Origin of the sequence: Aeromonas oralensis (assembly GCF_049665575.1) — a bacterium.
In the GTDB taxonomy this organism is placed as follows: domain Bacteria; phylum Pseudomonadota; class Gammaproteobacteria; order Enterobacterales; family Aeromonadaceae; genus Aeromonas; species Aeromonas hydrophila.
Window position 1 is genome coordinate 302,630 of record NZ_CP187186.1, and the last position, 55,244, is coordinate 357,873.

Genomic DNA, 55,244 nt, shown 5'->3' on the forward strand with positions numbered 1-55,244 from the left:
GTGATGAATAAAATAATAAAGTGAACGCTCTGATATTATTTCTGTTAATATTCGGGATCTTCAATTTATTATTTTGTTAATATTGTGCATGCATTGAAATGTGGTCTGGATCGCATATTGGAGCCAATGTGACTGATATTGTCGTACTCACATGTCGCCTGCTGATATATAAGCGCTGGTGAATGTATGTCAATGTTCAATATATTGGGGTTGCTATGCAAAAACTAAAAATAACTGGCTTGTCATTGATCATATCCGGCCTGCTGATGGCACAGGCTCACGCGGCAGAGCCTGTCTATCCAGACCAGTTACGCCTGTTCTCGCTGGGTCAGGAGGTCTGTGGCGACAAGTATCGCCCTATTACTCGAGAAGAAGCCCAGAGCGTTAAAAGCAATATCGTCAATATGATGGGGCAGTGGCAAATAAGTGGTCTGGCCAATGGTTGGGTAATAATGGGACCGGGTTATAATGGTGAAATTAAACCTGGCTCGGCGTCCAATACCTGGTGTTACCCGGTCAATCCTGTTACCGGAGAAATACCAACCTTGTCAGCCTTGGATATTCCAGACGGTGACGAGGTGGACGTGCAGTGGCGACTGGTACACGACAGCGCGAATTTCATCAAGCCAACCAGCTATCTGGCGCATTATCTTGGTTATGCCTGGGTGGGCGGCAATCACAGCCAATATGTCGGTGAAGACATGGATGTGACCCGTGATGGCGACGGCTGGGTGATCCGTGGCAACAATGACGGCGGTTGCGAGGGTTATCGTTGTGGCGAGAAGACGGCCATCAAGGTCAGCAATTTTGCGTACAACCTGGACCCCGACAGCTTCAAACATGGTGATGTGACCCAGTCTGATCGTCAGCTGGTCAAGACGGTGGTGGGCTGGGCGATCAACGACAGCGACACCCCGCAATCCGGCTATGATGTCACCCTGCGTTACGATACCGCCACCAACTGGTCCAAGACCAATACCTATGGCTTGAGCGAGAAGGTGACCACCAAGAACAAGTTCAAGTGGCCACTGGTAGGGGAAACCGAACTCTCCATCGAGATTGCGGCCAACCAGTCCTGGGCATCCCAGAACGGGGGCTCTACCACCACCTCCCTGTCGCAATCCGTGCGGCCGACGGTGCCAGCCCGCTCCAAGATCCCGGTGAAGATCGAGCTCTACAAGGCTGACATCTCCTATCCCTATGAATTCAAGGCCGATGTCAGCTATGACCTGACCCTGAGCGGCTTCCTGCGCTGGGGCGGCAATGCCTGGTATACCCATCCTGACAACCGCCCGAACTGGAACCACACCTTCGTCATCGGGCCGTACAAGGACAAGGCGAGCAGCATTCGTTATCAGTGGGACAAGCGTTACATCCCGGGTGAAGTGAAGTGGTGGGACTGGAACTGGACCATCCAGCAGAACGGCCTGTCTACCATGCAGAACAACCTGGCCAGAGTGCTGCGCCCGGTGCGGGCGGGGATCACCGGTGATTTCAGCGCCGAGAGCCAGTTTGCCGGCAACATCGAAATCGGTGCGCCCGTGCCCCTCGCGGCGGATGGCAAGGCTCCTCGAGCTCTCAGTGCGAGAGGTGGAGAACAGGGCTTGCGACTGGAGATCCCGCTTGATGCGCAAGAGCTCTCCGGGCTTGGCTTCAGCAATGTCAGCCTGAGCGTGACGCCAGCAGCCAATCAATAACGGCAGTGCGTTGTAGTGATGGAACCGGGCCTCTGGCCCGGTTTTCGTTTGCACTGGTCGGGCTTGTTAAAGGCTTGTGCTTTCCATTTCCCCACTTATACTGGCGCCATCTTGTCGGAGTGCTGACCGTCGAACGACGCTAAGCTGAGACCGTTAATTCGGGATCCGTGGAACCTGATCAGGTTAAGACCTGCGAAGGGAAACAAGGGTAACTTGCGGGTTACCGCGCCGGGGCAAACCCTCGCTCAGCAGGAGCAGAGCCCCACCCATCAAGGGCACCGCCCGCGATGGTTTAGGCGCACAGAGGGGGAGGCTGTCCCGTCCGGTTGTCCATAGGGCGCCGGGTTTCCAGAGTAAGGGAAACACCGGGATGGCAGAGCAGGGAAGATCCATGCCCGACTCACTCCCCCGAGCACACCCCGCCGCAAGTTCATCTTCTCCTCGAACTCCAGACAAGCAAATACCCATAACTTCAACCAGTTAATGTGAGTTTTGCTATGTCTACTTCTGTATCTGATACCGCCAAATCCAGCCGCCGCGAGCAGCGCTCCAGCGCTCAGGCCTTTATCGACAGCCTCAAGGGGATGGCTCACCCCAACTCCCGCCGCATCTTTATCGAAGGCTCCCGCGCCGATATTCGTGTTCCCCTGCGGGAGATCCAGCTGGCCGACACCTTCGTCGGCGGCACCAAGGAAGATCCCCGGTTCGAGCCCAACGAGCCGGTGCCGGTCTACGACACCTCTGGCCGTTACGGGGAGGAGGGGGTCGCTATCGACGTGCGCCGCGGCCTGCCGCGCCTGCGGGAGAACTGGGTGCTGGAGCGCGATGACACCGACGCCCTGCCGGGGCTCAGCTCCACCTTCACTCAGGAGCGGCTGGCCGACGAGGGGCTGGATCACCTGCGTTTCGAGCATCTGCCCAAGCCGCGCCGTGCCAAGCCGGGCCGCCGGGTCACCCAGCTCCACTACGCCCGCGCTGGTATCGTCACTCCCGAGATGGAATTTATCGCCATTCGCGAGAACATGGGGCGCGAGCGGGTGCGCTCCGAACTGCTGCGCACCCAGCATCCGGGCCACGATTTTGGTGCCCGTTTGCCCCAGAACATCACCCCCGAATTCGTGCGCGATGAAGTGGCCGCCGGTCGCGCCATCATCCCCAGCAACATCAACCACCCGGAAGCGGAGCCGATGATCATCGGCCGCAATTTTCTGGTGAAGATCAACGCCAACATCGGCAACTCGGCGGTCACCTCCAGCATCGAAGAGGAAGTCGAAAAGCTGGTCTGGTCGACCCGCTGGGGCGCCGACACCGTGATGGATCTCTCCACCGGCCGCTACATCCACGAGACCCGCGAGTGGATCCTGCGCAACAGCCCGGTGCCCATCGGTACCGTGCCCATCTATCAGGCGCTGGAGAAGACCAACGGCATCGCCGAAGACCTCACCTGGGAGCTGTTCCGCGATACCCTGCTGGAGCAGGCCGAGCAGGGGGTGGACTACTTCACCATCCACGCTGGCGTCCTGTTGCGCTTCGTGCCGATGACAGCCAAGCGCCTCACCGGCATCGTGTCGCGCGGCGGCAGCATTATGGCCAAGTGGTGCCTGTCGCACCACAAGGAGAACTTCCTCTACCAGCACTTCCGCGAAATCTGCGAGATCTGCGCCGCCTATGATGTGGCCCTGTCGCTGGGCGATGGTCTGCGTCCGGGCTCCGTTTATGACGCCAACGACGAAGCCCAGTTCGCCGAGCTGCGCACTCTTGGCGAGCTGACCAAAATTGCGTGGGAGTACGACGTGCAGGTGATGATCGAGGGGCCGGGTCACGTGCCGATGCACATGATCGAGCGCAACATGACCGAGCAGCTGGAGCACTGCCACGAGGCGCCGTTCTATACGCTGGGCCCGCTCACCACCGACATCGCGCCGGGTTACGATCACTTTACCTCCGGCATCGGCGCCGCGCTCATCGGCTGGTACGGCTGCGCCATGCTCTGCTACGTCACCCCCAAGGAGCATCTGGGGCTGCCCAACAAGGAGGACGTGAAGCAGGGGCTGATTACTTACAAGATCGCCGCTCACGCTGCCGATCTGGCCAAGGGGCATCCGGGTGCCCAGATCCGCGACAACGCCATGTCCAAGGCGCGCTTCGAGTTCCGCTGGGAGGATCAGTTCAATCTGGCCCTCGACCCCGACACCGCTCGCGCCTACCACGACGAGACCCTGCCGCAGGAGTCCGGCAAGGTGGCTCACTTCTGCTCCATGTGCGGGCCCAAGTTCTGCTCCATGAAGATCACTCAGGACGTGCGCGACTACGCAGCAAAGCTGGAGGCCGTTGAGATCAAGCTGGTCGGCATGGATGGCCAGCAGGAGCAGGTGGTGGCTCAGGTGGAGAGCGGCATGGCCCGCATGGCGGAGACCTTCAAGGAGACCGGCGGCGAGATCTATCATCAGGCGGCGGCGCTGAAACAGGCCGCAGGGGAGGAGGCGTGAGCAGCGAGCGCGGGGCTGTCAGCCCCGCCGACCTGTCCGCCGTGACGCAGGCCCGCCCCGTGGTCTGGACCATCGCCGGGTCCGACTCCGGCGGCGGGGCCGGCATTCAGGCCGACTTGCACACGATGCATGACCTCGGCGTGCACGGCTGCTCGGTCATCTCCGCCATTACCGCCCAGAACTCGGTGGCGGTGAAGATGGTCGACCCCGTGCTGATGCAGACCTTCACCGCCCAGATCGACGCCCTTGGCGTCGATCTGCCGCCTGCCGCCATCAAGATCGGCCTGCTGCCGACCCGGCTTCATGTCGAAGTGCTGGCCCGTCGACTGGCTGCCACCCCGGCCCCCTTCGTGGTCTACGACCCGGTGGCCATCGCCAGCACCGGCACCCCGATGGCGGAGCCCAATATGCTGGCGGCGGTGCGCGAGCAGCTGTTGCCGCGCCTCTCCTTGATCACCCCCAACGGCCCCGAGCTGGAAGCCCTGACCGGCTTGCCGGTCAGCAGCCCCGAGCTGGTGCGCCTTGCCGCCCGCCGCCTGCGTGAACTGGGCGCCCGCGCCGTGCTGGTCAAGGGCGGCCATCTGGGCTGGAGCGGTGAGCTGTGTCTGGACTACTACCAGGACGAGACCCGTGAATTCTGGCTGGCGGCGCCGCGCCTCGATACCCGCCACGGCCACGGCACCGGTTGCTGCTACGCCAGCGCCATCGCCGCGGTGGTGGCGCTGGATTATCCGGTAGAGGACGCCATCACCCTCGCTCGCGCCTACCTGCAACAGGGCTTGGCGGCGGCGCAAGGAGTGGGGGCAGGCCCGGGCCCCATCGCCCATCTCGGCTGGCCCGCCGATCTTGCCCACTTCCCTCGCGCCGTGCTGGCGGGTTCAACACTCGATCGCCGCTTCGGATTGTATGAGACAAGCAGTGCCCGCCTGCCGCAGGGCCCCTTCGCGCCGACCGAACACAACCTCGGCCTCTATCCGGTGGTGGATTCGGTCAAGTGGCTGCGCCGCCTGCTGGGGCAGGGGGTCAAGACCATCCAGCTGCGGATCAAGAATCTGCCAGCCGCTCAGGTGGCACCGGCCATTCGCGATGCGGTTGAGCTTGGTCGCCGTCATGGGGCGCGGCTTTTTATCAACGACTACTGGCAGCAGGCCATCGAGGCGGGCGCCTGGGGCGTGCATCTGGGGCAGGAGGACATGGAGACAGCCGATCTCGCCGCCATTCAGGCGGCCGGGCTGCGCCTTGGCATCTCCACCCACGGCTACTTCGAGCTGATGCGGGCGCGCGAGCTGGCCCCCTCCTATATGGCGCTGGGTCATATCTTCCCGACCAACACCAAGGCGATGCCGTCTCGCCCGCAGGGGCTGGAGCGGCTGCATCGCTACCGCGCCCTGATGGCGGAGTGGCCGACGGTGGCCATCGGCGGCATCAGCGAGGAGCGGGTGGCGGCAGTCAAGGCAAGCGGGGTCGGCAGTATCGCGCTGGTCTCGGCCATCACCGCCAGTGACGACTGGCAGGGGGCGACCGAGCGGCTGCTCGCCGCCGTGGGGGCAGGGGATGAGCCGCGCTCGGCCACCGTTATACGGGAGGCAGAACATGCTCTCTGATGTTGAGTATTTGCGATACGGTCGTCAGCTGATGCTGGCGGAAGTGGGCGAGGCGGGGCAGGCGCGGCTCAAGGATAAATCGGTGCTGATCGTGGGCCTCGGCGGGCTCGGCTCGCCGCTGGCCCTCTATCTGGCCGGGGCCGGGGTGGGCACCTTGTGGCTGGCCGATGGCGATACGGTCGATTCCAGCAATCTGCCGCGCCAGATCCTGTTCGATAGCGAGGCAGTCAACCACTCCAAGGCGGAGCTGGCCCGCGAGCGCTTGGCCGCCCACAACCCGCTGGTGGAGCTGATTGCCATCAACCAGCGCCTCGATGCCGCCAGCCTGCCGGAGTTTGTGGCCGAGGTGGATCTGGTGATCGACTGCTGCGACAACCTCGCCACTCGCCAGGCCATCAACGCCGCCTGCGTGGCTCAGGGCAAGCCCTGGATCTCCGCCGCCGCAGTGGGTTGGCAGGGGCAGCTGATGGCGAGAACCAGCAGTGAGCACGCCTGTTACGCCTGCCTCTATCCGCTGGATACCAAGGTGAGCCAGAGCTGCGAAACCAGCGGCGTCACCGGCCCGCTGGTCGGGGTGATGGGCTCTTTGCAGGCGCTGGAGGCATTGAAACTGCTGCTCGGGATGGCAAGCCCGGTCGCCGGCACACTGCGCCGCTTCGATGCTTTGACCCATCAGTGGCAGACCCTCACTCTGGCCCCCGACCCCGATTGCCCGGTTTGCGGGCAGCGTAAGGAGATCACCCCATGACCTTGACCATTCGACTCAACGATAAAGCCCAGCCGCTGACGGCAGGGCAGAGCGTGGCCGACCTGCTGGCGGCGCAAGACGTTAATCCACAGGGGGTGGCGGTAGCCCTTAACGGCGCCGTGTTGCCCCGTGGCCGCTGGGCCGAGACCCGTCTCAATGACGGGGATGAACTCCACCTCTTCACCGCCATCGCGGGAGGCTGATCCATGATGCTCGCAGTCCCATCTTCGAGCGCCCTGCCTTGCGGCGGGGCCTCATCTCTTCTTATCGCAGTGGCCGGAGGCTGACATGCTCAAGATTGCCGATCACACCTTCTCTTCGCGCCTCTTCACCGGCACTGGCAAGTTTGCCCGCCCGGAACTGATGGCCGCCGCCATCGAGGCAAGTGGCTCCCAACTGGTCACCATGGCCATCAAGCGGCTCGAACCGGGCAAGGCCCACGACGATATCCTGAGCCCGCTCCTGAAACTCGGGGTCAAGCTGCTGCCCAACACCTCGGGGGCCAAGACCGCCGCCGAGGCGGTATTTGCCGCCCACCTGGCCCGCGAGGCGCTGGGGACGAACTGGCTCAAGCTCGAGATCCACCCCGATCCTCGTTACCTCTTGCCCGATCCCATCGAGACGCTGAAAGCCGCCGAGCAGCTGGTGAAAGAGGGCTTTGTGGTGCTGCCCTACTGCGGTGCCGACCCCGTGCTCTGCAAACGGCTCGAAGAGGTGGGGTGCGCCGCCGTGATGCCGCTGGGCGCCCCCATCGGTTCCAATCAGGGGCTGGTGACCCGGGAGTTTCTCTCCATCATCGTCGAGCAGGCCAATGTGCCTGTGGTGGTGGATGCGGGCATAGGTGCGCCGAGCCACGCCGCCGCCGCCTTTGAGCTGGGCGCCGATGCCGTGCTGGTCAACACCGCCATTGCCGTGAGCGGTGACCCGGTCGCCATGGGCCGCGCCTTCGCTTTGGCCTGTGAGGCAGGACGTAGCGCCTATGAGGCGGGCCTGGGGGCGCGCGGCGTGCAGGCCCAGGCTTCCAGCCCGCTCACCGATTTTCTGGGGGCGCTATGAGTCATGATGCGGGCTCAGGGCGAGAGCCAATGGCAATGGCCTCTTCCTCGGTTTCTCCCGAGGCTGATGTGTTTAGCCCCCCTCTCCCTCTGGGAGAGGGGCTGGGGGTGAGGGCAGAGGCTGATTCGGTGCTTGAAGGAGGCGAGTTCTGCGCTCCTCCCCCTCCCAAGGGGGAGGCCGGGAGGGGGTTGGATTTTGCCAATCGTTGGCAGGAGCTTGATTGGGACGATATCGGCATGCAGATCCGCGCCACGACCACCGCCGATGTAGAGCGGGCGCTGACTACCTCCCGCCGCACCCTGGCCGACTTTATGGCGCTGATCTCCCCGGCCCGCCGAGGCGTATTTGCCGCAGATGGCAGCCGAGGCCGAGCGCCTGACCCGCCAGCGCTTTGGCAACACCATCGGCTTCTATGTGCCCCTCTATCTGTCGAACCTCTGTGCCAACGACTGCACCTACTGCGGCTTCTCCATGAGCAACCGCTTGAAGCGCAAGACCTTGAATAGCGAGGAGATAGAGCGCGAGTGTCTGGCCATCAAGGCGCGCGGCTTTGACAGCGTGCTGCTGGTGACCGGCGAGCACGAGCACAAGGTGGGGCTCGCCTATTTTCGGCAGGTGTTGCCCATCATCCGCCGTCACTTCAGCACGGTGGGGATGGAGGTGCAGCCCCTCTCGCAGGATGAATATGCCGAACTGAAGAGCCTCGGCCTCGATTCGGTCATGGTCTATCAGGAGACCTACCACGCCCCCACCTACGCCCGCCATCACCTGCGCGGCAACAAGCGGGACATCGCATGGCGCCTCGCCACGCCGGATCGGCTCGGCCGTGCCGGTATCGACAAGATCGGGCTGGGGGCGCTCATCGGTCTCTCTGCGGACTGGCGTGCCGACAGCTACTTCGTCGCCGAGCACCTCGCCTGGCTTGAACGCCACCACTGGCAGAGCCGCTATTCCCTCTCCTTCCCGCGCCTGCGCCCCTGCACCGGTGGGCTGGAGCCTGCCGTCATCATGTCGGATCGCCAGCTGGCCCAGCTTATCTGCGCCTGGCGTCTCTTCTCGCCCACGCTGGATTTGTCCCTCTCCACCCGCGAGTCCGCCACCTTTCGCAACGGCGCGGTGCGCCTTGGCATCACCCAGATGTCGGCCGAGTCGCGCACCCAGCCGGGGGGCTATGCCGAGGGGGATGCGGAGGAGCTGGCGCAGTTTGCCATCCATGACGATCGCCCGGTGGGCGAAGTGGCCGCCGCCGTGCGGCAGGCAGGGTTGCAGCCAGTGTTTAAAGATTGGGAACCGTTTTTGGGTCGTTAACGACGTTTACACCAGTGTTAACAGATAGCGGCAAGCAGATCGGAGGGGCAGATCCCCGCCACTGCTTGCCGCTTTGCTTTGTTTGCTCCAACAAGATTGTTTCGTTGGTGCGACGATGATTCTTGATATCGTTTCGCCAATGCAAAAATCGTGAGTGCGGGTCAGCTTATTGAATGGGCCATTGCGACCATTAGCAATGGCCGATTTGGAGTATTGAAATTCTTCATATATGGCAGACGACGGGCTTCGTAAGCGGAGCCCGGCATACTATGTTGGACAACCAAGTGGAGTATTATTTTCCAATGCTGTCAATTGGTTGCAAGTATTTTATCCCTGTTTTCAATTGCTTTTTTGAAAGCTATAAGGACTTCTCGCGCCTCAATGTCAAGGATGGTTTCATTAATAGATTGTAATTTTTCTTGAATGGCGGTGATCTCTACAAACTTTTCAATCTCATCTAGATTTATTGTCTTCTTATGTATTGGTGCAGTGTTTTGATTAGCTATTGTTGTCTTAGCTACGAATCTCTTCAATAAATTTATACAGCCGTTGACATCCTGAATCTGATTATTTAGCCAGCTCTTGATCTTTCTCTCATTTCCCCAACGTACCCATCTATATAAAAATGAATGTAAGTGTTCATTGGCAAGTAATTGTTCGGGATGCTGTATTGATAAGTCATCTAGTTTTTGTACAAACAAATCCTTTAATTGTTGAAACTCAGAGTCAGCTAGAAGTTGGTCAACATCAGATCTTTCTCTACGGTTTTCATCATCTTGTAAGACATGCTCAACAATAGACATACCATTAGATGACGAAAAGCACCCAAGTAGAATTTTTCCTCTTTCTTCCAAAGTGTTTATTCGTTTTAGAAACCAAATGACAAGCCTTGCTGCATGAATATTAGAACTAAATAATGTAAATCCAGTTGTTTTGTGGTCTATTAAATCACCAACATCTAAAATGCCTTTAATGTAGGTGCGTGCATTCCCTAAAGGTATTTCATCTGTAAAAGCTTCAAATTGAGCAAGTGCATTTTTTAAAATTCCACGGTCTTGTAGACTTAATATAAATGCAGAAAATTTATCAGCATCGTTCGTTAGTTCAATCATTTCTTGCAACTCTGAATTTGAAAGCTCCTTACTAGGAAGGGTAAACTGAAAATATTTATCAAAATTAGATGGATGACACACACGCATATCTTTTAACCATATATTATTGTAATCACTAGAATAATATGATTTCCCTACGGCCCATTGAATGTTTGGGAACAGTTCAACTATAAGTTTTTCTATATAACTACGCTTATCTGGTGTTGTTAGGCCTAAGATTTGTTTTATGAAAGCATCTGTGGGATTATCTTTTTTCTCATATTGTCCAGCAGCGTTTTTTGTCAATACATCCTTAGCTCTAGATATTTCATTATAAATTTCAGGTTCAAATACTCTCAAGCATTCAATAGCCATAAGGTCTACAGGATTAACCTCAAAAGCCTTTTTACCTTTGAGCAAGGTAAAATGGAAAGATAGGGTTGATGTGTATCTATAAATTGCTCTCAAATTTTCAAAGTATTTATTGATTGAGCCGTAAAATATATTTCCCCACCTGTATTTATCAAACATTTTTGTTGCTGAATCATCTTTGCTTATTATTTCATCTAACTTGGAAAATAATAAGTCATGAAGTGTTGTTGATTCTATTTTTGGTATGTCAAACGGTACCTGTATGATCTTCTCTAGGTAGTCACGACCTATTTGTTTATCTTCGCTTATTTTGTTTTCCACAATGTCTCTCTGAAAGAGTAAAAGAAAGACTACATTCGGAAACTCCAAATTTGCTTTTATAAGTTGAAAAACCATTCTTAGTTGTGAGGAGGTAAGTCTATCTAAGTCGTCCATCACAATAATAAGTGGCGTTTTCTTTTCAAGTAGCAGAGATGTTAGTTCCTCTCTTATTTCAAATAGACTTTGCTCTTTATTTTTAGCACTTTCCTCTGTATTGCCAGTTAATTTATAAATAAACTCTTTTCCCCATTTCAATACTGCGGCCCAAGCGCCTAAAATACAGAGCATAATCGTGCTTATATCGCTAGCTCCATTCTTGTCTAATAAGTTGCCACCAATGCCAATAGCTGTTGAAAGTATAAATAATGTAGGGAGAGCTGCAGAAATACCAGAAACTAAAGTCTCGCCAGTATCTAAATATCGACCATATTTACTGAGAGTTTCTGATAGCTTTTTTCCTAGTTGGCTCTTATCTTTTCTATTTATGGACTTGGATATTTCCTGAAAGAATGAAGCAGTTATTTTTTCTTGGGCTGCCCATTCCCATGGTGAAAATTCAATGATGCTTGGTTTATCTTTACTAATTCTCTCTAGCTGGCTTAATGCCATATTTTTAATCGATGATTTACCTGAGCCCCAGTCTCCATGCAGAGCTACAACTAGACTGTCATTTCCATGCCAGCTCGCGATCGCATTAGCTAAGCTGGAAGAGAATTTTGAACGATCTAGCAGGTCATCTTCTATCTTTGTTATTGGTCTGTCAGAAGCGAAACCGTATAGATCATTAGACTTCATATAAATATCTCCATGTAAAAATAAGAAGCGGATAATATAGGGGGCTTATCCCCACCTCAAAATTATCCTAGTCTATCCTGTTTCAAGAATAGATTGAAGCTGTCAATAACATACGAGAGAGATATATTGTTTTAATTATGATTTAACGAAGGGGGATATTGCGGTGTTATTAAGTTGTGACTATCAAACATAGGTTGACTATCCCCGTGTTAAATATGCATCTTAGTTCTGCTAAGCGTCTATGTGGGGTTTGAAAATATAACGCGGTTATGTTGTTTTGCTTACAGGTGCAAGTCCCTGTGGATATGGTCTGATAAGCTTATTTCTGTCGCCTAGTTTCTGATTGGAGGGGAAGGTTATCTTTGTATCCGCTCTGTTTTTTCAGAAAGTAACTGATATGCCCCGGCGGCATATCGGGCAGCTGGCCAAAGACCTCGTAACCCTGCTTCTGGTAGAAGGGGAGGGCCTGAAAACTGGTGGTTTCCAAGTGGTAGTTGGTGATGCCCTTGCTTTGGGCGTACTGCTCCATGGCGCCCAGCAGGCGGCCGCCCCAGCCATCGCGGCGGATGCTTTCATCGATCCAGAGCCAGTCGACGTGCAGCCAGCCCCACTTGATGTCGGCGATGATGCCGCCGTGTACCTTGCCCTCTTCATCCTTGATAAAGCTGGCGATCCGCTCGTGCAGATGGGTGCCGGCGTGATCCTTGTTGTAGCCCGAGAGACCAATTCGCAGCGCTTCTATCTCATCGTCCTGAGGCGGTTGGGGTGGGGTGAGTTGCATAGTGCTTCCTGCATTAGGGGGATGATGTCCGTCGGATTGCGCAGTCGGTCTTTCGGCTGCGTTACTGTTAATGCTTTACCGGTAGAACCCTAACGGAATCGGGTGGAGCCGTGCCAGCTTTTTATGGGCCCAGGTTCGCCAGTCTCTGTCGCCCGGTGGTGGTGGGCGCATCGACCCCGCCGGGGTTTGTCTCTAGCATAAGGAAGATGCGGGGCAGGGGCTCCGCCATGCGGGCGGTGGTTGATGCCCGTTTACGGACTTCTGGCGGAGAGAAAAGATGAAGCTGCGTTCCTTGTTGATGGTGGGGGCCCTGCTGCTGGGCGGTTGTGCGGTCAATCCCTACGGTGGCACTCAGGCTCCTGTCAGTGAACCGGACCAGCCAGTGAGCCAGCCGGACAAGCCGGTGACCAAGCCGGATGTCGGGGCGCCGCTGCCCAAACCGGTGGCACCGACCGGGCTGGCGCTGGCCATGGCCGATGCCTTTGTGCAGGCCCCCGAGGTGCGCGAGCTGGCGCAAACCGGTCAGCCGGTGCTGCTGCTCACTCCGCCCCAGAACGGCACCGGCGAGCCGGTGGACACCCGCGCCATGGCGGCGGCCATGAGTAAGCGCATCCAGAGCAAGAGCGGTTTTCGCTTTGTCGACCCGGGTCAGGTGGCGGCCATCACCGGCCAGCTTGAGTATCAGCAGGGCAGGATGAACCCGGCCTCTCTGGTGCGGCTCGGTCGCCAGACCGGCGCCGGCTACATGCTGTACGGGGATCTGGTGGCCGAGGGCAGTCGCTATCGGCTGTCGATGACCCTGATGGAGCTGCGCAGCGGCGAGCTGCTCTGGAGCGGCAGTCGCTCCGCCAGCCACTGAGGATGCCGAAGGGCTGACAGGTTTGTCAGCCCTTCACGCTTTGGGCGGGGCCAGCAGGTTGAGATAATCGAGCAGCGAGAAAGGGTGTGCAAAGCCCGTCAGCTTGGCCAGCCTGTCCAGCTCTGTCTGTCCAACTTGCTGTAACTGTGCCTGCTGAGCCGACGTGAGCGTCGTGGATCTTGCCTTGATAAGGGCATCGAGCAAGGCGCGGTCTCCGGCGACGGCCTGATGAAACGCCTTTATCGCCAGTGCCTCTACCTCTGCGGCGGTGCAGCGTTCCATGCTCTTCTCATGCAGGTAGACAAGCACCGTCACCTGCTGCTCTCTTTCCAGCGACCAGAAGCGATCCTCTTTGGGAGGCAACGCGGGTTTGTGGCGGGCCTTGCTTGCCTCACAACGCGCAAACGCCGGATCCAGATCGTGCAACGACAAGGCCATGGCGTTCTGGCTTGTGGTCAGCAACAGACACAGTCCACCCAAGGCCGGGCTGAGGAGCGTGGGTTTGGCCTTGCCCTTGGTGGTGAGTGGCGACAGCGGTCTCATACCTGCTTTTTCAGAAAATAGGTGGTATGCCCGGGCGGCATGTCCGGCAGTTCGCCAAAGACCTGATAACCCTGCTTCTGGTAGAAGGGCAGTGCCTGGAAGCTGGTGGTTTCCAGATGAAAGTTGCTGATGCCCTTGCTTCGGGCGTACTGCTCCATGGTGGCGAGCAGGCGGCCGCCCCAGCCATCCTGGCGGATGCGCTCATCAATCCAGAGCCAGTCCACGTGCAGCCAACCCCACTTGAGGTCGGCGGTGATGCCGCCGTGCACCTTGCCCGCTGCATCCTTGATAAAACTGGCGATGTGCTCGCGCAGGTGGGTGCCGGCCTGGCTGATGTTGTAGCCCGACAGGCCGATGCGCAGCGCGTCGACATCCTGCTCGGCAGGGGGTTGAGGTGGGGTCAGGTGCATGGTCTCTCCAGAGCCGGGTAAAGGGCCTCTATCCATAACCGTTCAGACTCAATGTGGTCAAGTGATTGCCCGACCTCAATGGTTATCAGCCTGCTGGGCGGGCAACCTGCGTCACAGCTGCGGGAAGTAGCAGGCGGCCATGTCGACCGGGTGATCGGGGCTGCCGGGCAGGTAGAAGTGCCAGCCCGCATCGGTGAAGGCGCGCAGCTCGCTCTCCACGAACTTGAGGGCGAGGCTGAGGGCCTGCAGGGCATCGACGCCATAGATGAAGGTCTTGTTGCCAAGGCCGTCCAGCTTCACCTTGCAACGCCAGTCACCGCCGGCGGACTTGGGATCCGGCTCGGGGGCGCGGATGGCAATCTTCACGGTCAGCTGTTCTCCCTCGATGCTGATGGCATCGAAGCGGGCTTTCACTATGGCTCTCTTCATCTGGACGATCCTTTTCCGGGGGCCGGCGCCTGTCTGGCCGGTGGCTGATGGTCGGTGAGTCGGCGGTCAGTGGCAGACTCAGGAAGGTCAGCCTAATGGATGCGGGCGTCGCAGACAACGGGCGCAGCGACGGTCTGTGAGGTAGGGTGAATATCCGAGCGCCGCTGCTCTTTTGAGCTAAGAGGGGCGGGGCAAGCGCTATTTTCCCGCATTGCTTGATGCGCATCCATGAATGGCGGGATCCCTCGCTGGCTCGGCGCCATTCCCGGCACGATAATTGGGGCAGGCGCCAGCCCGGTGTGCGCCTCTCGTCCCCCGGATCCAAGGAAACCGCATGACTCTTTCGGTCAAGCAACTATATGAAGTGATGGCCCAGCTGCCCGACCCCGTCTTCATCCTGAGCGAGGATGGCTACTACATCGAATACATCGGCGGGGTGGAGCAGCAGTCCTACCAAGATGGCAACCCACTGGCGGGCAAGCGGCTGGCCGATGTGTTGCCCGCCGTCATGACCCGCTGGGTGATGGAGCAGGTGACCCTGGCGCTGGATTCGGGCCAGGTGCAGGTGGTGGAGTACGAACTGGCGGCGGTGGAGGTGGAGGGGATCGACGCCTCGGTCGGGCCGCAGGGGATGCAGCACTTCGAGGGCAAGATTGCGCCGCTGCCCTCCCGCTACGACGGCAAGCGGGCGGTGGCCTGGGTGACCCGCAACATCACCCGCCAGTACGAGTTGCAGCAGCGGCTCAAGCTGCAGAGCGAGACCGACCAGCTGACCGGGCTCTACAACCGCCGCTATTTCTTCGAGCACTGCCGGCAGCGGCGGGCGGGGGAGGCTCCCTGCGCGCTGGTGATGCTGGACATCGATCACTTCAAGCAGATCAATGATCGTTTCGGCCATCAGCAGGGCGACCGGGCGTTGCAGCGTTTCTGCGCTTGCGTGGCTGCCCAGCTGCGGGCGGACGATATGTTCGTGCGCAGCGGCGGCGAGGAGTTCCTGATCCTGCTGCCCGGCATGAGCGAGCCGGATCTGCTGGCGCTGGCGGAGCGGATCCGGGCGGCGTGGCGGCGCTGCCGGCAGATCCGGCGGCCTTTACCGTCAGTCTGGGCACCACCCTGGTACAGCCGGGGGAGGAGATCAATCAGGCGCTGGCCCGCGCCGACGAGTGGCTCTATCGGGCCAAGCGGGCCGGGCGCAACCGGGTCGCCCACTGCCCGGTGGCAACCGGCGCTCAGGGGTAAAACCGGGGCCGGCGACCCTCTTATATATGGCGGCTAGCCCGGCATTGATATATCAGGCGCTGCGGGCACAGTTCGCTGCATAATTAACTGATATTTATAGGCTGATGCTGTTAATATTAACGGGCCACTCTCTGGCCTTATTCAAGTTGTTGAACAACTCATCGAGGTTTTGTCGTTATGTTACCAGACGGAGCTGAATTGATTATCTTGAGGCCGAAATGACACATCTTATTTCCTTTTGAAACAATCCGATTCAAACAGTCATGAATTATTAACCTTGACCTTTATGGCGATTTCAACGATGGTAGCGTGGCATCCCCGTTTCCTCTTGGTGATCATGTTGATCGCAGGCGGGCTTGTTTTTTCTACGATCCGGTCGATATGCCGCGGCATATCACCAGCCTAATTACACGGGCCAATAAAATAAAAGATGACAGATTAATAAGGTGTATATCGCAATGAGTGTTGCTATTGCTGAAAAGAGTAATCCCGCATCAAAGTTGAAATGGGAGAAAAGTGATTCGGTATGGACTATGGGCTTATATGCCACTGCGGTCGGTGCCGGTACACTGTTTCTCCCAATTACCGTTGGCAGTAATTCGCCGGTTATTTTGCTGTTTATATTATTGATGGCATTTCCGCTTTCTTATTATTCCCATCGGGCATTGAGTCGTTTTGTATTATCCAGCTCCCACCGGGAAGGGGATATTACCCACGTGGTGGAGGAGCACTTCGGTGCGCGGGCGGGCAAACTGCTGATGCTGGTCTACCTGATGGCCTTCTACCCCATCATTCTGGTCTACAGCATCTCCATCACCAACGCGATCCAGAGCTTTGTGGTGCACCAGCTGGGCAATGCCGAGTTCCCGCGCGGCCTGCTGGTGCTGGGGGTGATGCTGGGTCTGCATCTGGTGCTGCTGGCAGGCAAGCAGATCGTGGTGTCTGCCATCAGCGTGCTGGCCCTGCCGATGGTTGCCTTCCTCATCGGCCTCTCCATCTACCTGCTGCCCCAGTGGAGCCTCTCCTATTTCAGCGAGAGTCAGGGGATGGACTGGCGTGACCCGGCGTTCTGGAAATCCCTCTGGCTGATCGTGCCGGTGATGGTGTTCTCGTTCAGCCACGCGCCCATCATCTCCTCCTTCAGTGCGGCGCAGAAGAAGCGCTGTCAGGCGAGCGCCGACCAGCGCGCCAAACGGATCATCAAGTGCAGCAGCCTGCTGATTTGCGGCAGCGTGCTGTTCTTCGTGGTGAGCTGCGTGATGAGCCTGAGTCAGGCCGAGATGGCGCAGGCCCGCATCGACAATATCTCCGTGCTGTCGGCACTGGCGAACAAGTTCTCCAATCCACTGATCGCCTACGTGGGGCCGCTCATCGCCATTCTGGCCATGTCCAAATCCTTCCTCGGCACCTCCATGGGGGTGAGCGAGGGGACGGTGAGCATGGTGAACGGAGCCTGTCGGGGGTTGGGGCTGTCGCTGCGTGAAGCGACCATCGCACGGGTCTCGTCGGTCATTCTGTTCGTGGTGACCGGGATCATCACCTACCTCAACCCGAACGTGCTGGAGATCATCGAGAAGGTGAGCGGGCCGCTCATCGCAGTGATCCTGTTCCTGCTGCCGGCCTGCTCCATCTATCGTCTGCCGGCCCTCAAACGTTATCGCGGGGCGAGTACCCTCTTCGTGCTGGTGATCGGGCTGTTGGCCATCTCGGCCCTTATCTACGATCTGCTGTGACGGCGGATCCCGCACAAGTCAAAAAGGGCGACCCATGGGTCGCCCTTTTTCTTGGTGTTGCCGTTAGCCGAGCAGGGTGGAGACGCTCTGGCCGGCCATCAACAGGCCGATGGCCAGGGCGCTGAACCAGACCAGGGTGGCGCTCACCAGCAGGTAGCCGCTGGCGACGAACAGGCCGTCGCGCTGCAGCATGCCGATGGCCAGCAGCAGGATGGCCCAGGCCGGCATGGCGTTGGTGAAGGGGATGGCCCCGAGCGGCAGCATCAGCAGCAGGGCCGCCAGCATGATCAGCAGGCCGTTGCAGCGGTTGATGGTACTGCTGCCGGTCAACAGCAGCAGGCGCGGGCGGATGAAGCGATCGATGCGGGCCAGCAGATCCGCCCCCTTGTGCAGGGTCGGCTTGAACTGGTCGGCGGCGAAGCGGCGCTCCATCAGGATGGCGGGCAGCCAGGGCACCCGGTTGAGGGTGATGCCGATGCCGATGAACAGGATCAGCAGGCCAAACGGGGTGCTGACGCCGGGGATGGAGACCGGCAGCAGGAAGGGCACGGTGAGCAGCACGCAAAACAGCAGCATGCCCTGCTCGCCGACCAGGGCCAGCATCTGGCGCAGGCTGATATGGCTCTCCTCGATGGCGTAGGCGGTGGCCCGCAGGGTATCGGAGAGCTTGTTCTGGGGGTCGTTGAGTTGCGCGGCAACCATTCCCTGATGTCCTTCTGGTGAGTTGAACCGGCTCACCATGAGCCGATTGCGCGCCAGCATACGTGGCAGAGGTTAATCGGGGATGAATGACGGCAGGGGCGGCGAAGTGTGATCCCCCCGATGAAAACCACTTGATACAGGCCGGGTTTAGGATGGGGGCCAGGGGGCTCTGATATGCTTGACGGGCACTGATGCAGAGCACGGAGGAGCCGTGATGAAACGAGCAGGGATCATGATGATGGGGCTGTTGTTGCCGTTGGGCCAGGCCTGGAGCGCCGAGGAGCAGGCCGCCCTCGGCTGGCAGGTGACGCCGTTCTTCGGCTACAGCTCGGCCATCGACTTCGAGGCCAATGACGAGCCCAAACCGACGCCCGTATCCACCCGGCTGGAGTCCTTGCAGGGGGAGCGCTCCGGCAGCTGGGGGCTGTTCATCAGCAAGGAGGTGGATGATCCCGGCATGATAGAGCTGCTCTACAGCCACCAGTCCACCCACCTCTCCCCCGATCAGCCGGATCGCTTGACGGTGGACACCCTCCACTTCGCCGGGGCGCTCACCCTGTCGGACAACCTGATGGCTCCCTACATCGGCGCCGGGATCGGCGCGACCCGCTTTGCCGCCTACGACAGCGAGGTGGCCCCCTCCATGTCGCTGGCGCTCGGGGTGCAGCCGCGCCTGACCGAGCATCTGGCGCTGCGGGCCGAGGTGCGTGGTTATGGCTCGCTGGTCAACGACAACAGCCAGTTTCTCTGCAACCCGGACCAGTGCGTGTTCAAGGTGCGCGGTGAGCTGGTGACCCAGTGGCAGGCCAATATCGGCCTGACCTTGCGGTTTTGAGCCTGGTGCACCGCAGCGCCGTGTTCCCCCTGCCTCATGCACAGCCCTCGCTGTCGACCCCGCGGCTGCTGCTGCGGGCATTGGATGCCGGAGACAGTGCCGATCTGTTCGCCATTTACGGGGATCCTCTGGTCATGCGTTTCGTCGGCGAGCCGCCGTTTCACTCCCTCGCCACCGTGGCGCAGATGCTGGCGAGCGTCGCGCGGTTGCTGGCTGCCGGCGAGTCGCTGGAGTGGGGACTGGTGGCGCGCGACAGCGAGCGCCTGATCGGCACCTGCGGCCTGCACAGCTTTGCGGTGGAGGCCGGTCTGCGCCAGGCAGAGGTGGGCTGCATGCTGGCTCGCAGCCACTGGGGAGAGGGATGGATGGCAGAGGCGCTGACGGCCCTGATCGCCTATGCCCGCCAGCTCGGCCTTGCCACGCTAGTGGCGGATATCGAGCCGGACAATCTGCCCAGCCAGCGGCTGTTTCGGCGGCTGGGCTTTGTCTGGCAGCAGGCTAGCTGCTACCGCTTGTCGCTTGAGGGGATCACACCAGACCGCGGGTAAGGCGGCTGAGCGGCTCGTTGACGTCGAACAGCTTGAACTGCACCGCGCTGGCGCCCATGGCGAGCACCCGCTGCTCGTGCATGGTGGCGTAGGCGAGGGCGCTCGCCTCATCCTCGAACAGATAGATGCCGCCCGCCTCGCCGGTGCGCGGGTTTTCGGTCCAGATCTTGGATATGAAGCCCGGCTCCTTGGTGATGGACTCGGCCAGCGGCATGGCCGCGGCGGTGAGGGCCGGCCCCATCAGCTCGGCGGGGAAGTTGAAATGGATCTGCAGCAGGCTGGGCATGGTGAACCTCTCGTGGGTGTTGAATGACTAAGCCCGCATCATAGGAAGCCGACATCTTGGCTGCAAGAAGGCACATTTTCGTGGCATAGTTACCGCAAAGTAACCACTCGCGAGCCATCCCTTGTCCTCACTTCCCTGTCCCGCCTATCGGGTGCTGCGCCTGCTGGCCGGCAAATGGAAACCGGCCATCCTGTTTCATCTGCGCGCGCAGACCCTGCGCTTTGGCGACCTGCGCCGCAGCCTGCCCGAGGTGAGCCAGAAGGTGCTCACCGCCCAGCTCAAGGAGTTGGAGAGCGACGGCGTCGTCATCCGCACCCTCTACCCCGACGTGCCGCCCCGGGTGGAGTACAGCCTGAGCCCGCTCGGCATCGCCCTGCTCCCCCTGCTCCAGCAGATGCACGACTTTGCGCTGAGCCACGGCGATCTGCTGGCGCAGAGCGAAGCGGGGGCAGCCCGCAAGGAGCCCCATCTCGGCGAGCCCGGTTAATCCCGCACCGGCCAGACCATCACCCACTCGGCGCAGCCGGTGTGGGGATCCACGCCCTCTGTCGCCACCTGAAATCCTTGCGCGCGATAGAAGTCGCACGCGGTCCGGTTCTGCTGATAGACCTGCAGCCGCAGGGTCGGCAACTGCCCCTTGGCGTGCTCGAGCAGGGCCTTGCCCAGCCCTTGCCCCTGCCGCGCGGGGGCCACGAAGAGGGCGGCTAGGGAGCCCTCATGCAGGGAGTAGAAGCCCAGCAACTGGTCACCCAGGCAGAGTACCTGGCTGTCGGCGGCGGGCAGATAGATCTCCCGCATCGGCGCCAGGTTGGCGTGCCAGTAAGCGGGCTCGATGAAGTGGTGGGCCTGCAGGGAGGCTTCCAGCCAGATGGCGAGGACGGCCTCGGTGTCGGCCGGGGTGAAGGGGCGGATCTGCATGAGTGTCTCGTCTGGATTCGTCAAAAGAGGGGCATGGTAGCAACACAGGCCCTGTCGTCACCCGGCGAGTGGCCAAACTGCTACTCCCATAACAAAACAGGCGACCCGCAGGTCGCCTGTTGCTGTTAGCCGGCGTAGGGGAGGGAGGAGTGGTGCAGCACGATACGCACCTTGCCGTCGTCCCCCTTCTTGAAGCCCCAGGTCTTGTCGACCGTGGTCTGCTTGTTGTCTCGGTCGGTCAGGTGCACCTTGCCCATGGTGAGGGCCATGTCGCCGTTGATGTAGACGGCGGCGTTGTCGTAGTTGTAACTCTGCCAGTTCTTGAGGGCGAAGCCGGTGTCGGCGGGATAGGCCTTGTTGTTGCCGACGAAGTAGGCCAGCGCCCCTTCCTGATTGATGCGGAAGGTCTGTTCGCCGCCGGCCAGGGTCGGCTTGAACAGCACGGGGCCATGGTGGTAGCCGTAGGCGCCGTCGAGCACGGCGGTGGCGGTGGCTCTGGCCTTGTCGATGCCGCCGCTGCGGTAGTCATCGCTGATCTGGATCAGGGCCTTGCCCCAGGCATCCTGCGCGGCCTTGATCTCGGCTTCGGTGATGTTGTTGTTGGCGATCTGGGCGGCGCTGAGGGAGCCGCTGGCGGCGAGCAGAACGAGGACAAGGCCGGATTGCTTGGTGAACAGCATCTTGGTGAGCAACTTCATACGGTCGTGACTCCTGGGTGTCGCGTTTAAGGAGTCCCGGAGTTTATCTATCCGCGATGAATAAAAATTGAACCCCCCATTCAGCCTTGAGTGGGGAGGGATCGGCCTCCCTCCCATCCTCTGTGCCCCTCAGCGGGCCCGCAGCAGCCAGCGACTGGCTGCACCCAGCGTCAGCAGCCGGTAGCCGAGCAGGGAGAGCGCCAGCAGCGCCGGTACCTTCAGCAGCTCCCACCACACCTGTTTGCCCTGCGGGCCGAAGATCATCAGCCACACCACCAGCATCATGTGCAGACAGTAGAGGCCCAGCACCTTGGGGGCCTGGCGCTCGAGCCAGCTGCCCTTGCCCCAGCCCGGATTGGCCAGCAGCAGGCCGAACAGCCCCAGCGCCCAAGGGATCGAACCCAGCAGGAAGTCGTGGCGGTTGAGGGGCACGGCGGCAAAGTGCAGCAGCCCTGCGGCCTCCAGGGCGTAAAGCCCCATCCCCGCCATCATCAGCAGGGCGCAGTGCCTGGCATCCGGCTGCCAGGCGCGCAGGCGCAGCTCGGCGCCAAGGGCCACGAACAGCAGCGAGAAGAAGGGGCCGTTGCGGGTCAGCAGGGCCCACTCGCCCCCCAGCAGCGGCGGGCCATAGGAGCCGCCGAGCAGGGCCAGCCCGTAGAGCAGGGTGCCCAGCAGCAAGGCTAGCCGGGGCAGGCGGACCTGCTGGCAGAGCGCCAGGATCAGCACCGCCAGCATCAGGGCGGGCAGGAACCAGAGGTGGATCATGCCGCCCACCCACCAGGCGTTGAGCGGATCCCCCAGCTGCATCTGCCACTGGCTCGCCATGGCCGGCAGGTAGCCCTCGCTCACCGCCGCGAGCGGGTTGAAGGGGATCAGCATGTAGAGCAGGCTCCACGCCAGCCAGAGCCCCAGCAGCGGACGGCAGTAGCGCAGCGCCACCGTCAGGGGGTGGCCTGCGGCGAGGGCGGGTTGCAGAAAGTAGCCGGCGCAGAGGAAGAACAGCGGCACCGCGAAGCGGCAGAGCTGGTTGATGACGCCTCCGAGCCAGAAGTAGAGGGTGCCGTCCCACAGGGTGGGATCGAAGGGGTTGCTGAAGGGGGAGAGGTGAATGGCCATCACCGCCATGATGGCCACCACCCGTCCGCATTCGATGCTGGAGATGCGCATGCTGCCTCTTGCCGCTTGGGTTGAGGGCGCACCCTAGCAGCCGCAGGCGATCCTCATCCAGCCGCCAGGCCGGCAACTGTGACCCCCATCGGCGGCCGGTTACCCTTTGTTACCCGAGGTGCGGGCAAGGTTACCGCCGCCGAGAGACAGATCCCGTTTTGCCGTCGGTAAATGCGCTAGAGCAGGGCCACCAGCACGGTGACCAGGGCGCCCAGCAGCAGCAGGGCGATACCGCGCGCGGCCGGGCCGTGCAGCTTGTTCCACATCAGCAGGCTGGTGAGGGCCAGCAGCAGCATGGCCAGCGCCGCCAGATCCCCCACCAGCTGCCACGGCAGGCCGGTGCCCATGCCGCGGTGCAACCGGTTGAGGCTGGCGGCGAAGTTGGCCTGCTGCAATTCGGTGCGCACCAGCAGGGTGCCCGCCACATAGCTGGCGGCCACGCTCTGGCTGAGGGTGACGCCGCGCATCTCCCAGCGGGCCGGCAGGGTGAGCGGGCCGTCGGGGGTGGGCAGGGTCTGGGGCGGGGTGAGCTGGACGCGCCCCTCCTCGAACCCTGCTGGATAGCGTTGCTGCAGCAGGCTTTTCAGCTCATCCGGGCTGCTCAGCGGTGCGCTCAGCACTATCTCTTCGCTGGATTTCTCGGTATGGGGGCCGGGCAGCGGCAGCACGGCCCTGTGTTGCAGCCAGAGGCCGGTGAGGCCGTAGAGCAGCATCAGGGTGAGGGTGGCAAAGCCGGCCCAGGCGTGGATGCGGCGCACCCACTTGTTGTTGTGCAGGGGGAGTTTTCTGCGTCTCATCGCTCGGTGCTTCATAAAAATCTGGCCAGCGAACGCTGGCCAGAGGGATCGGGAAAAGGCGGGGATCAGAAGCGGTAGGCGGCGCTCAGATGCAGTTGACGGGGTGTGCCCGGCATGATCTGGGAGGCGCTGGTGGCGCTGACGAAGTAGTCGTGATCGGTCAGGTTCTCCACGCTCAGCTGGGCTTCCCACTGCTGCCAGCGGTAGCCGGCACGGGCGTCGAAGCGGGCGTAACCAGGCAGGGTGGTGGTGTTGGCGTTGTCGGCGAAGCGATCGCCCACCGCAGTCACCCCGGTCTCACCGAACCAGCCCTGTTTGCCGCTCTGATAGCCGGCGAACAGCTCGCCGTTCTGGCGAGAGACGTTCATCGGCCGCTTGCCTTGCAGATCGGCGTCCGCCTTGACCTGCTCGGCATCCTGGATGGCGATGCCGCCGCGCAGGTAGATCTCGTCGGTCAGCTGGGCGCGGGCGCTCAGCTCGATGCCCTCGGTGCGCTGCAGACCGGTGAGGATCACCTTGGTGGGATCCAGCGGATCCTTGCTGCGCTTGTTGTACATCTCCAGCCGGTAGAGGGAGAGGGTGGTCGCCAGGCGGCCATCCAGCCAGTCGCTCTTCACGCCGCCCTCGTACAGCCGGGTGTGCTGAGGATCCAGGTTGTTGTTCTTGTCGCCCGGGGTGATGCCGATCAGCTCCCCGCCCACCGGGGTGAAGGTCTTGCTGTAGGAGGCGTAGAAGGCGTGCTCCTCGATCGGGTTCCACACCAGGCCCAGGCGCGGGCTCAGGCTGGTGACCGAGACGGTCTCCTCCTTGTTGAGGTCGTTGCGGCGGCTGGTGACGGTGAAATCGTCGCGGCGCAGACCTGCCAGCAGATGCCAGTCACCCAGGCTGAGCTGATCCTGCACATAGAGGCCGTAGCCACGCACCTTGTGGTTGGCGTCGCTGGAGAGCTTCATGGCGCCATCGTAGGTGGGCAGAGAGCCCGGATCATAGAGGTTGCCGGGCCGGGATCGCGGTGGCGTTCTGGTAGAGCTTGGGGGTGCGCTCCTGCCAGTTCTGCTCGAAGCCCACCAGCAGACGGTGCTCGACGGGGCCGGTCTGCAGCTGGCCTTCGGCTTCGGTGTTGCTGATCAGGCTGTTGGCCTTGAGATCCTGCTGCCAGCGGGCGCGGGTCACCTGATCCCCCTTCACGCTGGTGACATAGGTGTTGTCGAACTGGCTGTCGAGGCTGGTGTAGCCCACCTGCTGGCGCAGTTGCCACTGATCGTTGATGTCCCAGGTAAGGCGCGAGCGGGTGGACTGGGCCACGTCGTCGATGAAGTCGCGGCGGGTGTCGCTGTAGACATACTCCTTCGGCACGTCGGCCGGCCGTTGACGCCGGGGATGCCGCGATCCGGGGTGCGGTCGTGCTCGTTGCGCTCGTACTGCACGAGCCAGTTCAGCTTGTCGTTGATCTCCCAGTTGACGGAGGGGGCCAGCAGGGTGCGTTTGCTGGTCACGCCGTTGCGAAAGCTGTCTTTGTCTTCCTGAGCCAGGTTGAGGCGCACCTGCACCTGCTCACCCGCTTCGCCGTTGAGGTCGGCGGCCAGCCGGTGGCTGTCGAAGCTGCCGACCTGTGCGCTGACGCTGGACTCCAGCCCCTTCTGCGGCTTCTTGCTGACCCGGTTGACGATGCCGCCGGTGCTGCCACGGCCGTAGAGCACCGCTGCCGGCCCCTTGAGCACCTCGACCCGCTCGGTGTTGCCAAGGTCGCGGGTGTACTGCATGTCGTCGCGAAAACCGTCCAGATAGAAGTCGTTGCTGGCGCTGAAGCCGCGGATGTTGACCCCGTCGAAGCGGGTATCACCGCTGGCGTTGACGCCGGGGATGCCGGTCAACGCCTCGCTCAGGGTGGGCTGGCCGAAGGCGGTCAGCTCGCTCGCCTTGACGCTGTCGATGGCCTGCGGCACCAGTTTGGCCGGGGTGTTGGTGCGGGTCGCGGTGGCAACCTCTTCATGTTGGCTGCGTTTGCCGACCACTGTCATGGTCTCGTCTTCGGCGTGTGCGCCGGCGCTCAGGGCCAGCAGGGCGACACTCAGCAGAGTGCGCGGGTGGTGAGGTGTGTGCATGTTGCGTGTTGACTCTTGAAGAAGCGACCTGATGGTCTGAACTTGTTGATTTATTTGTAATTATTTTGTTTTCTCCCATTTGGGAGGATGCTAATGATATTGATTTTCATTAGCTGTGCAATAGAAACATGTTTTGGCGATGGGACTGGGTATCGGATGGCTCGCCACCGCCGACAGGGCGCCCTGTTGGCAAGGTGACGGGAGGAGGGAGAAAGGGGGATGAGGGGCTCAGTGGTCGGTGGCAGAGGGGGCGATCTCGGCCAGCTGCTTGCCCAGGACCAGCCGCGGCGCCGGGTCGGTCTGCAGCGGGATATCCTGCAGCGGGGTGCCCTGCAGGTTGCGGTGGATGATGTTGGCCGCCATCTGGCCGAGGGCCCGATAGCTGCTGATGGTGCCGACTGTGCAGCCGTGCTCGACATAGAGCTCGGCGCTGCAGATGGTGGGGATGCCCGCCTCGTTGAGGGCGGCCAGCAGTTCGGGGGCGATGGAGAGCAGGTAGCTGTCGGCGGCGAGAAACACGATGCTCTCTTTGGCGTCGTGCTGCAGCCGCTTGAGTTCGCTGGCCAGCCGCCGCTTGTCCGGCGCGATGCGCCAAGTAGTGAGATCCCACTGGTAGCGATGGGCTTCGCGCAGCAGCAGCTCGCCGGTCAGCAGGGTGTTCTGTTCGCGCGGGTTGAACGGCAGCAGCAACCCTTTGCCAGCGGGCAGATAGCGGCGGGCGTTGGCGAGCTGCAGCGCCATCGGCACCATGTTGCTGGTGCCTGCCACCATCTGGTTCTCCGTCTTGTCGTCGGACAGGAATCCGGCCCCGACGGGGTCGGACACTATGCTGAAAATCAACGGTTTGCGGTTGCCCACCAGGCTCTTGACCATGGCCGTGGCGGTGGTGCCGAAGCAGTAGATGTAGTCGTAGTCGTTGAGAGAGGGCAGCAGTTGCTGGCGCAGCAGGGTGGCCAGCACGGTTCTGTCCTGATTGGCGTTGAAGGTGACGAAGGTGGGGTGATGACCTAGCCGGTTCAGCTCGTCGCGAAAGCCGCGCTCGGCATCGGTCTCGCCGCGCCACAGCACCATGGCGATGGTCAGCGCCTGGGCGGGCAGGGCGCAGAGCAGACAGCAGCAGATGAGCAGGCGTAGCGGCATGATGATCTCCTCGTCGTGGTTCTGTTGAGCCTAGATCATGGGGAGCAGAGCACGCCGACGCGGATGCAAAAGAGCGCGCCGGCATCAGCCGGCGCGCGCAGTGCAGAGGGGCCCGACTTAGAAGTCGTAGCGGGCCGCCAGCTGGAAGTCATCCTTGACGTTGAGCTTGCCGCTCTCTTTGCTGTCGAGGTTGTTGATGCGGTACTCGCCGATGACGCGCAGGTTCTTGTTGAACTTGTACTGGGCGCCCAGGGTGTAGTAGTCGATGGAGTCATAGTCGGCCTTGCCGTCCTGCTCTACCTTCTGCTTGTTCCACAGCGCCATCAGGCCGAAGCCGTTCTCGAAGTTGTAGCCCAGCGCCCCTTCCCAGCCGGTGTGATCCTTGCCGGTGGCCAGGAAGTCGGTGCCGTCCGCATAGCTCAGGGCGGCGTAGACGGCCTTGTTGTCGTACTTGGCGGAGAGCAGCCACAGCTTGGCATCCTCTTCTCCGTTCTTGTCGCGGATCCCCACGTTGTAGGCGGTGCCCAGCGCCAGGTTGAACGGGAAGGTGTAGGCCACGGCGGCGCCGTAGGCGGCATCGCTGTCCTTGCTGGTGGTCTCTTCGGTGTCACCGCCGTCGAACTTGTAGCTGGTGTCTACCTGGAAGCCGTTGAACAGACCGGAGTACTTCAGCACGGAACCGGCACGGTTGGTGGCGAAGGTGTCGGTCTTGGCGCCCAGCGCGTCGTTGCCGTAACCGTCGGAGAGAGAAACGTCGGTCCAGTCAGCCAGGAAGCCAGGGGCTCCTTTCTGGCGACCGAAGGTGATGTTGCCCCAGTCGGCGCCAACACCGGCGAACGCCAGACGGGTGCGCAGGTTGTCGGAGTTCTCGCTGATGGTCTTCTCGCTGTCGTTGATGTACATCTGCACTTCGTACTGGGCCAGCGCCTTCAGTTGGCTGTTGATCTGGCTGTCGACCTTGGCGCCGAAGCGGACGAACTGATTGGCGCCCTGCTTGTCGCTGTACTCCTGAGTGCCGTTCGGATGGGTGCTGTCGACCCCTTCCTTCTTGTCACCGAAGAACTGGCCGGCGTAGATGCGGCCGTACAGATCCAGGGTGGTGGTGTCATTCTTGTAAACTTCAACGGCGTGAGCCTGGAAGGCCGCGGTGAGAGCCAGTGCCACTACAGTCAGCTTTTTCATCTTAATCCCTTGTGTTGCAAGCTTTGTTGTAAAAGACGGGGCCATGCTAGGCAGGGGGGATGACAGCGGGGTGACACTCTCGTGAAGTGTCGGTGGCGGTTTGATGTCAAATTGGTGAAAGGGCCGTGTTTTGTGTGACGAACCGCCACTTTTGCGCGCAAAGGTTTGCCCTTGTGGTAGAATGCCGCCCGTTTTCGAGCTCCAAAGGTTGGATATGCGATGAGACGTGAACTGGCAATCGAGTTTTCCCGAGTGACGGAAGCGGCTGCACTGGCTGGCTACAAGTGGCTCGGACGTGGTGACAAGAATATCGCCGATGGGGCGGCCGTTGCGGCCATGCGCCATATCCTCAATCAGATCCAGATCGATGGTGAGATTGTGATCGGCGAGGGTGAAATTGACGAAGCCCCCATGCTCTACATCGGCGAGAAGGTGGGCACGGGTCTGGGCGACGCGGTGGACATCGCAGTCGACCCCATCGAGGGTACCCGCATGACCGCCATGGGTCAGGCCAATGCCCTGGCCGTGCTGGCCGTCGGCGACAAGGGCTCCTTCCTCAAGGCTCCCGACATGTACATGGAGAAGCTGATCGTGGGTCCCAAGGCCAAGGGTGCCATCGACCTCGATCAGGCGCTCGAGCTGAACCTCAAGGCCGTGGCCAAGGCGCTCGGCAAGCCGCTCTCCCGCCTGACCGTGATCACCCTGGCCAAGCCGCGTCACGACAAGGCGATCAAGGAGATGCAGGGGCTGGGTGTGCGGGTGTTCGCCATTCCCGACGGCGACGTGGCTGCCTCCATCCTCACCTGTCTGCCGGACAGCGAAGTGGACATGCTGTATGGCATCGGCGGCGCGCCGGAAGGGGTGATCTCGGCGGCGGTGATCCGTGCGCTGGACGGTGACATGCAGGCCCGCCTGGTGCCCCGTCATCAGGTCAAGGGCGACAGCCCGGAAGTGCGTGCGCTGGGCGAGCAGGAAATTGCCCGCTGCGAGGCACTTGGCATCGACGTGAGCAAGGTGCTCAAGCTGGAAGACCTGGCCAAGAATGACAACGTCATCTTCTCGGCCACCGGCATCACCAAGGGTGATCTGCTGGACGGCATCACCAGTGACGGCGTCATGGCGACCACCGAGACCCTGCTGATCCGTGGCAAATCGCGGACCATCCGCCGCATCAAGTCGATTCACTTCCTGGATCGCAAAGACAGCGTGGTGCGCGACATCATCCTCTAATCAGGATGCGCGGGGGGCAACCCCCATGGTACCGCCTGAAAAGCCCGACACTGTCGGGCTTTTTTGTTGTCTGTTGGCAAGGACACTATTTCATGGCGGGGCCGGTATAACAGTGAGGAAAATCCCCGCCCTTTGCTACACTGGTTCGCCCTGCCGAGGAAAGCATTACATGGAATGTCGTCAAGGTTGCGGTGCCTGCTGCATCGCCCCCAGTATCAGCAGTGCCATTCCCGGCATGCCCGACGGCAAACCGGCCGGCGTGCCCTGCGTGCAGCTCGATGCGCGGCTGGGCTGCAAGATCTTTGGCCAGCCCGAACGGCCAGCGGTGTGCGGCGGCTTTCGTCCCATGCAGGACGTGTGCGGCTATCACCGGGAAGAGGCCATCTGGCTCATCGGTGAACTGGAGCGAATGACGGCCTGAGGCTGACCCTCTCCCTCGGGGAGAGGGTGGTAGCTGGTTCTCCCTTCTCCCACGAGGGTAGAAGGGAGAACAGTCATTCGGAACAATCCCAATAAAAAGAGGCCGCAACTGCGGCCTCTTTTTTATTTCGCGACGAACGGGCGTCAGACGTCGGCCAGCTGCAAGGCCTGGCGGTAGTACTCGTTGGCTTTGTTGGTGAGGCGGCGCTTGTCCATCACCTGACCGAGGGCGTGGTAGACGGCGGCGTTCGGCGCTTTCGCGACCTCCTGCTCCAGCAGGCGCTGGGCGTCGTCCAGCTGACCGGCCAGCAGGTAGATCTGGGCCAGCGCCGCGTCGACGCCCGGCTGGTCCTGGATCTTCTGCAGCAGGGTCAGCATCGGCTGGTAGTTGTCGAGCTTGAGCTTGGGCAGACGGGTCAGCAGCTGGGGTGAGACCTGCTTGCGCAGCGCATCCAGCCACAGCTCGGCGGCTTCATTGTCGGCCCCCAGCTGGCGCAGGCGATCGCCATAGGCGGCCAGCAGATCCGGATCCTGGCGCAGCTTGCGCGGCAGCTCCTGCCAGATCGGGCGCAGGGTCTCGAGGGCGCCGCTGGCGGCGTCGAGGCGACCACGCCAGGCCTGCTGCAGCAGATCCTCTTCCTGTTTGGGGGTCAGCTTGCCCACTTTGTGCAGCACCGGAAGGAGGTCGATGAGGGCAGCCCAGTCCTCGCGAGCCAGGTGCACCTGGCGTAGCTGGTCCAGCACCATGGGGTGGCGCGGGTTGAGGGCATAGACGGATTCCAGCATGGCCAGCGCGGTATCGTACTGGCCCTGCTCGATCTGCAGCTGGGTCTGGGTCAGGGTCAGCGCCAGCTCGGCCTTGGGGTTCTCCTCCTGCGCCTTTTGCAGGTATTGGTCCCGGCGCACGTCATCGCCACGGGCCTGGGCCGCCTTGGCGGCGCTCAGGTAGTTGAGCAGCGGGGTGTCGCTGTTGCTGGCGCCCTTGAGCATCAGCTTCTCGGCCTGGCTGTAGTGCCCCTCGGCCATGGCCAGGGTGGCGGCCACGGTCTGCTGGTTGGCCTTGCGGCGCCGGCGCGAGCCGTACCAGCCCAGCGTCTTGCGGCGCAGGCCGAATACCCGGCCCAGCAGCCATTCGACAAGGAGCAGGGCACCGTAGAACAGCACCGCCAGGATCACCGCGCTGGTGACCGAAGATTCAACCGTGTAGTTGCCCAGCGAGATCAGCACATAGCCCTTGTTGCCGGAGGCCTGCGGGCCGAAGATGAGGCCGGCCACCATGGCGGCCACCAGTACAATCAGACGAATCATGGTGCCCTCCTCAGTTGCTGGCCAGAATGCGCTGCAGGCGCTCGGTCAGCACCTCTTCCAGCATGGCCTGGGTCTTGAAGCGATCCGGATAGTTGAACTGGATCTGCTCCCCCTTGAGCTTGTCCAGCTCGGACTGCATGTAGTGGGTGGCGCTGTTGTCGGTATCGAAATACTGGGTCAGCCAGCGCTGGGCCTTGTCCAGGCTGTCGTCATAGAGGGCCTGCTGTTCGCGGTAGACGGCGAGCTGGGCTTGCAGCAGCTTGGTCTTGAGGTTCTCGCGCAGGAAGATCTCCTGCTGCGGGGAGAGCAGGGCCTCCACCGCGCCGTCGCGACGGCGGATGGTGATGAAGTTCTCGGTGAACTTGACCCAGTTCTTCTTCAGGTTGCTCTCCCACTCGTCCGGGTTGGTGCTGACGGCCTGATCGGGCTCGCTCTTGGCTTCCGGCATGCTGACGGTGGAGAGTGGCAGCAGCTCGATCTGATCGGAGAGGGCGGCCAGCTTCAGGGTCAGCCCTTCGCGGTCGATGCGCGGCATCCCCTTGAGCTGGGCGATGTCTTCGGCCAGCGCCTTGCGGATGGGCATCAGGCTGGGATCGTTGAGCGCCTTGATGCGCTCGTCGGCATTGCCGAGCAGTGTGATGGCGGAGACGAGGTCGTGTTCCAGCCACAGCTTGCGACCGGCCATCCGTACCAGGTATTCGGATTCGGCCAGCATCCAGTCGTTGGGGCGCTTGTCGTTGAGATCCAGCACCCGGGTCTGCAACCCCTTGAGCTCGTCCTGCAGCAGTTGCTGCTGCTTGCCGAGGGCGGCCAGCTGTTCGCCATCCTTGCTGTTGCTCTGGTCAAGCTTGTTCATGGCCTCGGCCAGTTGCAGCTTGAGCTGGTTCAGCTCGCCCTGCTGGGTCACGGCACTCTTGTGGCCGTGCAGATAGAGGCCGCCGGTCAGGCCGAGGGCCAGCAGGATGGCGATGCCGCCGACCACAGCGCCCGAGCTGCCCTTCTTGTTGTTGACCTTCTGGCCGGGTTGCTTGTTGTCGGCCACGGAGGCCGCGGCACTCGGCTGGACTTCTTGCTGTTCAGTCATTCCATCTTCCTCAGTTCCAGAGCGGCCGTCAGGGCCTGGTTGGATGCACCCTGGGCAATCGTGATATGGGTAAAGCCCGCCGCTGCGGCCATCTCGGCCACCCGCGGGCTGGGCACCACCAGCAGGCGGTCGCGCAGCCAGGGCAGCTGTTGGTCCGGGACCAGTTCCAGCAGCCGTTGCAGCAGTTCACCGCTGGTGACGAGCAGGCTGTCGAGCCCGGCCGCCTGCCAGTGGCGAGTCAATGTGTCCCCGTCCAGTGCGGGGTAGTGGCGCTCATAGGCCGCACAATAGTGCACCAGTGCGCCGCGTGAGGCCAGCGTCCGGGCGATGAGATCCCGGCCGCCATTGCCGCGCAGGATCAGCACCCGCTTGCCGTTCACCTGTTGCAGGCCGGGCAGGGCCAGCAGCCCTTCGCTGCGCGGATCGTCCGGGCTGAAGGCCTGGATGCCCACCTCGGCGAAGGCATCCGCGCTGGCCTGACCGACCGCAAAGTAGTCAATATTTGGCCAGGTCTGACCAGTTTGCAACAGAAAATGATGAGTGAAATGAACCGCATGCATGCTGACGGCGATGACGATGTCAGCCTGGGGCAGCAGTTCGGGCAGGCGGTGCAGTTCGCTGCCCGCCACGGTTTCCAGCAGCGGGCAGCAGAGCGGTGCGTGGCCGTGCTGGCGCAGCAGTGTGGCCAACTCGGCGGCCTGGGCGGCCGGGCGCACCACCAGCGGGATCATGCCCGGTAGACCTCGGCCAGGATGACATCGGCACCATCGGCCAGCAGGCGCTGGGCCAGGGTGTGGCCGAGGGCTTCACCGTCGGCCAGCGGGCCGCGGATCTCGTCGCGGATGACGCGGCTGCCATCCGGGCTGCCCACCAGTCCACGCAGCCATACTTCTTCCCCCTGAACCAGGGCGTAGGCCCCGATGGGAACCTGGCAACCCCCCTGCAGGGCACGGTTCATGGCGCGCTCGGTCAGCACCCGGATCCGGGTCTCGGGGTGTTCGAGCGGTGCCAGCAGGGCGTGCAGCTCATGATCGTCGAGGCGGCACTCGATGCCGACCGCACCCTGACCGTTGGCGGGCAGGCTCTGTTCCGGCTCGATGAAGGCGGTGATGCGGTGCGCCATCTCCAGCCGTTTCAGGCCGGCGGCGGCGAGGATGATGGCGTCGTATTCACCTGCGTCCAGCTTGGCGAGACGGGTGTTGACGTTGCCGCGCAGGTCGCGGATCACCAGATCCGGGCGTGCCGCGCGCAGCTGGCACTGACGACGCAGGCTGGAGGTGCCGACCACGGCTCCCTGCGGCAGCTCATCAATCTGGCCGAAGCGGTTGGAAACAAAGGCATCGCGCGGATCTTCGCGCTCGCAGATGGTGTGCAGGCCGAGCCCCTCGGGGAACTCCACCGGCACGTCTTTCATGGAGTGAACGGCGATGTCGGCCCGTCCCTCCAGCATGGCGGTTTCCAGCTCCTTGACGAACAACCCCTTGCCGCCCACCTTGGCGAGAGGGGTATCCAGGATCTTGTCACCCTGAGTGCTCATGGGCACCAGCTCGACCTGCAACTCGGGGTACAGGGCTTCCAGCCGGTCTTTGACGAAGTTGGCCTGCCACAGGGCCAAGGGGCTCTTGCGAGTGGCAATTTTCAGGGTTCGGGCTGCCATATCAATCAGTTGTTTCATCTTTAGAAGGAAAACGATCTTACCACCCTTTGCAGGGGCTTTCATGGCACAGCCCGCAAAAGCGGGCTCAAGCTCAAAAACGGCCGCTGAAAATGATTTTTATTAAGTCTGGCTTGCCAGTTAATTTATTGAAATTACAGATTTTTATTGCTTTCCAATGATACTGTTTAGTGACTTGTCATAAATAATCCGGTGATTGTGTGCGGGCTTGTTTACCACCGCTGTTTGCATTGTTAACATGATCACACTTTTTTGACGTCTCCCCGTTTTGGTGCGTCATTTCTTACCTCGGTATAGGCAGGGCATTGCTGGTAAAACTCGACACGCTGGTGGCGCGCTACGACGAACTCAATCGTCTCAAGACGCAACGGGCGCTAGGTCTCATGAGTCGCTACGGGCAGCAGGTTTTTCAGCTGCTACCCGTCATGCTGCACTTCAATCACCCCCTGTTGCCCGGTTATGTGGCGGGGGATGTGCCGCACGGCATCTGGAGTTTTACCGCCAATGACGCCCAGCAGGCCTTCATCGAGGACCTGTGCCAGAACGCCAACTGCCTGAACGGCCTCACCACCCATGACAAGTCGATCCAGGGGCTCTACTCCATGGGCAGCACCTCGTCCATCGGTCAGTGCTGTCACTCGGATCTCGATATCTGGGTCTGCCACGTGGCCGGTTTGTCGCAGGAGCGGCTCGAGCTGCTGGAGCTCAAGTGCCAGCAACTCTCCAAGTGGGCCGAGCAGCGGGGGGTCGATCTCAACTTCTTCCTGATCCCCGAGGACAAGTTCCGCCAGCGCAACGATGCCCAGATGCAGGGTGAGAGCTGCGGCAGCGCCCAGCACCTGCTGCTGCTCGACGAGTTCTACCGCAGCGCCATGCTGATCGCCGGCAAGCGGCTGCTCTGGTATCTGGTGCCCAGCGAGTATGACGATCACTACGATGACTACGTCAACGGCCTGTTTGCCCATGGCAAGCTGAGTCAGGATGACTGGCTCGATCTCGGTGGCTTCAACCGCATTCCGGCCGAGGAGTACTTCGGCTCCGCCCTCTGGCAGCTCTACAAGGGCATCGACTCCCCCTACAAGGCGGTGCTCAAGTCGGTATTGATGGAGGCCTACTCCCACGAGTATCCCAACACCCGTCTGCTGTCGGTGACCAGCCGCGACTGGTTCCAGCACAACGAGGGGATGCACTACCGGCTCGACAACTACTGCCTGATGTTGGACAAGGTGACCAACTACCTCAAGTCCATCGGCGACATGCAGCGGCTCGACCTGGTGCGCCGCTGCTTCTATCTGAAGGTGTGTGACGGTCTCAGCCACCCGAAAGAGGAGCACTCCCCGGCCTGGCGCCGCGAGCAGATGACTCAGCTGGTCTCCTACTGGGGCTGGAGTCAGGAGCGGTTGCACCATCTGGATCACCGCCAGGAGTGGAAGGTTGAGGACGTCAAGGTGGCTCATGCCGAGCTGCTGGAAGCCCTGATGCAGAGCTACCGCAACCTGATCCAGTTCGCCCGGCGCAACAACATCAGCGAGTCCATCAACCCGGAAGACATCGGCATCCTGTCGCGCAAGCTCTATGCCGCGTTCGAGAGCCTGCCGGGCAAGGTGCAGCGCATCAACCTCAAGATTGCGCCGGACTTGAGCGAGCCGGATCTCAGCTTCGTGCAGGTGCCGCACGGCCGCTTGAACCGCGCCGGCTGGTATCTCTACAAACATTCGCTGGAGCCGGCTGACATCATCGGCCGGGCACCGCTCGAATATAACGGCTACATCAGCAAGCTGGTCTCCTGGGCCTATTTCAATGGCCTGCTGACGCCCCAGTCCCGAGTGCACCTGTTCAACCAGGGCTCGGATCTGCACATCGACAACCTGCACCAGTTCTGTCGCGATCTGTCCGGCACCTTCCCGGTCAAGTATCCCCGTGCCACCAACCTGGCCCTCAGCCGGCCGTGCGAAATTCGCCAGCTCTCCATCTTCCTCAACCTGGAGACGGACCCGACCAGTCACTGGGTGGGTCAGGTGATCGAATTCGATGCCAACGCCGCCGATGTCTTCTCGTTCGGCCGCAACCAGGAGTGTCTGGTGGGCTCGGTGGACCTGGTCTATCGCAACTCCTGGAGCGAGATCCGTACCCTGCACTTCCAAGGGGACGAGGCTGTGGTGGATGCCCTCACCACCATCCTCGGCAAGATGCACCAGGATGCCGCCGCCCCCGAGATGATCGAGGTGTTCTGCTACAGCCAGCACTTCCGCTCTCTGGTGCGTACCCGCTTCCAGCAGCTGGTGGCCGAGTGCATCGAGCTGCGTCTGGCCCGCGACAAGCAGCAGCTGGTCAAGACGTTGGCGCTCGGCAAGGAGAAGTACGGCATCTTCTTCGAGCGGCGCGGGGTGTCGGTCAAGAAGCTGGAGAACGCGGTCGACTTCTATCGCCATATCTCCCACAACAAGCTGGATCACCTGCCGCTGCGGCTCGACAAGACCCACAGCCAGCATCTGCCCGGCATCGTCGACGCCTACGCCAGCGAGGGGCTGGTGCAGTTCTTCTTCGATACCCGGGATGCGGGTACCAACATCTATATCCTGGACGAGGCGAACCGGGTGGAGATCTACCAGCACTTCGCTGGCAACAAGGATGAGCTGGTGCAGGGGGTGAACCGCTTCTATACCTCCAGCCACGAGCGCTTCAGCGACGCGGGCCAGTTCAGCAACTTCAACCTGCCCCAGTACTACGAGATAGTGCAGATCAATGGCGAGCTGGAAGTGATCCCCTACCGCAGCCAGGGTCAGCTGCGCGACGGTGGTCAGGGGCGCGAGCTTGGCTCCGCCGCAGGCGCGGGGTAGTGCAGGGGCCGGTCCGGCGTGCGCGCAAACGCCCCGGTCTCGGCCCCCTGCTGCACAGGATCATCGCTCATATCCAATGAAAACGGCCTGCATCTGCAGGCCGTTTGGCTATCCGCGGTTGGCTCAGCCCGCGAGGCGAGCCAGCAGCCACTGACGGATGTCGTCGAGCTGCGGGCGGCAGATCTCGTGGCGCATCGGGTACTCGTGCCACTCGGGGGAGAGCCCCGCCGCCTCCAGCCTGTTCTTGGCGTCCCAGCCCATGGAGAGGCTCACCACGTCGTCATAGATGCCGTGCATGTAGCAGATGGGCAGGCTGCGGGCAGCCTCGCTCATCTCGCCGAGCAGGGCGTCGGGCGCCGCCAGGTAGGTGGACATACAGAGCAGGCCCGCCAGTTGCTGCGGCAGGCGCAGGGCGGTGAAGGAGGCAATCACGCCCCCCTGGGAGAAGCCGGCCAGCACGATGCGCTCGGGGGCGAAGCCCTCGGCCACCAGCTGCTCGATCAGCGCGGCGATGCGGGCCGCGGACTCCCTGACGTGGGACTCCACGGCGCGATCCGCCGGGTTGTCGAAGCTCTTGATGTCGTACCAGCCGCGCATCTTGTAGCCCATGTTGATGGTGATGGCGCGCTCCGGCGCATCGGGCAGCAGATGACGCACCGGCAGGTCGGCGGGCAGCGCCAGCGCATCCACCAGCGGGGCGAGGCCGGCGCCGGAATCCCCCAGCCCGTGCAGCCAGATCACTGCGTGACGGGCGCCTTCAGGATGCAGATCGATCATGGCGGGCTGCGTCATCATGGGAACTGGACGGGTTCGCCCGCCTGGGTCGTGCAGGCCTTGCTCAGCAGCGTCTTGAGCTCGTGACCGAAGCGGTTGTCGATCCAGGTTTCCCCTTGCAGCTCGAAGTGGAAGCCGTTCTCACGGGTGGCGACCCAGATCTGGTGCAGGGGTTCCTGCTTGTTGATGATGACCTTGGTCTTGTTCTCGAACGACAGGGTCAAGACCCCGCCGGCACGCTCACAGTCAATATCCGGATATCCTGCGTCGACGGTGTCCTCCACATATTGGAAAAAGGCGTCGGTCAGGGCGTGATACTCGTGATCCTTCATCGGTTTATCCTGTTGCTTTTAACAATGTGAGTGCGATTATAGAGGGCCAAAAATTTTTTCGCAGCGAACCATTATGATTACCCAGCTTACCAAGTGTCTGCTTGCCACTCTTCTGTCTCTTGGTTTGGCCGCGTGTGGCCTGACGGGACCGCTCTACATGCCGCCCCCCGAGCAGCCCCAGACCCAGAGTACACCGCAAGCACAGACGCCTGCGACCGCCGAGGCTGCCCCAGAGGCCGCGCCGCAATAATTTAGGAAGGAACCGCCCCCTTGGATCACTTTAACTACGACGCCGACGGCCAGCTTCAGGCCGAACACACCTCGCTGCAACAACTTGCCGAGCAGTACGGCACCCCGCTGTACGTCTACTCCCGCGCCACCCTTGAACGCCACTGGCACGCCTTCGACAAGGCGGCGGGCGACATCCCCCATCTCATCTGTTATGCGGTCAAGGCCAACTCCAACCTGGCGCTGCTCAACCTGCTGGCGCGCCTTGGCTCAGGCTTTGACATCGTCTCTGGCGGCGAGCTGTCGCGGGTGCTGGCGGCGGGCGGCGATCCGGCCAAGGTGGTCTTCTCCGGGGTGGCCAAGAGCGAGGCCGAGATGCGCCTCGCGCTGGATAAAGAGATCCTCTGTTTCAACCTGGAATCGGAAGCCGAGCTGGAGCGTCTGAACCGGGTGGCGGGCGGCATGGGCAAGAAGGCCCGGGTGTCGGTTCGAGTCAACCCGGACATCGACGCCGGTACCCATCCCTATATCTCCACCGGCCTCAAACAGAACAAGTTCGGTATTCCCATCGAGCAGGCGCCCGCCATCTACCGCAAGGCGGCGGCCATGGCCAACATCGAGATCGTCGGAGTGGATTGCCATATCGGCTCGCAGCTCACTGAATTGAATCCCTTCATGGAGGCGGCCGACAAACTGCTGCGGCTGATCGACGGCCTGGCGGCGGAAGGCATCCACATTCACCACCTGGACGTGGGAGGTGGCCTGGGGGTCAATTACGGCGCCGAGCAGCCACCCCACCCGAGCGAATATGCCGAGGCGCTCAAGCAGAAGCTGGCGGGCCGGGATCTGACCCTGTTGTTCGAACCGGGCCGCGCCATCGTCGCCAACGCCGGCGTGCTGCTGACCCGGGTGGAGTACCTCAAGCCGGGCGAGACCCGCAACTTCGCGCTGATCGACGCCGGCATGAACGATCTGCTGCGTCCCTCGCTCTACGGCGCCTGGATGAACATCATCGAGGTGGACAGCCGCACCGCCCACGAGCCGGCGTTGTACGACGTGGTCGGCCCGGTCTGCGAGACCGGTGACTTCCTCGGCAAGGAGCGCACCCTGGCGATCGCCGAGGGCTCTTTGCTGGCGGTGCGTTCCGCCGGTGCTTATGGCTTTACCATGTCCTCCAACTACAACACCCGTCCCCGCGCCGCCGAAGTGCTGGTGGATGGCGCGCAGTCGTTCCTCATCAGAGAGCGCGAGCAGTTGGCCGATCTCTGGCGCGGTGAGCATTTACTGCCCTGATTGTTAATGGATTTCTCTAAGCGTTCCTCCAAGTGAGAGCGTGAACAAGGGTACAGGAACGCACGATGTTGATAGATTTTTCCAAGATGCACGGGCTGGGGAACGACTTCATGGTGGTGGATGGCGTCACCCAGAAGGTGTTTTTCAGCAATGAGGTCATCAAGAAGCTGGCGGATCGCCACTTCGGCATCGGCTTCGACCAGCTGCTGCTGGTGGAGCCGCCCTATGATCCCGAGCTCGACTTCCACTACCGCATCTTCAATGCCGATGGCAGCGAGGTGGAGCAGTGCGGCAACGGTGCCCGCTGTTTCGCCCGCTTCGTGCGCCTCAAGGGGCTGATCAACCGGGATCGCATCGCGGTGAGCACGGCCCGCGGCCGCATCGTGCTGCAGCTGGAAGGGGAGAACCAGGTCACGGTCAACATGGGGGTGCCCCAGTTCGAGCCGGGCAAGATCCCGTTCCGGGCCCAGAAGGCGGAAAAAACCTACCTGCTGCGGGCCCAGGAGCATACTGTGATGTGCGGGGCTGTCTCCATGGGCAATCCTCACTGCGTCATCGAGGTGCCCTCGGTGGCCGATGCACCGGTGGCGACCCTGGGTCCCATCATGGAGCGACACGAGCGCTTTCCCGAGCGGGTCAACGTCGGCTTCATGGAGATGGTGAACGCCAGCGAGATCAAGCTGCGGGTGTTCGAACGCGGGGTGGGCGAGACCATGGCCTGCGGCACCGGCGCCTGCGCGGCCGTGGTGGTGGGCATCAGCCAGGGCAAGCTCAAGGAGCGGGTCACCGTCACCCTGCCGGGCGGCAAACTGACCATCGCCTGGAAGGGACCGGGTCAGCCGGTCTACATGACCGGGCCGGCCGAGCACGTATTTGACGGTCAGATAGAGTTATAGGCACGGGCGGGGAGGCCCCCGCTCAGCCAAGCACTAATGTCGGGGCCTTGTGCCCCTTTTTCGGATGGACCAACCAAGTTATGAGCGAACTCAAACGGCAGGAACCACTGGTGGATGAAGCCACAGTGCTGGAGTACCTGGCCCGTTATCCCGAGTTTTTCCAGCGCCACGCGGCCATGCTGGACCGGATCCGCATTCCCCACGAACGCAAGGGCACCGTCTCCCTGGTGGAGCGCCAGCTGGACAGACAGCGCGAGCGTATCGAGCAGCTGGAGCAGGAGATCACCGAGCTGATGGGGATCGCCAGCGAGAACGAGCGGATCTTCCGGGTCTATGCCGATCTCTACGGCGAGCTGTACGGCTGTCAGAGCCTGTTCGAAGTGAGCGCCGTGATGGGCAAGGCGTTTGTGCAGCGGCTGCGGCTGACCGGCCTGCGGCTCTGGCTCAGCCCGAAAAAATTCCAGTTGAGCGGCCCCGAGCAGAAGTTCATGGCGGAGGGCAGACAGCTCGAGCAGCTGCTGGGCCAGCGCCTGCCGGGTCAGGATTACTACTTCGGTCGGCTCAACCAGAGCGAGAAGCAGGCACTGTTCGGCCACGACGTGCTGGTCAACTCGGTGGCGCTGATGCGGCTCGGCGATCTCGGCGTGCTGGCCTTCGCCAGCTCGGATCCGAGCCACTTCACCCCCCACAACGACACCCTGCTGCTGGGCCAGCTTGGCCGCCTGCTGCAACTGCGTCTGCCCGAGCTGGCACGTGGCTAAGACGCCGGCCAGATCCCCCGCCAAGGCGCCACCAGCCGCCGAACCATTGCCGGCTGCGCTGGCCGACGAGTTGGCGGCCTTCATCGAATACCTGCGGGTCGAGCGCCAGCTCAGCCCGCATACCCGCAGCAACTACCAGGCCCATCTGGAAGCCATGACCGCCGAGCTGGTGAAGCTCGGGGTCGACGACTGGGCCCGGCTCGAGGCGAGTCAGGTACGCAGTCTGGTGACCCGGATGCACAAGGCGGGGCTGGCGCCCCGTTCGCTGGCCACCAAGGTCTCCGCCCTGCGCAGTTTCTGCGACTGGCAGGTGCGTCAGGGCCGACTGGTGGCCAATCCGGCGCGCGGCATTGTCACCCCCAAGCAGGGGCGGCCGCTGCCCAAGAACCTGGATGTGGACGAGATGTACCAGCTGCTCAACATCACCGACGAGCAGGATCCACTGGCGGTGCGGGATCGCGCCATCATGGAGCTGATGTACTCTTCCGGCCTGCGCCTCGCCGAGCTGGTGGGGCTCAATCTGGCGGACGTGAAGCTCGACGAGCGCCAGCTCAGGGTGACCGGCAAGGGCTCGCGGGAGCGGGTGCTGCCGGTGGGGCGGATGGCGGTGGAGTGGCTGCACAAATGGCTCAAGCTGCGCCCCCTGCTGGCCGGCGACGAGCTGGAGGCGCTGTTCGTCTCCAAGCGCAAGCAGCGGTTGTCAGCCCGCTCGGTGCAGGAGCGGCTCGACGGCTGGGGCAACAAGCAGGCGCTCAACGCCCACGTCCATCCCCACAAACTGCGCCACAGTTTCGCCACCCACATGTTGGAGTCCTCCGGCGATCTGCGGGCGGTGCAAGAGCTGCTGGGTCACGCCGATCTCTCCACCACCCAGATCTACACCCACCTCGACTTCCAGCATCTGGCCAAGGTGTATGACAGTGCCCACCCGCGGGCGAAGCGGGATCCCGCTACTCCGGACGACGAATGAAGAGGGCCGGGCACGCCCGGACTCGACAAGAGGAGATACCATGCAGTTCTATCGCCGCTGGCAGCCGGTGGCCGCCATCTCGTTTGACCTCGACGATACCCTCTATGACAACGGCCCGGCCATCGAACGGGCCGAGCAGTGGATGCTGAGCCACCTGCGCAGCGAATACCTGGCTACCGCCATGCTGGACAAGCCGCGCTGGCAGGCGCTCAAGCACAACTTGCTGCTGGAACAACCGGCACTGCGCCACGACGTCAGTCTGGCGCGCCGGCACGGCATTCAGGCCGCGCTGACGGCGGGAGGCATGATGCAAGGGTTGGCGGAGCGTGAGGCGGCGTCGGTGTTCGCCGGTTTTCTGGCCGAGCGCTCGAAGATCGAGGTGAGTGACCAGACCCACTCCCTGCTGGCCCGGCTGGCCGAGCGCTACCCGCTGGTGGTCATCACCAACGGCAATCTGGACCTGACCCGGGCTGGTCTCGCGGATTACTTCACCCTGGTCTGCAAGGCTGGCCTCGGTAGCAGGATGAAGCCGGCACCGGATATGTTCATAGAAGCGCAGAGGGCCCTCAAGCTGGCACCCGGCCAGATCCTGCATGTGGGGGATCATCCACAGACCGACGTGCTGGGAGCCAGGCTGCACGGCTTCAAGGCCGCCTGGCTCAACGAGCGCGGCCAGCCCTGGCGAGAGTTGCAACTGCTGCCGGACGTGGAGCTGACGGCGCTGGGCGAGCTGGCCGAACTGCTGCTCTGATCAGACCTTCATACCCGCCGGTTCGCAGCCGACATGCACCCCTGTCGGCCGATCATGCACCGCAGGCAGCAGCTATCGTAAGGCTCATGCCGGAGTGGTCACTCGGTGCGGCAGATCAGCCCGCGCAAGTCGTAAGGCTCTGGCTGGTTGACCCGGCAGTAGCTGATGCCGGTGGGCAGCGCCTGCTGCAGGGTGATGGCCGTTTCCCGATAGTGGCAGACCAGGTAGAAGGGGCGGGGGTTGTGGCGATCCAGACTCCAGTAGTGCAGCGCGTCGCTGTCGCCGTTGTCCGGCTTGAGCTGGGCTCGCTCATCGGGGTCGCCGTCGAACAGGGCCAGGTTGTCCAGCCGGTGACTGAGGGGCTGATGTTGTTCCCCTTGCTCGTTGCGGGTGGCGACCTGCCACCCCGGGCTGGCCCCCAGCTGCTGCTGGCGGGTTTCAATGGTCGCGGGGCAGTCAAATTGCAGGGTGGCGCTCAGGGCCAGTGCGGTCAACAGCATGAAATGCATCTCTGGTAGAAAGCCTGAGCCGCCATGCTACGTCATCGACCGCCAAACAGCGCCATCAGTTTGTCCAGCAGATCCCGTGGCGGGGCGATCTGCTTCATGGCTTCCGCCTCCCGCGCCAGCAGCTCCTGCTGCTCCTGCTGACGGGCGCTCAGCACCTTGTAGAGCGGCTCGAGCAGGGAGCCGCGCTGGGCCACCAGCTCCTGGAACATGGCCTGATTGATGCGATAGGTTTCGACGGTCCCCAGGGCCCGCACCGTGAACGGGCTGGGCTCGCCGGTGAGCAGGCTCAGCTCGCCGAAGAAGTCGCCGGCATTGAGGGTGCCGAGCGCCAGCTCGCGCCCTTCCACCTCCACCAGCATCTGGGCATCCCCTTTCACCAGCACGAACAGCCAGCCGGAGACCTCTCCCTGGCTCAGCATCCGATCGCCGTTGACGAAGGGGGCGAACTTGACCTGATCCGCCAGCCGCAGCAGCTCCTCCTCCTGCAGCATGGCGAACAGCGGCAGGCGGCGCAGGGTATCGGTGCGCTCGGCGGTATGCCGCTTGTGGCGCTGATCCTTGTGATCCTGATCCGTGGTCATGAAGACGTTGAAGATGGGGGGCGTCAGGCGTCGGTCGTTGCGGCGCAGGGCGGCATCGATCAGGGTGCGTACCGCCGAGTCGGTGGGATCATCCACCGCCAGATCGGTGAGCCAGTAGCGCACCGCGTAGCGGGCGATGCCGTTTTCCACGTTCATCAGCAGGCAGTCCGGCTGCGGGCTGGCGGAGACGTGGCGGATGCGGGTCTCCCGCAGAGATTGTTCCACCAGGGCGATGATCTGGGTCGGCAAGGTATCCAGAGTGATGTCGAACCAGACCCAGCGGCGCCACTGCAGGGGGGCGTTCTGCCGCCGTCCGAGCACGGTGAAGCGCTGCTTGAGCAGGTGGCTGTTGGGGATCACTACCGTCTCCCAGTTACGGGTCTCGATGGTGGTGGCACGCCAGTTGATCTCCACCACCCGGCCCTGGGTGGTCTCTACCTGCAGCCAGTCGCCGATGGCGATGGAGTTGTCGAGCTGGATCGAGACACCGGCCAGCAGGTTGCCCAGGGTGTCCTGCATGGAGAAGGCGATGACGGCGGTGATGACGGCGGAGGTGGTGACGATCTCGCCGAGGGCCATGCCGGAGGCGTAGAGGCGGAACAGGCACCAGCCGATGTAGCCGACCGTGATGACGATGTCGGCGATGATGCGCGGGATGCGGATCTGGCACAGGGGCAGCAGAAACTGGAACAGCAGGATCCCCCAGATCTTCACCAGCACCAGCCCGGCCAGCAGGCTGGAGATCTCCACCAGCCAGTGGTGGGGCAGCGGCAGACGAAACCAGCCCCCTTCGAACTGGATCAGCAGGATCACCACCAGGCTTATCATCACGAAGCCGAGCTCGCTCACCAGCTCCCGCCGACGAGCAGGGCTGCGCAGGAAATGGGTGAAGAGCAAGAGCAGGGTCAACAGGGTCCAGAACGGGTGTTCGCCAATCCACAGCAGGGTAGGTAGCGCAACGAGGTTATCGCTAAACATAGCAGCCCCTTATCATTGGTTATTTCCAGCATAGTTGGTTTCAACCCGCTAAATGGGTGCGGGGCGGGGGCAATTTATTTATGCTGGGCACCGGTCTGACGAGGGAGTGGTACGAGTGCACACGCTAAACAAGATGGTCTGGATTGCCGGGGCCTGGTTGCTGATGGGCTGTGATCAGCTGGCCGACAAGTATCGGGTCGAGTTTCGTGATGGCTCCTGGCGCGAGATCGCCATCACCCCCTTCGCCGACGAGGCGCGCTGGCGCGAGGGCTGCGCCACCGGCGAGGTGCTGAGCGACATGATGTTGCCTCTCAAGCGCGGCAAGACGGTCAACGGCCGCGAACAGCTTTTGATCGGCGGTGAGCTGTTCGAGTTGGACGACAGCGCCCTCTATCGCAGCAACGGCATGGTGTTTGGCCACACGCCGGATCACATCCAGCGCGGGCTGAAGGGGCTGGAGGTATGCCGAACCCTGCGCCCGGATCGCGGTGCGCTGCCCAAGCTCAAGGCGCGCGGGTTCGGTGACTAGCCGGCGGCGTCAGACGCCGGCCAGGCGGGCCCGGCAGGCGTTGCCAAAGGCCTCGAAGATCTTGATGGAGTGAGGGTTCTCGCTTGCCTTCCACTCCGGATGCCACTGCACCGCCAGCAGGAAGGGGGAGAGGGCGGGGGCGTGGATCGCCTCGATCAGCCCGTCTTCGGCATGGGCCAGCGGCTCCAGCCCCTTGGCCAGCGTCTTGATCCCCTGGCCGTGCAGCGAGTTAACCGGGATCGACGGCTGTCCCATCAGCTCCGCCAGCCAGCTGCCCGGCACCAGCTCGACCTGATGGCTCTCGCCATACTGTTCGTCCACCGGATCGTCAGCATCCTCCCGATGATCGTCATAACCTGGCTCGCTGTAGACCTTCTGGTGGATGTCTCCCCCCAGCGCCACGTTGATCTCCTGCATGCCGCGGCAGATCCCGAGGATCGGCAGGCCGCGGTCGAGGGCGGCGCGCACCAGCGGGATGTCGAACAGATCCCTGTCTCTGTCTTGCTGCTTCTCCGGGGTGAGGTTCTCCTGACCGTAGAGGGCGGGATCGATGTTGGAGCCGGCGCCGCTCAGATAGACGCCATCCGCCAGATCCAGATATTGCGCCAGATCCTCGGTGCCACAGCAGGTGGGCACCAGCAGCGGCACGCAGCCGCTGATCTCCACCAGCGGCTTGATGTATTTGTGGGTCATCACCTGATAGGCGTGGCCATTGCGGGGCTGGGCACCCGTGGTCATCAGTACGACGGGTTTACGCGGGGTGTGGGGGCTGCGAGTCATGATTCACCTTGGCTGTCCTTAGCGGTCCTGCGCCTTGGGCAGGCCCTTGCCGTCGTCAGCGGGGCAAGGGCATGCCTCAAGGCATGGTCGTGGGATCGGAGGTGCGTTGCACAGCCAGAATCGTCGGTCAGCCTGGGCAACGACAGCCTGGATCCTGATCCCAGTCTGCCAAGGCCGTTCAATATGTCAAACGAAATGATGCCGGTATGTTAAATATGTTCTGAGCTCGACTGGCTTGAGTCCCATTAAAAGGGGCCTGTAGCGAAGGGAAGGAGAGGAAAGGGCGTTATCGTGGTGGATATATTAAACATGCCGCACTGGCGGCCGGATAGCAAAAGGGGCCCGTGGGGCCCCTGGTCGCGTCAGGCATTCAGAATGAAACGCTCGATCACCTGGGCGACCCCGTCTTCATCATTGCGCCCCGTGGTGTGCTGGGCCAGCGCCTTGATGTCGTCGGTGGCGTTGCCCATGGCCACCCCCAGCCCGGCGTACTCGATCATGTGGTGATCGTTGCCCGCATCCCCCACCGCAATGACCTGGGAGGCATCCAGCCCCAGGTGCTCGGCCAGGGCGGCAACGCCGGTCCCCTTGTTGCTCTGCTTGTTCATGAACTCGAGGAAGTAGGGAGCGCTGCGCACCACGGTATAGCGCTGGTAGAGCTCGGCCGGCAGCTTGGCGATGGCGGAGGAGAGCAGGGGCTCGGGATCGATCATCATCACCTTGAGGATCTGCTCGTCGGCGGGCAGAGTGGCGAAGTCCAGCAGCTTGATGGGCATGTCGATGAGGCGGGATTCGTGCTCGGTGTAGGTGCTGACTCTGGGGCTGATGAGCCCCCGGCTGACCGAGAAGCCGTGCACGTTGACGCCCAGCTCGTCGGCCAGGGCGGCGATGGCGCTGGCATCGCTGCCGGTGAGCAGCTGGCTGCGGATGATGCGCTGATCGGCCACCTGCTGCACCAGGGCACCGTTATAGCAGATGACGTAGTCATCCTGACCGGTGAGGCCGAGTTCCACCAGATAGCGGCTCATCCCCTCCAGCGGCCGGCCCGAGGCCAGCACGACGGTGACGCCCTTGGCGCGGGCGGCGGCGATGGCCGCGTGGGTGCGGGGGGAAATCTGGCCCTGGGAGTTCAACAGGGTGCCATCCATATCCAATGCGATCAGCTTGTACATCTCTCACTATCCTGCGGTCTGGCTGGCCCGCCCGATGGGGCCAATGGGAGGCCGAGTGTAGCGAAAATCACCGCCCGGATCACGACTGATGGTGCCGGACAGGCTCACTCTTGCGTCACTTGTGGGGTTCGTAGGGGGTCAGCTGCAGCTGATCTTCACGGATGGCGAAGTGGATGGGGCCGTGCTCGATGTCGACCCGGTAGTGGTGGTGAGCCATCTCCACTTCGACCCCGGGGAAGGCGTGCTGGGTGGCGATGATGTCCATCTCCGCCATCAGCTTCTGCAGTTCCTCCTGGGCCGCTTCCAGCTGTTCATCCAGCAGCTTGCTCTCCTCGAGATGCTGGATCCGGATCAGTTTGATCTTCTGCAGGGTCTGGGGATTGCGCTTGTCGCTCGGCAGTTGCAGCAACTTGAGCAGCAGGTCCTGCAGCTTGTCCAGCTGCTCCCGGCACTCCTGCTTGCGTTGGCGCAGCGCCTGCTCCTGCTCCTTGTGGGTGAAGTAGCCGCCGAGGATCTGCAGCCGGGTCTGGTTGTGGGCCGAGGCCCCCAGGATCGGCGCCATGATGAGGCGGTTGGCAATACTGATGCCCCCCAGCAGGTGGCCCTTGCGCATGCCGCTGTCACCCACCTTGAGATCCTGGCCGCTGCGGCTGTAGCAGTGGCTGAGCTGGGTCAGGATGTGGATGTCACCACCGGCCTCCAGCTTGGCATACTGGGCGTAGCTGGCGTGGATCTCGCCCTGGGCGTTGAGGTGGCAGAGGAACTCGTCACTCTGTTCGCTCTTGCGCCCAATGATGCCGTTGCGCACCGTGATGGTGCCGCTCGATTCGATGTAGCCCCCCTCGACGAAGCCACCGATCACCACGTCGCCGCTGGTCTTTATCTTCATGCCCGGGGTGACGTCGCCCGCCACGATCAGCGCCCCTTCGAAGATGACGTGGCCGTGGCGGATATCCACCTGCTTGACGCTCAGCACGTCGTCCACCTTCATGCCGTTCTTCTCCTGGCGCGGCAGGCCGGGGCGGCTGGCCAGCAGCAGATCGGAGTCATCCGGTGAGAGGAAGGTGCCCTCGCCGGCCACCATGGGGCTGTCCTTGCCATGTTTGGCGGGCAGCTCCTGGCCAGTGACGGTGAAACCCGGCACCCCCTGAGTGGCGGGGTGGCGGCGCATCAGCTGGGCACCGGCCTTGACGGTGAGAATGGTGCCGAGGTCGCGCATGTCGACCCGGCCGTGATCCAGCTCCTGAGGCTTGAGGATCCGCTCGGCCGGGGTCTCCACCAGTCGCTCGAAGCGGGTGTCCTGACCATTGACGGCGGCCTTGCCCTGCGCCACCGGCAGTCTGAGCAGGGTGCCCGGCGTCGCCTCCTTGGCGGCCAGTACGGCGGCGGCGATGAGCGGCGCCTGCACCCCCTGACTGATCTCGCTGCTCTGGATCGCCTGCTCCAGCTGTTCGCTGGTGAGGTATTTGCCACCCCAGTCGGCGGTGATCTGTGCGGTGGCGCTCATCCGGTCCTTCTCCACCACCAGCAGGACGCTGGCATCGTGGCGCTGGGCGATGGGCACCGGGTTGCCGGGCACAGGGGCGGTCGGGTTGCTCAGCAGGGTGTTGAGCAAGCTGATGGCCTGCTTGATCCCCTCCGTCAACGGTTGATAGCGGCGGCAGTTGGAGGCCAGCAGCAGCGTCTGGATATCGCTCTCCGAGATGGGGTTGGTCAGCCCGGGCACGATGCGCAGGCAGGCGTATTCCATATCGGCTGACAACAGTAACCACTCTTTGCTTAACACCCGGATCCCTTCCTTCGTGCGCGTCCCTATTGGAACAGCTGCTTGTTTTCAGTTAATCGGCATTTTGTTAAAAATGCGAATCATCAACATGGTGCTGGTCTGCAGTATCCAGACATTTCTCCTTTTTGGTCAATGAGCTAAGCACAAATGGGTGAGCTGGGACGAGGAAATGAAAAGTAACAGGGAGTATGCTGACGACACCATGAGCCTGTCTGCGAGCCGCTCTCGGCTACCGTCCGACGGGGAAAGGGGGTGTCCCCGGGCGGATCTGCCACCGTGAGAGGAGTGTCGACCTTGCGTCATTGTCTGCTGCCCCTGGCCGCTCATCGTTTCAAGAAAAGTCTGGATTGATGTCCCGCGAGGGGTGAGAACCTGGTTGCTGGTTGCTGGTTGCTGGTTGCTGGTTGCTGGTTGCTGGTTGCTGGTTGCTGGCTCTCAGCGGCTGGCGGTGCGGGCCAGGGTGCGGTAGTCGCCGAGCACCGCCAGCCCCTGCAACTGGCGGCGCAGCATGTCGAGGGCGGCGAAGGCGAGGATCCGGCGGCCGCTGTCAGGATCCGGGTGGCTGACCTTGAGGGTCTGGCCGTGCTGTTGCCCGTCGACACAGAGCAGCAGCGGCACGCCGTCCGGACCAGAGCTGCCTATGGTCAGGCTGAGGGGGGCCGCAGGCGCCGCCAGTTGCACCAGTTCGCTGGCCAGGGCGTGGCTGAAGCTGGCCGTCAGGGCCGGATGCGGGTGGCACATGGCCAGCAGGGCGCCCCGGCTCTCCCCTTCCAGCAGCGTCAGCGGCCTATCCCCCAGCAGATCCAGGATCTGCTGCGCCGGCTCCTCATCGCCCCGTCCTACCAGCCAGGGCTCGATGGCCGCAAGCAGCCGCGCCTCGGCGGCGTCCATGTCCGCCGTGCTGGCGCCGTGGCCGATCAGCTTCAGCTCGATGAGCGGCATGGAGGAGCGGTAGCCGAGCTCGATGCCGGTGGGCCAGGGAGCCGCATCCAGCATGTCGCTGAGGGCCGACTCCGAGACGCCGAAGGTATAAAAGCGGCGCAGTTCGGTGTCGGTCTGCTCGCCGGCCAGCGCCTTGAGGCGCGGCATGATCTGCTCGCGCACTATCTGCTTGAATTCGAATGGCACGCCCGGGGTGAAGAAGAGCCGGCTTGGGCCCTGATGGCCTGCGTGGGTGACCACAAAGCCGCAGGCGGTACCGACCGGGTTGTCGAGGATCTCGCACCCCTGTGGCAGCCAGGCCTGCTTGGCGTTGCTGGCGGGCATGGGCCTGCCACGGCTGGCATAGCGCGCTTCGATGGTGGCGAGCCAGTTGGGAAACAGGGTGAGTGGCTGAGCGAAGGCCTCGGCTGCTGCCTGGGCGGTGAGATCGTCGGCGGTGGGGCCGAGCCCGCCGCACACCAGCACCACCTCGGCGCGGCTGGCGCTCTCTGCCAGCACGGCCTTCAAGTCCTTGAGGTTGTCCCCCACGGTGACGCGGCGGCGCACCTGCCAGCCCTGCTCCAGCAGCAGGGCGCTGAGCCAGGCGGCATTGGTGTCCACCACCAGGCCCGTCACTATTTCGTCTCCGGTGCTGATGATTTCGATGCGCATGGCGGGCTCCTTGGGGCTGACGGCTGGGCTGGGGTGGCCACCTGGGTAGCCGGGTCGATCAGGGCTTGGTGTGTTCGAAGTAGTAGCTGATGCGGGTGCGCGGGTTGAGGTACTCAAACACCGCCGGCGGCAGTCGCTTGGGATGGATCACCTTGGCGATGGAGAGCTCGGCCTGCTGCAGGTCGATGATGGCCGCCTCCTGGCGCGGGATGCGCGGATCGTACACCAGCACCGAGGGATAGAGCAGGCGGGAGGCGTTGACCGACATCACCAGCCCCACCTGACCATTGGAGAGCTGTACCACGCTACCGGGCGGGTAGATCCCCATCAGCCGGATCAGCATGCTGAGGAACTCAGGATTGAACTGGGCCTTGCGCTGCTTGTAGAGGCCGCTCAGGGCCGAGTAGGGCACCTTGGCCTGCATGTGGCAGAGGTTATCGTACTCGTTGATGAGCGAGACGATCTGGGTGAGCGGGTCGAGCTGCCCCTTCTTGAGCCCCTCCGGCCCGCTGCCGTCCAGGTATTCGTGGTGGTGCAGCACTATGCCCTTCGCCTCGGCCGGGAAGTCCTTGGCCAGATTGAGCAGATCCAGCCCGTAGCGCGGGTGCTGGGCCATCAGGTTCTGCTCCGGCTTGGTGAGCGGCTCGGTCTTGCGCAGGATCTGGCTCGGAATTTTCAGCTTGCCGATGTCGTGGAACAGGGCTCCCATGCCGACCTGGCGGATCTCGTCAGCCGACATGTTGCACTCCTTGGCCAGCAGCATGCTGAGCACGCTGACGTTGAGGGAGTGGAAGTAGAGGTTGTTGCCATCTTCGCTGTCGGAGACCAGGTGCAGCACCATCTCGTCCAGTGACAGCATCTGCTCGGTCATGGCGTTGACCAGCTCCTGCGCCTCGCCGATGGCGTTGAGGGGGCGGGACTGGATCTTGCTCATCACGCTGCGCACCTGGGCCAGCGATTGCTGGAACTGCTTCTCGCACTGCTGCAGATCGCGGCGATACTGTTGCAACTGCTCGATGCGGCGCTCTTTCTCCAGCTGCATTTCAGCCTGACGCTGGGAGGTATCCGGTGCCTCTACCGGCTGGGTCTGGATCTGGCTCAGCGGTTTGGGCGGGGCATCGCTCTTGTCGGGGATGATGGTGACGAGCTTGAGACCGAGCCGGCGAATGAGCTCGATCTCCTCTTCATTCTTGAGTTTGAAGCTGGAAAACAGGAAGGGGTGTTCGCGCCAGCCAAGTGGCAGAGAAACGTAATTGCCGACTTGCAGCCGGTCTACTGAAATCTTGATACCTGTCATTGTCTTGGATGCGAGAGACACACTGAGCCGTATGCTAGTCAAAGGTGGGGGTGAATACAAAAGGTATCTGATGACAGGTCGGGTGGCTTTGTTATAGGCTTCTGGATGTCCAGACATATTTACCGATGCAGTACAGGGAGTAAGCATGCCGATCAAGATCCCGGATCAGTTACCCGCCGCCGAAGTGCTGGGGCAGGAGAACATCTTCGTGATGACGGAATCCAGGGCCGTCACCCAGAACATCCGCCCGCTGCGGGTGTTGATCCTCAACCTGATGCCCAAGAAGATTGAAACCGAGATCCAGCTGATGCGGATGCTCTCCAACTCGCCGTTGCAGGTGGACGTGGATCTGCTGCGCATCGACGATCGGGAGTCGAAGAACACGCCCCAGGCGCACCTGGAGAACTTCTATCACGACTTCGAACAGGTGCGCGGCAACAACTACGACGGCATGATCATCACCGGGGCGCCGCTCGGGCTGGTGGAGTTCGAGGAGGTGGTCTACTGGCCGCGCATCGTCGAGATCATCGAGTGGTCCCATCAGCACGTGACCTCCACCCTGTTCCTCTGCTGGGCGGTACAGGCGGCGCTGAAAGCCCTGTACGGCATGGAGAAGCAGACTCACGGCGAGAAGCTGTCCGGGGTCTATCGCCATCACCGGCTCGACGAGCACGAACCGCTGCTGCGTGGCTTCGACGACGAGTTTGTGGCGCCTCACTCCCGCTATGCGGCGTTCGACGGGGATCTCATCCGCGCCCATACCGATCTGCAAATCTTTGCCGAATCGGCAGAGGCCGGGGTCTATCTGGCGGCCACCAAGGATTGTCGTCAGGTGTTTGTCACTGGTCATCCGGAATACGATGCGCTGACCCTGGATGGCGAATACCAGCGGGATCTGGCGGCCGGGCTTGAGCCCGTCATTCCGGTCAACTACTACCCGGACAACGACCCGACCCGGACCCCGCGCGCCAGCTGGCGCAGCCACGGTCACCTGCTGTTTTCCAACTGGCTCAACTACTACGTCTATCAGCTCACCAGCTATCGCGTCGAGGATATCGGCAAGGTGTTTACCTATCAGCAGAACTCGCCGTCGAGGTAGGGACTGGCTCAGTCGCCCTCGGCCAGCCGCGCCGCCAGCCTGTCAAGCCACTGGCGGTGGCAGGCCAGGGTGAAGGCTTTGGGCCGGTGGGCCCGGATGGCGGCCATCGCCTCCTGCTGGGGCTGGCCCAGGCTCATCAGCAGAGCCGCCGCCACCAGCCCGGTGCGGCCGCTGCCGCCCTTGCAGTGGATGACCAGGTGTTTGCCGTCCCGCAGCAGTCCAACCAGGGCTGGCAGAGCCCGCCGCCAGGTGGCCTCGAAGGCGGCATCGGGAGCCTGATCGTCTTCGATGGGCAGCTGGAACCAGCGCATGCCGGCGGCCTCGATCTGCTGGCCAAGCGTGCCGAGTTCGAGCCGGGCCAGTTCGGCGTCGGTCATCAGGGTCAGCACGCCGTGCGCCCCGGCCAGCTTGAGCTGGCCCAGCGCCAGCGGCAGCGCCACCTGCTGGGTGCCGGGGCAGGGGGTCAGCAGCAGTTGGCCATCGACGCGGGGGACTTCCTGGCTCCAGAAGGGGTGAGACGGGTGCATAAAGATCCTTATGACGCCAGAAACGGCGAGGCAAGCCGGGCCTGACCCGGTTTTTGAGTGCGCCAAAGCATAGGGGGCGCGGCCCCGATGTCAATCTGCGTTGTGTTCGGCCCGGTTTACGGGCAGAGTCTAAAAAATTGAGCGGTTCAAGGAGTAAAGATGAGAAACCTGGATCAACTGGATCTGGATATCCTGGCCCATCTGTTTCGCGATGCGGGCATGACCAACAAGGATCTGGCCGCGCTGGTCGGGGTGGCGCCGTCCACCTGTCTGGAACGGGTACGCAAGCTGCAGCAGGACGGGGTGCTCAAGGGCGCCCACTGCGAGGTGGATTACCAGGCCCTCGGCGGCCATATCCAAGCCATGGTGTCGCTGCAGCTGGCCCGCCACAGCCGCCAGATCATCGATGCGTTTCGCGACGCCATCCTGGCCCTGCCCGAGGTGATCAGCCTGTTCCACATGGGCGGCAAGGATGACTTCCTGGTGCATCTGTGCGTCGCCGACACCGAGCACCTGCGCAACTTCGTGTTCGATCACTTCACCTCCCGCGAAGAGGTGGTGCACCTCGAGACCTCGCTGGTGTTCGAGCACAAGTTCAGCCGCTCGCTGCCCTGCTTCCTCAACACCTGACGCCCCGTCTGCCTCCTACAAAAAACCCGCCAATCGGCGGGTTTTGTTTTATTGCGCTCAGTTCAGCACGGTGCGGGTATCCGGCGCCGTCCGGTAGAGCCCCTGCTGGTAGGCGAGGCTGCCCCACAGCGCCAGGCCGAGGGCCGCATCCTTCATGGTGGCCGGCTGCGGCGCCGGGGTGAGCGTCTCTGTCGCATCCTCATAAATGAAGCCTTCCGGCGCTCGCTCAGGCTGCAGGATCACCACGTCCTTGCCGCGCATCAGGGCGAAGTTCTTGTCGTACTGCATGATGGCGCGCCCCGGCCAGTCGGCGGGCATGCGGGTCAGATCCTTGCCGAGCATGGGGTAGTCGGCGCTGATCCCCATCAGGGAGAGCAGGGTCGGCGCCATGTCGATCTGGCTGACGATACGCGGATCCTGTCTCGGCGCTATGCCGTCACCCACTATGACCCCCGGAATGTGGAAGCGGGGGATGGGCACCAGGCTGGCACCGCTGACCCGGCTGTCGTGATCGGCGATGACCAGGAACAGGGTGTCCTTCCAGTAGTCCGACTGCTTCGCCTTCTTGAAAAACTCGCCGATGGCGTAGTCCGCGTACTTGGCGGCGTTGTTGCGAGTCTGCTTGGGCTGCTCATAGAGGGCGATGCGATCGTCGGGAAACTCGAACGGATCGTGGTTGCTCGAGCTGAACACCAGGCTGAAGAAGGGCTTGCCCTGCTTGCTGAGCGCCCGGAAGGTCTCGTCGGCCTTGGCCATCAGATCTTCGTCAGAGGCGCCCCAGGAGCCCTCGAACACCGGATTCTTGAAGTCCTTCTGCTCGACGATAGTGGTGAAGCCGTTGCCGAGGAAGAAGCTGCGCATGTTGTCGAAGTGGCTCTCGCCGCCGTAGATGAAGCTGGTGTCGTAGCCCCGCTGCTTGAGCAGATCGGCGATGGTGAAGAAGTTGGTCTGGCTGCGGCCGAGCTTGACCACGGCCTGGGCCGGGGTCGGCGTGAAGCCGGTCAGCACCGCCTCGATGCCGCGCACCGAGCGGGTGCCAGTGGCGTAGAGCTGCTCGAACGCCCAACCCTCTTTCGACAAGGCATCTATGTTGGGGGTGAGCGGCAGGCCGCCGAGGGAGCCGACGAACTGGGCGCCCAGGCTCTCCTGCAGCAGGATCACCAGGTTCTTCGGCTTGCCGCCGTAGCTGGCCTCGTTGAAGGTTTGGCTGGGCAGGATGTCGGAGCTGAATTCATGGGATTCGCGCCCGCTCTCCTGGCGAACCAGATCCAGAATGCGCTGGCGGGGCAGCTCGCCGTAGAACTGGCTGGCATCCTCCTCGGCCCGCATCTGCTTGATGGCGAAGAAC

The 55,244-nt window shown here is 62.1% G+C and carries 51 protein-coding genes, 3 pseudogenes and 1 riboswitch (1 of these 55 cut by a window edge); of the genes and pseudogenes, 25 read left to right on the top strand and 29 right to left on the bottom strand.

Annotated features, from left to right (window positions below; genetic code table 11):
* Positions 1–215: 215 nt before the first annotated feature.
* The 7 genes and pseudogenes from aerA to thiH all read left to right on the top strand — a co-directional run bounded on the left by aerA (position 216) and on the right by thiH (position 8,902).
* A complete protein-coding gene (aerA, locus tag ACPDZI_RS01525; protein ID WP_207137681.1) occupies positions 216–1,697 on the top strand; it encodes a beta-barrel pore-forming toxin aerolysin in 1,482 nt (493 codons plus the stop codon).
* A 105-nt stretch (positions 1,698–1,802) separates the two neighbouring features.
* A riboswitch (TPP riboswitch) is annotated at positions 1,803–1,916 on the top strand.
* A gap of 278 nt (positions 1,917–2,194) precedes the next feature.
* The gene (gene thiC / locus ACPDZI_RS01530; RefSeq protein ID WP_438833886.1) at positions 2,195–4,186 is read left to right on the top strand and encodes a phosphomethylpyrimidine synthase ThiC; all 1,992 of its coding nucleotides are present in this window, start codon (positions 2,195–2,197) and stop codon (positions 4,184–4,186) included.
* Positions 4,183–5,790, top strand: a complete 1,608-nt coding sequence (gene thiE / locus ACPDZI_RS01535; RefSeq protein ID WP_438833887.1) for a thiamine phosphate synthase — start codon at positions 4,183–4,185, stop codon at positions 5,788–5,790. Before thiC ends, thiE begins: the two co-directional genes overlap by 4 nt.
* Positions 5,780–6,538, top strand: coding sequence for a HesA/MoeB/ThiF family protein (locus ACPDZI_RS01540; protein ID WP_438833888.1), 759 nt, complete (start codon positions 5,780–5,782; stop codon positions 6,536–6,538). The genes thiE and ACPDZI_RS01540 overlap by 11 nt, the downstream gene beginning before the upstream one ends.
* Complete coding sequence (gene thiS / locus ACPDZI_RS01545) at positions 6,535–6,741, top strand: sulfur carrier protein ThiS (RefSeq protein WP_069555221.1); 207 nt, start codon at positions 6,535–6,537, stop codon at positions 6,739–6,741. Before ACPDZI_RS01540 ends, thiS begins: the two co-directional genes overlap by 4 nt.
* Positions 6,742–6,826: 85 nt before the next feature.
* Entirely contained in the window at positions 6,827–7,594 is a 768-nt protein-coding gene (locus tag ACPDZI_RS01550) for a thiazole synthase (protein ID WP_438833889.1), read from the top strand.
* A 35-nt stretch (positions 7,595–7,629) separates the two neighbouring features.
* Positions 7,630–8,902, top strand: a pseudogene (gene thiH, locus ACPDZI_RS01555) (2-iminoacetate synthase ThiH).
* A 308-nt stretch (positions 8,903–9,210) separates the two neighbouring features.
* Here the strand turns inward: thiH and ACPDZI_RS01560 are convergent.
* Together ACPDZI_RS01560 and ACPDZI_RS01565 are read right to left on the bottom strand one after the other, a co-directional pair.
* A complete protein-coding gene (locus ACPDZI_RS01560; RefSeq protein WP_438833890.1) occupies positions 9,211–11,481 on the bottom strand; it encodes a KAP family P-loop NTPase fold protein in 2,271 nt (756 codons plus the stop codon).
* A gap of 319 nt (positions 11,482–11,800) precedes the next feature.
* Positions 11,801–12,262 (bottom strand): GNAT family N-acetyltransferase, encoded by a 462-nt coding sequence (locus ACPDZI_RS01565; RefSeq protein ID WP_438833891.1) that lies wholly within the window; start codon positions 12,260–12,262, stop codon positions 11,801–11,803.
* Positions 12,263–12,539: 277 nt separating this feature from the next.
* Here ACPDZI_RS01565 and ACPDZI_RS01570 point away from each other — a divergent pair, with 277 nt between their 5' ends.
* Entirely contained in the window at positions 12,540–13,121 is a 582-nt protein-coding gene (locus tag ACPDZI_RS01570; protein ID WP_438833892.1) for a penicillin-binding protein activator LpoB, read from the top strand.
* A 33-nt stretch (positions 13,122–13,154) separates the two neighbouring features.
* On the opposite strand, the gene ACPDZI_RS01575 is transcribed toward ACPDZI_RS01570, so the two are convergent.
* The 3 genes from ACPDZI_RS01575 to ACPDZI_RS01585 form a co-directional block, all read right to left on the bottom strand.
* Positions 13,155–13,664, bottom strand: coding sequence for a hypothetical protein (locus tag ACPDZI_RS01575; RefSeq protein ID WP_339329759.1), 510 nt, complete (start codon positions 13,662–13,664; stop codon positions 13,155–13,157).
* A complete protein-coding gene (locus ACPDZI_RS01580) occupies positions 13,661–14,074 on the bottom strand; it encodes a GNAT family N-acetyltransferase (protein ID WP_438833893.1) in 414 nt (137 codons plus the stop codon). The genes ACPDZI_RS01575 and ACPDZI_RS01580 overlap by 4 nt, the downstream gene beginning before the upstream one ends.
* A gap of 111 nt (positions 14,075–14,185) precedes the next feature.
* Positions 14,186–14,503, bottom strand: coding sequence for a DUF6968 family protein (locus tag ACPDZI_RS01585; protein WP_158198148.1), 318 nt, complete (start codon positions 14,501–14,503; stop codon positions 14,186–14,188).
* A 334-nt stretch (positions 14,504–14,837) separates the two neighbouring features.
* Here ACPDZI_RS01585 and ACPDZI_RS01590 point away from each other — a divergent pair.
* Positions 14,838–15,759: pseudogene (locus tag ACPDZI_RS01590) on the top strand (GGDEF domain-containing protein); the annotation flags it as partial.
* 441 nt (positions 15,760–16,200) lie between these two features.
* On the top strand, positions 16,201–17,475 hold the full coding sequence (locus ACPDZI_RS01595; RefSeq protein WP_326492384.1) for an amino acid permease: 1,275 nt from the start codon (positions 16,201–16,203) through the stop codon (positions 17,473–17,475).
* Positions 17,476–17,538: 63 nt separating this feature from the next.
* Here the strand turns inward: ACPDZI_RS01595 and ACPDZI_RS01600 are convergent, their stop codons facing one another.
* Entirely contained in the window at positions 17,539–18,177 is a 639-nt protein-coding gene (locus ACPDZI_RS01600; protein ID WP_438833894.1) for an exopolysaccharide biosynthesis protein, read from the bottom strand.
* 214 nt (positions 18,178–18,391) lie between these two features.
* Between ACPDZI_RS01600 and ACPDZI_RS01605 the strand changes: the two genes are divergently transcribed.
* The gene (locus tag ACPDZI_RS01605) at positions 18,392–19,012 is read left to right on the top strand and encodes an outer membrane beta-barrel protein (RefSeq protein ID WP_043160877.1); all 621 of its coding nucleotides are present in this window, start codon (positions 18,392–18,394) and stop codon (positions 19,010–19,012) included.
* A gap of 5 nt (positions 19,013–19,017) precedes the next feature.
* Entirely contained in the window at positions 19,018–19,560 is a 543-nt protein-coding gene (locus ACPDZI_RS01610) for a GNAT family N-acetyltransferase (RefSeq protein WP_438834544.1), read from the top strand.
* Here ACPDZI_RS01610 and ACPDZI_RS01615 read toward each other — a convergent pair.
* Positions 19,541–19,846 (bottom strand): monooxygenase, encoded by a 306-nt coding sequence (locus tag ACPDZI_RS01615; protein ID WP_085734317.1) that lies wholly within the window; start codon positions 19,844–19,846, stop codon positions 19,541–19,543. The two genes, ACPDZI_RS01610 and ACPDZI_RS01615, sit on opposite strands and share 20 nt — an antisense overlap.
* A 121-nt stretch (positions 19,847–19,967) precedes the next feature.
* On the opposite strand from ACPDZI_RS01615, the gene ACPDZI_RS01620 reads away from it, so the two are divergent.
* Positions 19,968–20,333 (top strand): winged helix-turn-helix transcriptional regulator, encoded by a 366-nt coding sequence (locus tag ACPDZI_RS01620; RefSeq protein ID WP_268014241.1) that lies wholly within the window; start codon positions 19,968–19,970, stop codon positions 20,331–20,333.
* Here ACPDZI_RS01620 and ACPDZI_RS01625 read toward each other — a convergent pair.
* From ACPDZI_RS01625 to ACPDZI_RS01655, 7 genes and pseudogenes are all read right to left on the bottom strand, one after another.
* Positions 20,330–20,764, bottom strand: a complete 435-nt coding sequence (locus ACPDZI_RS01625; protein WP_438833895.1) for an N-acetyltransferase — start codon at positions 20,762–20,764, stop codon at positions 20,330–20,332. The two genes, ACPDZI_RS01620 and ACPDZI_RS01625, sit on opposite strands and share 4 nt — an antisense overlap.
* A gap of 125 nt (positions 20,765–20,889) precedes the next feature.
* Complete coding sequence (locus ACPDZI_RS01630; protein WP_045790791.1) at positions 20,890–21,462, bottom strand: hypothetical protein; 573 nt, start codon at positions 21,460–21,462, stop codon at positions 20,890–20,892.
* A gap of 129 nt (positions 21,463–21,591) precedes the next feature.
* Positions 21,592–22,629 carry an acyltransferase gene (locus ACPDZI_RS01635; RefSeq protein WP_438833896.1) on the bottom strand — a complete coding sequence of 346 codons (1,038 nt, stop codon included), beginning with the start codon at positions 22,627–22,629 and terminating at the stop codon, positions 21,592–21,594.
* A 176-nt stretch (positions 22,630–22,805) separates the two neighbouring features.
* Positions 22,806–23,492: a PepSY-associated TM helix domain-containing protein gene (locus tag ACPDZI_RS01640; RefSeq protein ID WP_323744441.1), complete on the bottom strand. Its 687-nt coding sequence runs from the start codon at positions 23,490–23,492 to the stop codon at positions 22,806–22,808.
* Positions 23,492–25,531, bottom strand: a pseudogene (locus tag ACPDZI_RS01645) (TonB-dependent receptor). The gene ACPDZI_RS01640 and the pseudogene ACPDZI_RS01645 overlap by 1 nt, the downstream one beginning before the upstream one ends.
* A gap of 228 nt (positions 25,532–25,759) precedes the next feature.
* On the bottom strand, positions 25,760–26,671 hold the full coding sequence (locus ACPDZI_RS01650; RefSeq protein ID WP_202011730.1) for an ABC transporter substrate-binding protein: 912 nt from the start codon (positions 26,669–26,671) through the stop codon (positions 25,760–25,762).
* Positions 26,672–26,788: 117 nt separating this feature from the next.
* A complete protein-coding gene (locus ACPDZI_RS01655) occupies positions 26,789–27,853 on the bottom strand; it encodes a porin (protein ID WP_016349239.1) in 1,065 nt (354 codons plus the stop codon).
* Between the two features lie 219 nt (positions 27,854–28,072).
* Between ACPDZI_RS01655 and glpX the strand changes: the two genes are divergently transcribed.
* Positions 28,073–29,083 (top strand): class II fructose-bisphosphatase, encoded by a 1,011-nt coding sequence (gene glpX / locus ACPDZI_RS01660; RefSeq protein ID WP_016349240.1) that lies wholly within the window; start codon positions 28,073–28,075, stop codon positions 29,081–29,083.
* A 169-nt stretch (positions 29,084–29,252) separates the two neighbouring features.
* Complete coding sequence (locus ACPDZI_RS01665) at positions 29,253–29,504, top strand: YkgJ family cysteine cluster protein (protein ID WP_016349241.1); 252 nt, start codon at positions 29,253–29,255, stop codon at positions 29,502–29,504.
* Between the two features lie 143 nt (positions 29,505–29,647).
* Here ACPDZI_RS01665 and ACPDZI_RS01670 read toward each other — a convergent pair whose 3' ends face one another.
* Genes ACPDZI_RS01670 through hemC form a run of 4 tightly spaced genes read right to left on the bottom strand, consistent with a single transcriptional unit; the run spans position 29,648 to position 33,552 of the window.
* Entirely contained in the window at positions 29,648–30,811 is a 1,164-nt protein-coding gene (locus ACPDZI_RS01670; RefSeq protein WP_438833897.1) for a heme biosynthesis HemY N-terminal domain-containing protein, read from the bottom strand.
* Between the two features lie 10 nt (positions 30,812–30,821).
* Positions 30,822–31,895, bottom strand: coding sequence for a uroporphyrinogen-III C-methyltransferase (locus ACPDZI_RS01675; protein WP_202011728.1), 1,074 nt, complete (start codon positions 31,893–31,895; stop codon positions 30,822–30,824).
* Positions 31,892–32,626: a uroporphyrinogen-III synthase gene (locus ACPDZI_RS01680; RefSeq protein WP_202011727.1), complete on the bottom strand. Its 735-nt coding sequence runs from the start codon at positions 32,624–32,626 to the stop codon at positions 31,892–31,894. Before ACPDZI_RS01680 ends, ACPDZI_RS01675 begins: the two co-directional genes overlap by 4 nt.
* Positions 32,623–33,552 (bottom strand): hydroxymethylbilane synthase, encoded by a 930-nt coding sequence (gene hemC / locus ACPDZI_RS01685; RefSeq protein ID WP_016349245.1) that lies wholly within the window; start codon positions 33,550–33,552, stop codon positions 32,623–32,625. Before hemC ends, ACPDZI_RS01680 begins: the two co-directional genes overlap by 4 nt.
* 323 nt (positions 33,553–33,875) lie before the next feature.
* Between hemC and ACPDZI_RS01690 the strand changes: the two genes are divergently transcribed.
* Positions 33,876–36,410, top strand: a complete 2,535-nt coding sequence (locus ACPDZI_RS01690; protein ID WP_146061960.1) for a class I adenylate cyclase — start codon at positions 33,876–33,878, stop codon at positions 36,408–36,410.
* A 123-nt stretch (positions 36,411–36,533) separates the two neighbouring features.
* On the opposite strand, the gene ACPDZI_RS01695 is transcribed toward ACPDZI_RS01690, so the two are convergent.
* Both ACPDZI_RS01695 and cyaY read right to left on the bottom strand, forming a co-directional pair.
* The gene (locus ACPDZI_RS01695) at positions 36,534–37,187 is read right to left on the bottom strand and encodes an alpha/beta hydrolase (RefSeq protein WP_039212936.1); all 654 of its coding nucleotides are present in this window, start codon (positions 37,185–37,187) and stop codon (positions 36,534–36,536) included.
* 14 nt (positions 37,188–37,201) lie between these two features.
* Positions 37,202–37,516 carry an iron donor protein CyaY gene (cyaY, locus tag ACPDZI_RS01700; protein WP_043125653.1) on the bottom strand — a complete coding sequence of 105 codons (315 nt, stop codon included), beginning with the start codon at positions 37,514–37,516 and terminating at the stop codon, positions 37,202–37,204.
* A gap of 73 nt (positions 37,517–37,589) precedes the next feature.
* On the opposite strand from cyaY, the gene lptM reads away from it, so the two are divergent.
* The 6 genes from lptM (at position 37,590) to ACPDZI_RS01730 (ending at position 42,415) form a co-directional block, all read left to right on the top strand.
* On the top strand, positions 37,590–37,766 hold the full coding sequence (lptM, locus tag ACPDZI_RS01705) for an LPS translocon maturation chaperone LptM (RefSeq protein ID WP_017408874.1): 177 nt from the start codon (positions 37,590–37,592) through the stop codon (positions 37,764–37,766).
* Between the two features lie 20 nt (positions 37,767–37,786).
* The gene (lysA, locus tag ACPDZI_RS01710; RefSeq protein ID WP_016349249.1) at positions 37,787–39,037 is read left to right on the top strand and encodes a diaminopimelate decarboxylase; all 1,251 of its coding nucleotides are present in this window, start codon (positions 37,787–37,789) and stop codon (positions 39,035–39,037) included.
* 65 nt (positions 39,038–39,102) lie between these two features.
* Positions 39,103–39,933 carry a diaminopimelate epimerase gene (gene dapF, locus ACPDZI_RS01715; protein WP_438833898.1) on the top strand — a complete coding sequence of 277 codons (831 nt, stop codon included), beginning with the start codon at positions 39,103–39,105 and terminating at the stop codon, positions 39,931–39,933.
* Between the two features lie 80 nt (positions 39,934–40,013).
* A complete protein-coding gene (locus ACPDZI_RS01720) occupies positions 40,014–40,694 on the top strand; it encodes a DUF484 family protein (RefSeq protein ID WP_016349251.1) in 681 nt (226 codons plus the stop codon).
* Positions 40,687–41,664 carry a tyrosine recombinase XerC gene (xerC, locus tag ACPDZI_RS01725; RefSeq protein WP_106553490.1) on the top strand — a complete coding sequence of 326 codons (978 nt, stop codon included), beginning with the start codon at positions 40,687–40,689 and terminating at the stop codon, positions 41,662–41,664. Before ACPDZI_RS01720 ends, xerC begins: the two co-directional genes overlap by 8 nt.
* 40 nt (positions 41,665–41,704) lie before the next feature.
* Positions 41,705–42,415, top strand: a complete 711-nt coding sequence (locus tag ACPDZI_RS01730; protein WP_438833899.1) for an HAD-IA family hydrolase — start codon at positions 41,705–41,707, stop codon at positions 42,413–42,415.
* A gap of 98 nt (positions 42,416–42,513) precedes the next feature.
* Here the strand turns inward: ACPDZI_RS01730 and ACPDZI_RS01735 are convergent, their stop codons facing one another.
* Positions 42,514–42,915: an STY0301 family protein gene (locus tag ACPDZI_RS01735; protein ID WP_438833900.1), complete on the bottom strand. Its 402-nt coding sequence runs from the start codon at positions 42,913–42,915 to the stop codon at positions 42,514–42,516.
* Positions 42,916–42,956: 41 nt separating this feature from the next.
* Positions 42,957–44,483, bottom strand: coding sequence for a mechanosensitive ion channel family protein (locus tag ACPDZI_RS01740; protein WP_118882025.1), 1,527 nt, complete (start codon positions 44,481–44,483; stop codon positions 42,957–42,959).
* A 133-nt stretch (positions 44,484–44,616) separates the two neighbouring features.
* On the opposite strand from ACPDZI_RS01740, the gene ACPDZI_RS01745 reads away from it, so the two are divergent.
* A complete protein-coding gene (locus ACPDZI_RS01745; RefSeq protein ID WP_168968083.1) occupies positions 44,617–45,012 on the top strand; it encodes a hypothetical protein in 396 nt (131 codons plus the stop codon).
* A gap of 9 nt (positions 45,013–45,021) precedes the next feature.
* Here the strand turns inward: ACPDZI_RS01745 and ACPDZI_RS01750 are convergent, their stop codons facing one another.
* The 5 genes from ACPDZI_RS01750 to ACPDZI_RS01770 all read right to left on the bottom strand — a co-directional run bounded on the left by ACPDZI_RS01750 (position 45,022) and on the right by ACPDZI_RS01770 (position 51,640).
* Complete coding sequence (locus ACPDZI_RS01750; protein WP_194759430.1) at positions 45,022–45,792, bottom strand: gamma-glutamyl-gamma-aminobutyrate hydrolase family protein; 771 nt, start codon at positions 45,790–45,792, stop codon at positions 45,022–45,024.
* 362 nt (positions 45,793–46,154) lie between these two features.
* Positions 46,155–46,964 carry a sugar-phosphatase gene (yidA, locus tag ACPDZI_RS01755; protein ID WP_168967940.1) on the bottom strand — a complete coding sequence of 270 codons (810 nt, stop codon included), beginning with the start codon at positions 46,962–46,964 and terminating at the stop codon, positions 46,155–46,157.
* A 115-nt stretch (positions 46,965–47,079) separates the two neighbouring features.
* Positions 47,080–48,750 carry a DUF342 domain-containing protein gene (locus tag ACPDZI_RS01760; RefSeq protein ID WP_438833901.1) on the bottom strand — a complete coding sequence of 557 codons (1,671 nt, stop codon included), beginning with the start codon at positions 48,748–48,750 and terminating at the stop codon, positions 47,080–47,082.
* A gap of 435 nt (positions 48,751–49,185) precedes the next feature.
* Positions 49,186–50,343 carry a CinA family nicotinamide mononucleotide deamidase-related protein gene (locus ACPDZI_RS01765; RefSeq protein WP_438833902.1) on the bottom strand — a complete coding sequence of 386 codons (1,158 nt, stop codon included), beginning with the start codon at positions 50,341–50,343 and terminating at the stop codon, positions 49,186–49,188.
* A gap of 58 nt (positions 50,344–50,401) precedes the next feature.
* A complete protein-coding gene (locus tag ACPDZI_RS01770) occupies positions 50,402–51,640 on the bottom strand; it encodes an HD-GYP domain-containing protein (protein WP_331414488.1) in 1,239 nt (412 codons plus the stop codon).
* A 145-nt stretch (positions 51,641–51,785) separates the two neighbouring features.
* Between ACPDZI_RS01770 and metA the strand changes: the two genes are divergently transcribed.
* Positions 51,786–52,739: a homoserine O-acetyltransferase MetA gene (gene metA / locus ACPDZI_RS01775; protein WP_011704462.1), complete on the top strand. Its 954-nt coding sequence runs from the start codon at positions 51,786–51,788 to the stop codon at positions 52,737–52,739.
* Between the two features lie 8 nt (positions 52,740–52,747).
* On the opposite strand, the gene ACPDZI_RS01780 is transcribed toward metA, so the two are convergent.
* A complete protein-coding gene (locus tag ACPDZI_RS01780; protein ID WP_438833903.1) occupies positions 52,748–53,266 on the bottom strand; it encodes a cyclin-dependent kinase inhibitor 3 family protein in 519 nt (172 codons plus the stop codon).
* A 159-nt stretch (positions 53,267–53,425) separates the two neighbouring features.
* On the opposite strand from ACPDZI_RS01780, the gene ACPDZI_RS01785 reads away from it, so the two are divergent.
* The gene (locus tag ACPDZI_RS01785) at positions 53,426–53,896 is read left to right on the top strand and encodes an Lrp/AsnC family transcriptional regulator (RefSeq protein ID WP_011704464.1); all 471 of its coding nucleotides are present in this window, start codon (positions 53,426–53,428) and stop codon (positions 53,894–53,896) included.
* Positions 53,897–53,953: 57 nt separating this feature from the next.
* On the opposite strand, the gene ACPDZI_RS01790 is transcribed toward ACPDZI_RS01785, so the two are convergent.
* Positions 53,954–55,244, bottom strand: the 3' portion of a protein-coding gene (locus ACPDZI_RS01790; RefSeq protein WP_438833904.1) for an LTA synthase family protein. The gene runs 674 nt beyond the window's last position; only the last 1,291 of its 1,965 coding nucleotides appear in the window; its start codon lies off the right edge, out of view; the stop codon is at positions 53,954–53,956.

What these genes read in the sequence shown, in the direction of transcription:
- ACPDZI_RS01550 (WP_438833889.1), top strand. Translation starts at nt 6,827, where the DNA reads ATGCTCAAGATTGCCGATCACACCTTCTCTTCGCGCCTCTTCACCGGC.
- glpX (WP_016349240.1), top strand. Translation starts at nt 28,073, where the DNA reads ATGAGACGTGAACTGGCAATCGAGTTTTCCCGAGTGACGGAAGCGGCT.
- thiS (WP_069555221.1), top strand. Translation starts at nt 6,535, where the DNA reads ATGACCTTGACCATTCGACTCAACGATAAAGCCCAGCCGCTGACGGCA.
- aerA (WP_207137681.1), top strand. Translation starts at nt 216, where the DNA reads ATGCAAAAACTAAAAATAACTGGCTTGTCATTGATCATATCCGGCCTG.
- ACPDZI_RS01565 (WP_438833891.1), bottom strand. Translation starts at nt 12,262, where the DNA reads ATGCAACTCACCCCACCCCAACCGCCTCAGGACGATGAGATAGAAGCG.
- ACPDZI_RS01560 (WP_438833890.1), bottom strand. Translation starts at nt 11,481, where the DNA reads ATGAAGTCTAATGATCTATACGGTTTCGCTTCTGACAGACCAATAACA.
- ACPDZI_RS01670 (WP_438833897.1), bottom strand. Translation starts at nt 30,811, where the DNA reads ATGATTCGTCTGATTGTACTGGTGGCCGCCATGGTGGCCGGCCTCATC.
- ACPDZI_RS01745 (WP_168968083.1), top strand. Translation starts at nt 44,617, where the DNA reads ATGGTCTGGATTGCCGGGGCCTGGTTGCTGATGGGCTGTGATCAGCTG.
- ACPDZI_RS01750 (WP_194759430.1), bottom strand. Translation starts at nt 45,792, where the DNA reads ATGACTCGCAGCCCCCACACCCCGCGTAAACCCGTCGTACTGATGACC.
- ACPDZI_RS01680 (WP_202011727.1), bottom strand. Translation starts at nt 32,626, where the DNA reads ATGATCCCGCTGGTGGTGCGCCCGGCCGCCCAGGCCGCCGAGTTGGCC.
- ACPDZI_RS01580 (WP_438833893.1), bottom strand. Translation starts at nt 14,074, where the DNA reads ATGCACCTGACCCCACCTCAACCCCCTGCCGAGCAGGATGTCGACGCG.
- ACPDZI_RS01570 (WP_438833892.1), top strand. Translation starts at nt 12,540, where the DNA reads ATGAAGCTGCGTTCCTTGTTGATGGTGGGGGCCCTGCTGCTGGGCGGT.
- ACPDZI_RS01740 (WP_118882025.1), bottom strand. Translation starts at nt 44,483, where the DNA reads ATGTTTAGCGATAACCTCGTTGCGCTACCTACCCTGCTGTGGATTGGC.
- ACPDZI_RS01605 (WP_043160877.1), top strand. Translation starts at nt 18,392, where the DNA reads ATGAAACGAGCAGGGATCATGATGATGGGGCTGTTGTTGCCGTTGGGC.
- ACPDZI_RS01770 (WP_331414488.1), bottom strand. Translation starts at nt 51,640, where the DNA reads ATGACAGGTATCAAGATTTCAGTAGACCGGCTGCAAGTCGGCAATTAC.
- ACPDZI_RS01655 (WP_016349239.1), bottom strand. Translation starts at nt 27,853, where the DNA reads ATGAAAAAGCTGACTGTAGTGGCACTGGCTCTCACCGCGGCCTTCCAG.
- ACPDZI_RS01780 (WP_438833903.1), bottom strand. Translation starts at nt 53,266, where the DNA reads ATGCACCCGTCTCACCCCTTCTGGAGCCAGGAAGTCCCCCGCGTCGAT.
- ACPDZI_RS01675 (WP_202011728.1), bottom strand. Translation starts at nt 31,895, where the DNA reads ATGACTGAACAGCAAGAAGTCCAGCCGAGTGCCGCGGCCTCCGTGGCC.
- hemC (WP_016349245.1), bottom strand. Translation starts at nt 33,552, where the DNA reads ATGGCAGCCCGAACCCTGAAAATTGCCACTCGCAAGAGCCCCTTGGCC.
- cyaY (WP_043125653.1), bottom strand. Translation starts at nt 37,516, where the DNA reads ATGAAGGATCACGAGTATCACGCCCTGACCGACGCCTTTTTCCAATAT.
- yidA (WP_168967940.1), bottom strand. Translation starts at nt 46,964, where the DNA reads ATGTACAAGCTGATCGCATTGGATATGGATGGCACCCTGTTGAACTCC.
- ACPDZI_RS01635 (WP_438833896.1), bottom strand. Translation starts at nt 22,629, where the DNA reads ATGCGCATCTCCAGCATCGAATGCGGACGGGTGGTGGCCATCATGGCG.
- dapF (WP_438833898.1), top strand. Translation starts at nt 39,103, where the DNA reads ATGTTGATAGATTTTTCCAAGATGCACGGGCTGGGGAACGACTTCATG.
- ACPDZI_RS01600 (WP_438833894.1), bottom strand. Translation starts at nt 18,177, where the DNA reads ATGGTTGCCGCGCAACTCAACGACCCCCAGAACAAGCTCTCCGATACC.
- ACPDZI_RS01630 (WP_045790791.1), bottom strand. Translation starts at nt 21,462, where the DNA reads ATGAAGTTGCTCACCAAGATGCTGTTCACCAAGCAATCCGGCCTTGTC.
- ACPDZI_RS01765 (WP_438833902.1), bottom strand. Translation starts at nt 50,343, where the DNA reads ATGCGCATCGAAATCATCAGCACCGGAGACGAAATAGTGACGGGCCTG.
- lptM (WP_017408874.1), top strand. Translation starts at nt 37,590, where the DNA reads ATGATTACCCAGCTTACCAAGTGTCTGCTTGCCACTCTTCTGTCTCTT.
- ACPDZI_RS01575 (WP_339329759.1), bottom strand. Translation starts at nt 13,664, where the DNA reads ATGAGACCGCTGTCGCCACTCACCACCAAGGGCAAGGCCAAACCCACG.
- ACPDZI_RS01695 (WP_039212936.1), bottom strand. Translation starts at nt 37,187, where the DNA reads ATGATCGATCTGCATCCTGAAGGCGCCCGTCACGCAGTGATCTGGCTG.
- ACPDZI_RS01595 (WP_326492384.1), top strand. Translation starts at nt 16,201, where the DNA reads ATGAGTGTTGCTATTGCTGAAAAGAGTAATCCCGCATCAAAGTTGAAA.
- ACPDZI_RS01730 (WP_438833899.1), top strand. Translation starts at nt 41,705, where the DNA reads ATGCAGTTCTATCGCCGCTGGCAGCCGGTGGCCGCCATCTCGTTTGAC.
- ACPDZI_RS01735 (WP_438833900.1), bottom strand. Translation starts at nt 42,915, where the DNA reads ATGCTGTTGACCGCACTGGCCCTGAGCGCCACCCTGCAATTTGACTGC.
- metA (WP_011704462.1), top strand. Translation starts at nt 51,786, where the DNA reads ATGCCGATCAAGATCCCGGATCAGTTACCCGCCGCCGAAGTGCTGGGG.
- ACPDZI_RS01650 (WP_202011730.1), bottom strand. Translation starts at nt 26,671, where the DNA reads ATGCCGCTACGCCTGCTCATCTGCTGCTGTCTGCTCTGCGCCCTGCCC.
- ACPDZI_RS01585 (WP_158198148.1), bottom strand. Translation starts at nt 14,503, where the DNA reads ATGAAGAGAGCCATAGTGAAAGCCCGCTTCGATGCCATCAGCATCGAG.
- ACPDZI_RS01785 (WP_011704464.1), top strand. Translation starts at nt 53,426, where the DNA reads ATGAGAAACCTGGATCAACTGGATCTGGATATCCTGGCCCATCTGTTT.
- ACPDZI_RS01540 (WP_438833888.1), top strand. Translation starts at nt 5,780, where the DNA reads ATGCTCTCTGATGTTGAGTATTTGCGATACGGTCGTCAGCTGATGCTG.
- thiC (WP_438833886.1), top strand. Translation starts at nt 2,195, where the DNA reads ATGTCTACTTCTGTATCTGATACCGCCAAATCCAGCCGCCGCGAGCAG.
- ACPDZI_RS01665 (WP_016349241.1), top strand. Translation starts at nt 29,253, where the DNA reads ATGGAATGTCGTCAAGGTTGCGGTGCCTGCTGCATCGCCCCCAGTATC.
- ACPDZI_RS01720 (WP_016349251.1), top strand. Translation starts at nt 40,014, where the DNA reads ATGAGCGAACTCAAACGGCAGGAACCACTGGTGGATGAAGCCACAGTG.
- ACPDZI_RS01625 (WP_438833895.1), bottom strand. Translation starts at nt 20,764, where the DNA reads ATGCAGATCCGCCCCTTCACCCCGGCCGACACCGAGGCCGTCCTCGCC.
- ACPDZI_RS01615 (WP_085734317.1), bottom strand. Translation starts at nt 19,846, where the DNA reads ATGCCCAGCCTGCTGCAGATCCATTTCAACTTCCCCGCCGAGCTGATG.